Source organism: Mycoplasma sp. CSL7475-4, assembly GCF_024834065.1.
GTDB lineage: Bacteria > Bacillota_I > Bacilli_A > Mycoplasmatales > Metamycoplasmataceae > Mycoplasmopsis.
The window spans coordinates 1-43,656 of record NZ_JANUYA010000007.1 but is presented as its reverse complement, the minus strand read 5'-3'; the positions used below and the strand labels follow the sequence as shown (position 1 = coordinate 43,656).

The following is a 43,656-nucleotide window of genomic DNA, read 5'->3' as shown; positions in this document are numbered from 1 at the left end:
TGAGCTGACCAATACTAATAAATCGATAGGTTTAAAAGTAATGTGTATTTTATACATTTCAATGAGTTTTAAAATTTACTATTCAGTTTTCAGAGAACACGCTCCACACGGAGTATTTTTTTTTTATTTTTTTTAAGCAGACATATATTATTGAATATCGTGTCTATTTTTAAATTTAATAATCATGTTGACCACGAATTTAAAAATCTTTTGATTAGGTGTGTCTGACAACCTTAATTTTTTCTAAAATTTTATTTAGAATTTACTTGTATAACAGTTTGATAACATTACTTTTGTCTTATTAATTTGTTTTGATTTTCTATCTGTTTTGATTGTTTAATGTTGGTTGTGGCTGATAAAAATGAAAGTAAAAAGCACTTTGAAAGTGCTTATAATAGATTATTTGCTTAAAATCATGGTCTCCACATTAATCTTAGTGTCTAAGTAATTGCTTTTATCGCCATGAAATTTTGCTTTCCGATATCTTGCATTACACTTAACTTGTAACCATTGCGCTGTGTTATTTTTCAAGAACTCTTATTTAATATATTTCTGATGAAATTAGTGATGTTTTCTCATATTTTACTACTAATAACAAATTGAAAATGTTGCTCATCTTACTTATTGATATTAATCACATCGTCTTGTCAATGCAAATATTATCGTATTACATCGTTTATGTACCATGTCATGTAAGAAACAAAAATGTCCTCGTAGTATAAGAAACAAAAAAGCCTTTTTGACAGGATTTTTATTGCTTTAAGACTGATATTTCGTTAAGATCCCATAATTAATACAATGTTTAAATTTTGTCATATAAATATTTTTAGATTTAACATTCTCATGTTTATAAATTCATGCATTGCAACATCTAACCCAAATTCATTGCTAGTATAATTCAGTAATTTTTTAACCTTTTGGTGATTAAAATGCTCATTTGTAATATATCATTCTTAGTTATAAACTAACATTTTAAGCCATTTAATTTCTCTGCCTTCGTTGGGTTTAATTTTTTTAAATTCTTAAAATCATCAATATTTTTGCTCTTTTTCAACTTTTTACTAAACATATATTTTAAAAAAAGCTAAAAAAATCATCATAACAATGAATGTTATGACCGAAAATATATTTTTCCGTAGTGTCCACTCACTATATATCCCACTTCCAAGTCTCAACTGCGACGATTCCACTTGACGATTCAGATATATTTTGATACTTGTATTATATACTAAATTCATTTACTATTGACAAAAATTTATTTATATTTACCAACACACCCTTATTATGTTTAATTTGTTAATTAAATTATAATATAGACCATACTAACAACAAAAAAAACAACTCTTTAATTGAGTTGTTAATTATTTATAATCTCCATATCTATCTATAACTGGCAAAACATTTAAACCTAAACGATTAAACTCCGATATAAAATAGTCAAGTCTATTTCTTATTTTTGAAGCACTTCCACCCGTATCGCCTTCTTCGTAATATTCTCCATAAAGAGCTTTAGTTGCTTCTTTAGGGTTTCAATTACCAGGGTAATTTAACACTTGACTATATCTTTGGGCAACATTAGTTAAATAACGAATTTCATTTAATACATAAAAATCAAAATATTTTTCAAATGTAGCTTTAGGGTTAGATTTTAATTGTAATATTACTTGTTTAAACTCATCTTTACTAATTTTTTCACTTTGTTCTGTTTTATCATAAACTTGATTTAATTCATTAATTAAAGCATTAGTATATTTTAAATAAACATTATTAAGGAATTTTTTACTTAAAATTATTTTACCAATATGTAAATTTCCTTCTTCATCATAGTTAATATTTCAATCTTGAGTAAAAATACGCAAAAATTCGTTAGCGATTTTATTATATTTTTCACGAGTTTTATCAAGAGTACTATTAAAAGATAAACTCAACTCATTAAATTCGTTTAATACTTGATCTTTTTGATTTTTATTTAAGTTTTTACTCTCTATACGAGAATAAATGAAATCGTCTAATTTTTTATTATCAACAATAGATTCAATTAAAATTTTTGACATAACATATTCCCTAAGTTTTCAAGTTTTCTCTTTAGGTGTGTGTTTATCATTATTATTTTTCAAAATTAATTCCATAGGAATTTTTTCTATATATACTTTTTCTTTTAAAAATTCGTTTGAATTTTCTTGTTTACATGCAACAACAGAAATAGGTGTAAATAAAGCAACGGTAGATATTAGAGATAATTTTAATTTATTTTTCATTTTTTGCTCCTTTTTTTTCTTTCCAATTCAATATTAAAAAAAAAAAAAAAAGAAAAGCAAAATCTCCTTTTCTGGAATTAAATTTACAAATTATTGGAAATTTTCATATTTGCTGTTAAATTATGAATTAACACATAAATAGCAGTCTCTTATTTTGAGATTAATTTTGCATATTTTTACTTATTCGTTGTCTTTTGTATATACTTATTAAGTATATGAGAGGAGATATAAATGAAAAAAACAAAAATAAATTGACATAATTCTTTCAATTTAACAATCATCAGAATTGTATCTAGTATCTTGATTTTTGGTGCATATTCCACACTGGAATTATCTTTGCATGGCGGTCTTGCTAACAAAATAGGTGGCTATGCATGAATATTTCACTTATTTGTTTTGATTATTTTTGCCTTCTCATCTTTACTTAATGTAATGGACGGTAGAATTAACACTTTACATAATCAAACTAAAACTAAAATTATTTTTGAGCAATTAGCTGATAAATTAATAATTTACCCGATATTGATTTTCTTTATCCAGTTCAACATTATTTATACATCGGTAATAGTTATATTATTTATTCGTGATTTTACAGCTTTAACTGGTAAATTAATTATTTTTGAAAAACGTAACTTTTATAAAGTTCCGCTTTTAACAAAAGTTAAAACTACACTTGAAATGAGCACCATCATTGCTATTTTATTAACAATCACAATCATTACTAAATTCCAACCGGGCACTATTAGAAAAAATCAAGTACTTAAAATTGCTAACACGGTAACATTTAGTATTATCGACGTACTCGCAATTTCAACGATCTATATTTACTATAAACCTATATTCAAACACATTGTTGAAGAATTAAAAAATTAACTATTTTTTTTATTTTTAAATTCTAAACGTGCTAAAATATCTAAACAAACAGATGACTGAAAACTTGTTCTTGCAAGTAAAGTGTATATGCTCGAGGGTTGGAACACCCTTCTGAGCCAACGTATTGACAAAGAGTATATAGCGGAAATAAAATATATATTTATTAAATAGTCTAACAAGATGGTTGCGTTGTTTACCGAGCATTGTGGTGGTGCAGGCCAAACGATACCAAAACGCAATTTACGCTTGATGTTAGTGTGAACTAAATATAACATCTCTGTGTTAGGGCCGATTCGAAAACGCGTAGAAGTAAAACATTGAATAACCAAAGACAAGAATCGTGGGTAAAACCCGGTATAAATATTGTCTAGCTAACAATATTGCCGTGTATGAACAAATAAGTATATATTTTACTTGGGCAACTTGGTTCGTGTTGCTCTCTGTTTTTTTATTTTGCATTTTTTTATTTAATTTTATCGGCTGCGAGGCGTTATTTTGTTAACAAAATTTAAATAAAAAAATGCATAAATATAAAATTCCGGAAATAAAATAATATTCATTTTAATTATTAGTTTTCCGTGGAAAAAAGCGTGTTTTTTTCTCGTTTTAATTTCTTAAAGTATTAAAATAGCAATAGTATTTAATATTAGAGCGAGGTTAAATGGAGATAAAATATATTAACACTGTCCGCAAGATTCATTTCATAATGTTGCTAGTGTTATCGGTATTTTTTTCTCTATTTTCATTTTTTATTGATACTTCTTTAGTATTTGGGTACGTAATCGGAGCATGTGTTTCATACTTAAGTTTTGAAATTCGCCGTGTTTATATTGACTCGCTTTTGCGAATCAAAAAAAACATTTTTTTGGCAATTCTGTACTTATTTTTAACACTTGCTTTGGTAGGTTTGGTGTTAGGAATTATTTTATTTATTAACTACTCTAAAGGTGGTTATAAATATATAATGTCTTATCCAATCAATGTTTTTACATTTTGTTTTGGGATTACTAATGTGCAAATATCGATTGTAATTGCACACGCAGTAACAAACAAAAACCAGAAAGGAGGTCCATGAAAATCATAATAGATAATATTGGTGTATGAAACCAAGCACAGTTGCTTTCGTTGATTTTTACTATCTTAATTATTTTTGTGATTAGCTTAATAGTTTTCATCAAAATCAAAAAACATAAGAAAATCAATAAAGCGCCTAGTGCAACACAAATAATCGCCGAAGCTTATGTTACAGGAGTTGATAACACTTATGACGAAACTTCGTCAAATAAATTACCTATTGCACGTTTTTATATATTTTCACTAGCCACATTTTTGTTAGTGGGTAATATGCTAGGGCTAATCGGATTAGAACCGATTGCAACATCATATTCTGTTACTTTCACTTTGGCGGCGATCACTTTTGTAGGAATATATCTTGTTGGTTTTTGGTATCAACGTTTTAGATTCTTGCGTCGTTATGCTAACCCGGTTGAATTAATCGGACAATTTTCACCACTAATTTCTTTAAGTGCGCGGATGTTTGGTAACATCACCGGTGGAGCAGTTATTTTAGCGTCTGTGTATTACGCAGCGGGTTGAATTTGATCATTAATTTTCCCAGGTCCGCAACTTTATTTTTTCGCAACAATTATTACACCGTGAATGCATATGTTTTTTGATATATTCGGGGCCGTCATTCAAGCGTTAATTTTTACAGTATTGACGACAATTTACTGATCAAATGAAGTTGAAATTAAACAAAAAAAACAAAACATTAAACAAAAAAATAAAACAAATATTATTAATTATTCTAAAAATATTTACTAGGAGGTAATTATGGATAAACAAGGATTAATAGCTATCGGTGCCGGTATTTGCATGATCGGATGCTTTGGTACTGGTTTAGGACAAGGATTAGCTAGTGGTAGAGCTGCCGAAGCTGTGGGTCGTAACCCCGAAGCGGCTTCAAAAGTTAGAACAATCATGATTATTGGTATGTCTCTATCAGAAACCGCCGCAATTTATTGTTTCTTAATCGCTATTCTACTTCTATTCGTATTTGGTAAATAAGATGCTTAATACCATTTCATATTTAGCTGAAAAATCAAAACCATTTCAATCAAAAAATGTTAGCGAAGATTTAACAGATAAATTTAACAAACTTTACCCTTCATGACCTATGATGATTGCGACTTTGATTTCGTTAATACTGGTGATGATAATTCTTTATTTTTTGATGTATAAACCAGTTAAAAAATCAATAGCTAAGAGACAAAAATACATTCAAGACAACATTGATGAAGCAGAAAAAGCAAAACTTTCTTCTGAAGAAATTCTTGCAAAAGTCAATGAAAAATTACAAAAAGCACACGATGAAGCCACAAGAATTGTAGTGGAAGCAAAACATCGTGGTGATTCTGTGTATGATAGCTATGTTAAACGAGCAAAAAATGAAGAAGCACGCATTGTGAATAGTGCGAAAGCAAATATGGCAGCTCAACAACAAAAATTATTAGAAGAAAATAAAAAACAAATTGCTAGTGCTGCTACATTATTAAGTCGCAAAATTTTAAATGAAGAAGTAAATCCAGAAATTGAAAACAAAATTATTGACGAATTTCTTAAAGGTGAAGAATAATGTATCTTAAAGCCAACACTGACGGATACGCAAGAGCGATTTTTGAATTAGCAAACGAAAATAATGAATTATTAATCACCACCCAGATACTGGAAGCAATTATGTGGGTGAGTGAAGAAAATGAAGATTTTATTGCTTTTTTATCAAATCCAGCCATCACGTTAGAGGAAAAATTTTCATTGATAGAGCAAAATTTTGCTAGTTTAAGCCCTAGCGAATTGATTGTTAACTTTTTAAAAGTGTTAGTAGTTCGCCGAGTAATTCATTTAATTACACGCATTATTAAAGTGTTTTTAAAATACGCTAATGATTATTTAGGTATTAAAGAGGCAATAATTTATAGTGCTTTTAAATTGAGTGATGAACGTTTAGAAAAATTTAAAAAATATTTATCAAAAAAATATAATGCTCAAATCAAATTAAAAAATATTATTCGTCCTGAAATAATTTCGGGTTTTCGTATTGAAGTTGATAGTGATGTAATTGAACAAAACATTGCAACAGACCTAGATAAACTAGGCAAATTAATCATTAAGAGAGGAGTGTAAATGGCTAATCGTACAGAGGATATCTATAAAATAATTAAAAATAGAATCAAAAATTTTAATTCCAAAGTAGATTTTTCACAAGTGGGCCAAATCATCACTATTGGTGATGGGATCGCTCTTGCGAGCGGCTTAGATGACGCGAAAAATGGTGAAATAATTGCATTTAAAAACGATATTTACGGCATGGTTTTAAATTTAGAAGAAGAAGTAGTCGGAATTGCTATTTTTGGTAACGCAGAGCAATTGTCAGAAGGCGATGAATGTCGCCGGACAGGCGAAGTTATTTCAGTTGCTGTTGGCGACGAATTAATCGGCCGTGTAATTAATGTTTTAGGTCAAGCAATTGACGGTAAGGGCGAAATTAAGACCACAAATAAACGCGAAATTTTTAAAGTTGCTCCCGGAGTTATGACTCGTAAAGAAGTTAATGTAACACTAGAAACAGGTATTGTTGCGATTGACTCAATGATTCCTATTGGACGTGGTCAACGTGAATTAATCATTGGTGATCGTCAAACAGGAAAAACTGCGATCGCAATTGATACCATCATTAACCAAAAAGGCAAAAATGTTAAATGTGTTTATGTTGCTATTGGACAAAAAAACTCAACCGTGGCGCAAATTGTCCACAAACTTGAAGAAACCGGGGCAATGGAATACACAACCGTTGTTGTTTCGGGGGCTAGTGAATTAGCACCACAACAATACATCGCGCCTTATACTGGTGTAACTATTGCTGAAGAATGAATGGCAAGAGGTGAAGATGTACTAATTGTTTACGACGATTTAAGTAAACACGCCGTAGCATACCGTACACTTTCTCTGCTATTGAGACGTCCACCTGGACGTGAAGCATATCCTGGTGATGTATTCTACCTACACTCACAATTATTAGAAAGAGCGGCAAGGGTTAATGCCGAAAATGGTGGTGGTTCAATAACTGCACTCCCTATCGTCGAAACTCAACAAGGTGATATTTCGGCTTATATTCCTACTAATGTTATCTCAATTACTGATGGACAAATATTCACTCGTGAAAATTTATTCCACTCAGGGCAACGTCCTGCGGTTGATGTTGGTTTTAGTGTTTCTCGTGTTGGTTCAGCAGCCCAAATTAAAGCAATGAAAAAAGTTTCAGGTTCGCTAAAATTGGAATTAGCACAATACAACGAAATGCTAGCTTTTGCTCAATTTGGTTCAGATTTAGACCAATCAACTAAAACTATCCTACAACACGGAGCAAAAGTGTTTGAATTTTTAAAACAAGGTCAATATCGCCCAATTAGCATTTATGCTCAAGTAGCGATTTTACTTGGTAATATCGAAAGAATAATTAACCCACTACCGAAGGAAAGTATTTTACAATATCGTGACGAAGTAATTAAATTTATGAACTCAGGTGAAGGTATTAGCATTATTGACTTATTTAAAGATGCTAAAAACGATTTAACTGATGAAATCAAAGAAAAAATTACTACAAAATTAGTTGATATTGTTAAAAACATTGTAAAAACAATTCCTAACTACAATCCAGCAGAACACGCAACTATGCCTGAGAAATATCGTAAACAATTTGAGGCTCAATAATGGCTAGTTTACAAAAAATAAAATCAAGAATTTCTACTGTTGAGTCAATACGTAAAATTACGCACGCAATGGAGTTAGTTTCAACTTCTAAAATGCGTAAGGCAAGAGAATATTTCAATTCAGTAAGCGATTACGAAACACAAGTTAGAGAAATTGTAGATAGTTTCTTTGCCCGTATTACTCCGGAAGAATTGCGTGAGTATTTTGTTAAAAAAACAAGCAAAAAACGTATTTATATTGTAATTAGTTCTGATTTAGGACTAGCGGGGAGCTATAACTTTAATATTGTTAAACTTGTGAGATCAACGATTAAAGAAGACGATGAGCTAATTGTTTTAGGAAGCAAAGGCATCAATGCTTTAGAACACAAATACAAAAAGCAAATTGTTTTAGCAACTAGTTGAGCACACGCATCACATAGTGATCTTGCTTATGCATTTACTAAATTAGTTGTTGATAAATATCGTAAAAATGAAGTTGGTGAAATTCACATTATCTACAATGAATTTGTCAATAATTTAATTCAACAAGAAACTGATATCAAAATTATGCCATACCATGCTAAACCAGCACCTAAAAGCAATGACAATTTCAATCAATTGATTGAGTTTGAACCAAACACGAGAGAAATATTAATCAATACATTGCCACTATTTATCAGTGCAAAAATCAATCTCGCAATTGCTTCAGCAGTTATAAGTGAATATGCCTCACGTCGCAGTGCAATGGAAACTGCAACCGATAATGCTGACGAATTAATTGACAATCTAAATCTTGACTACAACAGAAAACGCCAAAGCAATATTACTCAAGAATTGAATGAAATCGTTGGTGGTGCAAATGCTGTTTAAGGAGAAATATGAATAAAAATACAGGAAAAATAGTCCAAATATTAGGCCCGGTAGTCGATGTTAAGTTCGCTGAAGGGGAATTGCCTTCGTTATTAAACGCTTTAGTTGCCGCATTTGAAGGTAATAAATATACCCTAGAAGTTGCTCAACACATTGGTGATGATACAGTTAGAACGATATCTATGGTTTCAACAAACGGTCTTGCTCGTGGTGTTGAAGTTATAGACACAGGCGCACCGATTTCGGTGCCGGTGGGTGAAAAAGTTTTAGGAAGAATGTTTAATGTTTTAGGTGAATCAATCGATTCAAAACCTGAACCAGATACAATCAAAATGCCAATTCATGCTAAGGCTCCAAGCTATGAGGAACAAAAAACAGCTAGCGAAATTTTAGAAACTGGAATCAAAGTTGTCGATTTACTAATCCCTTACGCCAAAGGGGGTAAAATCGGTTTGTTTGGTGGTGCCGGAGTTGGTAAAACTGTCTTGGTACAAGAATTAATCAATAACATAGCCACACAACACGGTGGATTATCAGTGTTTGCGGGTGTTGGGGAAAGAACCCGTGAAGGTAATGACCTTTATTACGAAATGAAAGCTTCTGGTGTTTTAGACAAAACAGCGTTGGTTTTTGGTCAAATGAACGAACCTCCCGGGGCACGTATGCGTGTTGCTTTAACCGGTTTAACTATGGCCGAATATTTTAGAGATAAACAAAATCAAGACGTGCTATTGTTTGTTGATAATATCTTTAGATTTACACAAGCAGGTTCAGAAGTTTCAGCCCTTTTAGGAAGAATGCCAAGTGCGGTTGGTTATCAACCAACATTAGCTACCGAAATGGGTCAATTACAAGAAAGAATAACTTCAACACACAACGGTTCAATTACTTCAGTGCAAGCAGTTTATGTGCCTGCCGATGACTTAACAGACCCTGCTCCTGCAACTACTTTTAACCACTTGGATGCTAAAACTGTTTTGGACCGTAATATTGCCGCATTAGGTATTTATCCCGCTGTTGATCCGCTTGAATCTTCGTCAAAATTACTCGATCCACTAATTGTCGGCCAAGAACATTATGATGTCGCTTACGGTGTAGTATCAATCTTACAAAGATTTAAAGAATTGCAAGATATTATCGCAATTTTAGGTATGGGTGAATTAAGCGAAGAAGATAAATTATTAGTTTCGCGTGCTAGAAGAATTAGAAACTTTTTATCACAACCCTTTACTGTTGCTGAAAAATTCTCAGGTAAAAAAGGAGCTTACGTTAAACTAGGTGACACTATCAAAAGTTTTAGATCTATCCTTGACGGAAAACACGATGAAGTTCCTGAAGACTTGTTCTTATATGCAGCTGATATAAGCGAAGTAGAACAAAGATACGCACAATATTTGAAACAAAATAACATTGAGTCAGATTCACCAAAATCAGAACCAAATAATGATGAAAAATAGCGAAGCAAACACAACTCATTTGCAAATTTCAACCTTAAACGGTATCTTTTTTGAAGGTGATGTTCGCTCAGTTTCCCTTTCAACAATAACCGGTGGTGCAATCGTTTTTCAACCAAATCGTTCGCCTTTTATCAGCAATATTGCTGTCGGTAAATTAGCAATTAATGAAGTTGGCGATGAAGATTATAAACTTTGTGCTATCGGCGGTGGTATTGTCTACGCACAAAGTAATTGTGTCAAAATCATAACTGATGATATTGTTTTTAGTGAAGACATTGATATTGATCGCGCTAAACGAGATCGTGACAGTGCATTAGCACAGCTAAAAAATGATAATAAAAAAAATGATGTCAATCTTGAACTTAAATTGCGTAAAGCCATCAGCAAGATTGATATCTATTCGATTAAAAAATAATTTTAAAAATCCTTTAGCTTAAAGGATTTTTTATTTTTGGAAAAAGGATATATAAAAAAGCCGAGTTTTTCGGCTAATTTGAAGTATTATCCATATTAACTAATTTTTTCATTTTATTTAAAGGTATAGAAATATCCTTAATAATGTGTTTTAAAAAATTAATTTCTGTTTCGGCATTTTCGACCATTGTTAAAAAATTAGTGTCTAGTTTAACTAAGCTATAGAAATTATTTAAGTAGAAATCTCGTTTAGCTGTGTTGCTTATTTTTTGTATTTTGTTTTTTAATTTTAATACTTCACTAAACTCCCTTGCGAAACCTTTAGCTTCTTGCATTGTTAAAGTTGCGATATTGATTAGAGCGTGTGAGTGGGTGTGATCTTGTAAATTATCTGAGTGATTATGGTCATGATCATCTTCGGTAGTATCTTCTTGTTCGTTATTGTAGATGTTATTTTTAATGAATAAATCTAATTTTTTAATTTTTTCAATAATCTCTGAATCTTTGAAATTTTTGTTGAGTTGCTGGTTTAGATATATTTCAAATTTTGTAATTTCGTTATTAGGGTTATTGTTTTTTAAAATTTCAATTTTTTCCCTCAATTGAATATCAAAATCATGAACCATTTTAATAGTGTTTTTTAAAAGATTCTGAACAACATTTGATTTAAATCATTTGATAAACAATTCTTTCTCATGTTCGTTTCAAGATGCCATATCTTCATCATTTAAAAACATTTCGCTATTTTTTTTGTCAGTTATTTCACTTAAAATATTGATTAAACTATTTTTGTTGTTATTTAAATTTAATAAACTGTGAACAACTTCATCGATATTAGGGTTTGCTTGGTAGAATTGTTCTTTATTTTCTTTCACTTCGGTTGTAAAAATATTAATTATGCCTTTTAAAGTGGTAAACTCGAGCGAGATTTCTTTTGTTTTTTTCATTTCGACTTCATTACTTACTTTTTTTGCACAAGATACCACAATGAATGGTGCTGTTAAAATTGAGGGTAATACAGAAAGTTTTAAAAATTTAGATTTCATGTTGCTCCTATATTTTAATTACATTTTCTATTGATTCTATAGTTTTAATTATATTTGAACCCTCTTCGCGAAGGCTATCTAAAAAATCTTTTGCAATATTTAAAATTTCTCTATATTCTTGGATATCTATTTCATTTTCACCAAAAATATTATTGATGATTAAGTCTTTTTTATCTTTATCTTCAATTTCCTCAAAATTTGATTTTAATGCATAAAGTTTTTCTAATTCATCAAGAAATTCATTATTTTGTCTAATTGCATTCAGTGCAATGTTGATTGTTGCGTGTGAGTGCGTATGTGAGTGATTATCTTGAGCGTGGTTTTCTTCGTTTAATAGCGAATCTTGTAGATCGCTTTCTCATTTATCTTGATTGTAAATGTGATCAGAGACAAATTGCTTTAATTTATTGATGTTATTAATAGCTTCTTCGTCTTTGAAATTTTTATTGCCTAATGACTTTAAGTACTCACTGAATGCATGGATTTGATTTGAGTTATCTGTTGCCTTTAAATAAGCTGAGTTTGACTTTATTTGAATTTCGGCATCATCGGTGATTCCGAGAGCATTATTTGCTAAATTCACACCTTTATGTGTTGTTAATCACTTTTTATAAATCTCACTTTTTTCACCACTAAAATGTGAACTTAATTCTTCATCACTAAGAAAAAGTTGACCATTTTCGACCGGATCGCTGACTAATCTTAGTTTATTCGAAATATTTTTTATGGTTCTAAATTTTTCGAAGAAGTTATTGAAAGATTCATTAATTCTGACTTGTGTTGCAGCATCGTATATTAAGTATTTTTCTATTCTTTTATAGTATTCTAAAAAATAGTTATTATAAAAGTATTTAATTTTTTCGGTTGCAGAGTCATTTTTTTTATTTTCATTATCATTTTTTTTGTTATTTTGGCACGAAGCTGCAATAACAGGCAAGCTTGTGATAGTTACCAATGAAAAGATTATTTTATTTGATTTCATATTGTTACCTTAATTTTCGTTTGAATGTTTAAATAATAAGTTAAATGTTACAGGAACTTGTTCTAATCGATTATTCACCAAAATTGTCAATGTAAGCGTCGAATAATCTTCGATTTTTTCATTATCTCTTGAATAAGAGTGATCTTTAACAATAAATGAATTTTGGTCTAATTTATATGTGTAATCTCCGTCCGCTGCGCTTTCTTCAATGTTAAAACCAAGTCTATTTCTTAAAGTATCCACTAAATCGCTAAAGCTCATTTGAGTGGTATCACCGAATTGGAAATACTCTAGTTCTTGATCGATACGATCGGCCAATTCTAATCTATCAGACAGTGTTTTATTTACATTTAGCATTTCTTCAGCTTGTTTTAATAAAGCGTCTAATATTGTGTGCGGCACTTGTTCGGCGTCATATTTTTCGATTCTTTGTTTGATTGCTCTAATTCTATCGTCAATGACTATTTTCCCAATTCTGTTGGCGTATTCAGATAATTTGCTGTGTAATAAATGCAATGCTTGCCGTTTTTGTTCCAAATTACCCGTCGCTGCATTTTTAGCTTCCTGATAATCTTGATAAATTTTACCTACAATTCTTTTCTTGGTTGCACTATCGTATCTGTTTACTAGTGAATTAACGAAGTCCTTTGTATCTTTGTCATGTTTTTCGCTAATAATATTGTAGTCTTTGTCAGTGAACCCATCGATTAGCAATAATAATGCCTCTGCTCCGTAAGGGTATTGTGACTCATCAAATTCATCACTATTCATTAATTCTAATTTGTTTTCGAATTGTTCTTCACTAGTAATGTTTTCAAACACATATGCATCTTTAAATGAGTCAAGAGGCTTGAAGTGATGGCCGTCTTCATTACCTGGTTTTAATCATGACAACAGGTCATTTGCGTAGTAATTTCCATTGTATCCCGATGTATTGAAGGTGTATGCGCCGACTTGTACTTTTGTGTTGATTCTGTTTAGTACAATCAATGCAGAATTTTCTTTTTCGTATTGAGTAGCAGCTTTCCCCTTGAACGCAATTGAAATTCTTAACTGGTTCAAGTCATTTTCGGGTGATGAAACTATGTCAATTTTGTAATCAACATTATCGTTATTACCGGTTTTAAATTCGCTAAATTCTTCGTCTGTGTATTTTGCAATGACATCAAGCTTAGCACTAATAGTTGAGGCGGCATCTAGTTCGTCGTTAATTTGTTTTGTCGTCGCCCTATTACCGGCATCGTTGACATATATTAATTTATGAATGTGTATGTTTCCTAATTTGGCGATTGAATTTCATCCGAATAAAGTAAAACCCGGTTGGCCGTTGTGGTCAAAATCACGATAAATTCTACCTGTCAATTTATCTTCAGCGGAAATGTATGTGTGGAAATTTGTATCCCCGTGGTGGTGCGAATTACGGTGTAATGTATAAATTCACTCTGAATTTTTGTAATCACCATCAACATCTAAGTATTTGTTCTCAATTGCTCAATCAAGCATTTTTGCCCCATCGCCTTGAACTCTATCAAACTCATTTTTTCATAACTCTTGGAACTCGATTGCGCCAATTTTTTCTGCGCCGCTAGCGACATTAGTCGAAATTGAAATGTCTCCAATTTTTACTCTACCGAATTCTTTTTTACCATTTTCTGAATTTTTGGCATCATATCTTTCGAAACCACTTAAATTTATTGATTTTTCAACACCATTTTCAGTGTAATTAACAACTAAATCATCATTGCTCGTATTAACATTTATTGTGCTTAATGATTGTGGAAGCTTATCAATCAAAAATAAATTGATATACTCAGCTAATTCAGCTTTTGTGCTGTTGTTGGTAATCATTTTGTCGAAACGGTTTTTGATTTCGACCGAGTTCATAGTTCGACCTAAATCATTCAATTTAAATGTGACTGAATTTTCATTTTTTGTGTCAACATTTGCACTATTGTTATCAACACTATTATTTTGGCTATCATTTTGCGTTTTGCCATTGTTGGCATTATTTTGATTATTTTTTTCATCTGACGAAACTGTTTTATTATCCTTAACACAAGCGGCAGCAACAAAAACGAATGGATTTAGTGCCGCGAGTGGAGTAAGGGATAAATAAAGTTTTTTCTTCATATTCATTCCTCTTTCATTCTAAATATTTTTTATTTAATTATCTATGTATAAGTTTTATATGTAAAACATACTCAATATATGTTAATCAAAATTATTATATATAAAAAACATCACTTTCAAAATTTATTTATCTGTGCAAACACCATCGAAAAAAATTGAACAAAAAAATGTTGCACATCGTGTAACATTTTTTTGCTAAACAAATTATTATTTTTGATTGTAAATTGAACGCATAACGTTTTTGATTTGTTGTTCAGATGCTTTACGTCCCATTTGTAGAAACATAGCTCTGATCATTTTCTCGTTAATAGGTGGATTTTCTTTTAAATGTTTCTGAATTTTTTTACGGGCAATTACAAATCCAATAAAACCACCAACTATACCAACAACTAATGATACAAAAATTACCGTTAGTACTCATCCTGTTAAACTCATATATTACCTCCTAATTACATGTTATATTTTACCACAAATTAATTATCCGCTATCGGTTGATAGCCGGCAATCATATCGTCTAGTAAAGTATCGCGTTTCTTTTTATCATGGTTGTATTTTTGATCCTTATTATCGGCTCAGTAAATATAAACTAAAGTGTAATCTCTACCATAGAAGTAGTCTCTTAAACCATTATCACGTGAGTGATATTTACTAAATCCGTATCTCAATTCTTGTAGTCCGGAAACAAAGTAATTGATTGCTTGTCCTTGGCTATTTAAACCAATTCAATCTGGGTGACTTGCGTATTTAGATCTTAGATTGTTATTTCAATGTTTTGGAGCTTCTTCGTTGATTGCTGCCACATAAGCATTCATAATGTAAGCTTCAGTTGTTAAACTGGTGGCGTTCCAGAATAAACCTGAAGGTGTGTTTTCGTATAGAATCCTTGAAATGAATGCATAAAATCTCCACATTGCTTGGAATGATTCTGAATTTCGTTTCATTTCATTAATGCTTGTGTATGCATTAACTTTAGACAAGTCATCATAATATTGTTTAACAAAAGGCTGAATAAATATTTTGATGAAATTACTTAATTCGCCTTTAATGATTCCGCCAATACCGCTTGAAGCATTGAACTTAACATTAGAACTTTTACCTTTTGGTGTGAACATTACGCCATAAATACCGGCAGTAAAACTGCGTGGCGAATATTTAAATATTAAGTTAACAAAATCAACATATGATTTAGGATTAATGCCGTTAAATATTTGTTTGAAAATTTCTTTTTTCTCAAATATTTTCCCTAGCATTATAGTTCCATCTTCACGTGAAATGAATTTCAAGGCACCTTTTTTAAATGCTTCTTGCAACAAGTGTGGGATTTCGCTTGCTTTATGCGAACCGATTGCTTTAAGTGTGTTAAATACTTCATCAACCACATTGTCAACAATTTCTGTTTTAGCTGCTTCTCTTGTAAATTCTTTAATGAATTCAGCAATTTTATTGACTTGGTCTTGCGGAATATTTATTCCATTTTCCTGCATTGTTTTAGCCAATAATTTACCAATAGCAAATCCAATTTTTTCGTGTTTAGTAAATAGATTTTTGATTCAGTTTTTCAATGATGTTTTGATTGTTTGGGCGTTTGCTGAGTTGAAGAATTTTGAGAGAGCACTAACTCATGAGTTTAACTCTGCATATTGCATGTTATTATCGAAAATTTCATTTAAGAAAGCGTTTAGAATGTTTCTTAATTCTTCTGATTTAAGAGTTTCTTTTAAAGTGGCTAAGGCTTCGCTTTCTTCAATTCCAATGTTGATTAGTGGCGATAATAAATTAAAATCGGCAACAAAATTTTCAATTAATGCTTCATCACTGGTTATTTTTTCCACTATTTTTAAAATATCTTGTTTCAATATTTCTTTGTTATTTATTAAAGCATCTGATTTTAAAATGATTTTCAATAAATTAAAATCGGCAAAGTTGATTGATTTTAAAATCTCTTTTGATATTTTTACAATCATATCCTTAGTGGTTGTAGCATTTTGTGAGCTATTATATATTCCTTCAATAATTTTTGGAACAAGTTTTAATTGTTTGATTAATGATGGCAATTCATGGAATAAGTCATTGACAAATTTAACATTAGCTGGATCATTAACATCTACTCCATATTTTGAAATATTTTCTTTTCAAAGAGTATTTAACAATTCAAATATGTCATGGTGCCCAACTAAATTGACCACAATAGCTTCAATAGAATTGATTATTTTTGTTCTACGTTGTTGATCGCCTAATAATAGATTCAATAGTTGTGCAAGTGATTCGACATTTTCTAATGCTTGCGTATTTTCACCAAAATCGAGTATTGTTGCAAACAATTCATTGATTTCATCTGCTGAATTGATGATCGTATCGTTTAAAACTTTTTCAAAATCTTGTGGGGTTATTTTGCCTTCAATTGTTGTCAATACTCTTGGCGGCAATGAATCATAGATAGACTTAGCAACATTGAATTTTGTTGGAATGAATCTAATTAGATTGTTAAGAACATTTTTTAATGTTGTTTTATTTTCAGCAATGATATTAGATTTAGCGGCAGATTTTATTAGACTAATAACTGATTTTTCAAGATTTTCGTAATCTAAAATTGAATTTGCTATTTCGTTGGCAATATTTTGGTAATTTAATTCTAATCCGTTTTCTTTGATATTGTTTATTAGAATTTGCAATGTTTTATTAATAAAATCTGTGTCGCTATCTCACGAATTAATATTTTTAAATAAAGCCTTAATTAATTGTTTTAATTGTTCAAATTCAATATTTTTGGCTAGAGGCTCATTGGCTAGCATTGTGTTGTATAAAACACGTGAAATAATATTGGTAAATGATTCTTGCTGTGTGATATCAATTATCAATGTTCTAAAATATTGTTGAATTTGAGCATTTTTAGTCTCATTTAATAATCATTTTTTTGCGACTTCGTTTTTGTCTTTTATTGAGTTTTTATCGATTCCGTCAGCAAAAAGTCCGTCTTTAACTAAACTCTTAACAATGTTTTTGATTTCATTATTTTTAAGCGTGTATGCCAATAGCGATTTGAAATCAACAACAGAGACATTATTGAATGCATCCGGCATTTTTGAAATTAGAGTTTGATATGTGTCATTTAATTTATCATCTTGAACTAATTCGGCAACAAAGTCTAATAATGGATTCAATGATGAATAATTATCAATATTTTTAAATACGGCTTTTGATATTTCAAACAATGTTGCGTCATCTGTTAAGTTATCGGCATTAAAGACTGAAATATCGTCAATTAAAGCGTCAATGAATGTATTCAATTTTTCATTTTCGCTTGCACTAATAACTAGCGAAACAAAGTTATCTTCACTAATATACTCGCCGATCACGGGAGAGACAACTTGATAAATATTTTGTAAAATAGATTCTTTTGAAATTGTTTTGATACTTGATTTTATTATTGCTTTAATGACTTTTTTGTGAGCAATAACTTTATTGTTTTTCATTGCCTTAACGACAACAAAATTCAATGTATTATTGCTGTCATTAGTGAACACATTTTTTAGACCTTTTAACAGTTCTAATATATCAATATTTGTTCCATTTTGTGATAAATGCACTAAAAATTCTTTAATAACTAAATTTGAAATGTGCGAATTATCATTGAATTTACTAAAGTAATTCAATATCTCTTCAACAAAGGCCGACGTTTCATCACTGGTAACTTCGTTATTATTATTTTTTAATCAACTATTTAAGAAAGATGAAAGTAATGATCTAAAGTTATCATTTTTCAATATTTTTTCAATAAAACTATTGAATTTAGTGCTTATTTCAGTGATTTTTTCTTCACTAGCTAATCATTTTTTCACTAATAAATTAGCGTCATTAAAGACTTGCAAAGTATTATCTTTATTCAATATTACGTTTTTAGTAAAGTCGAACAAAATTGATCTTAAATCATCATCACCTAACGAATCGGTTAAAAATGTTTTGATAATGCTATTGTCAAGATTATTGAAATCATCACCTAGATATTGTTTAATGTTATCGAAAACATAATTGATTTCGTCATATTGAATAATTGATTTTGTTAACAACAGCAAGTTGTTTAATAACGCATCATCTTTCGTTTTAGTCACTACTTTATTCAATAAATCGAATATATTGGCGCTATCATTCAACTCATCTTCACTTAAATTTGAAATATTTTCAATAAAAATGTTTAAAAATTCGTTTAAGTTTGCATCGTTGGCGATTTTTGTTATTAGTTTTTGTAATTTCTCTTTATCAGTTGTTAAAAATCTATTTTTCGATATAGGAGCGTACAATAAGTCAATTAATTTAGAGTTATTTGAAGCATATAAGACTATGTTTTTTAGCAGTTGTTTGATTACTGTTTTATTTGAACCTACAGCGTTATTTCTGAATAAGGCCTTAACTAAATTGAAGTAGGCTGCGAGTTTATCGTCTTCATCAAATAGTGAAGTAGTGATTGCACTTAAGATTTTGAATGGTTTAATTTCTGTTCCGTTTTGGGCCAATTCTTTAAATAAAATGTCAGTAATTTTGATGAATAAGTGATTTTGATCATCAAATGAATTTAAATTAGTAAATACAGATGAAATTAATCCTTTTATTTGATCTTTTGTGATATTTTGACTCAACACAGAATCTGTTTGCAATTGACCGTATATCAAAGTTGATATTACATTTAGAGTGTGTTGATCACCCAGTAAATCTTTGATTAGTGAAACTAAATTGTTTTTAAAATCACTGCTTTGTTGTTGTGACATTCAATTTTTAATAAATTGATTAGTGTCACTTATTTCTTCCAGATTTTCAAGAGTAATTAAAGTGTTATCACGGAAGTTTTTAATTAAATTTAAAAATGCATTATTTTGCAATATTTTATTGAATACTTGTGATATTTCATTGAAATCTACTTCACGTAAAATTTCAGGTAAGTTATCTTTATTGTCGTTTAAAAAGTTGATTAACTCATTATTTTTTACTATTAACGAAAATAGACTAATTCATTTTTTCAATGTATTGTCAGAAGCAAAATTATTAATTGCAATTTTGACTAAATCTAAAGTAGAATTTGCATTTTCAACTTGATTGCTATCTAAATTATTGACATTTTCAAAAATAACTTTAACTACACTGTTTAATTCGCCACTTTCTAATATGTTAGAAATTATTGAAATGAACTTATCGTGGTTATCAATATTGAATGTGGTATTAGGTATTGCACGATATATAGACTCGGCAATAAGAGAATTAATTTCTCTGCTTTTTAACACATTTGAAATTAAATTGCAAATGTATTCTTTATTGTTTTGGAATGTTGGCGATGTGAAAATAAATTTAGTTATTTTCAAAATAATGTCATCTTTGTTTTTTTGAGTAAATACTGTATCAAATGCATTTTTTAATCATTTACGATAATCAAATGAAGTACCATTTTGACTCAATTCTTCAACTAAACCTTGACTTAATTTTTCAATAAATGGTATTTTTTTATCGAGTTGGTCAATATCAGTAAGCAAGTTAGTGATAAATCTTTGGGTTTGTTCTTGAGTTAAATTATGATCTAAATTATTACTTACTAAGTACTCGTGAAATAAAGAAGCTATGACAGTGCCGAAATTTTCATTACTGATAATTTTTCTAACTATCGAATCTAATGAACGAGCACTATTGGTTTGTGTTTGCGATTTTGAAAGCCATGTTTTTATCATGCGGTCTAAATCAAGGTCAAAATCAGCATTCTCCACGAATATACCATCTGTTAAGAATGAAAAGGCCAATTCTTTTAATTCAGGATACAAAATTATTGATTTGATAAATAATTTTAATCCGTTTATGTCAACTTTATTCATTGAGTTAGGCAATAATGATTTCGCATAATCTAATACCTTATTCAATTCAGGATAATTGATTATTTCGCCCAGTAATTCATTGGAAATCTCGAATAAATTAGTATCTTTAACATTAATTAAAATTCGTCTAACTAAATCAAATATTGAGTTAGCATTTTGGATCTCTTCGCTTGGAATTTTAGCTAAACTTTCAATCGAAATATTGATAATTTGCTCAATTTTTGGGTCGCTCAATATTTTTTTAACCACTTGATTGAATTCAGCTTCTGTAATTAAATTACTAAATTTCTCTGGCAATAAGCCATAAATTTTATTGTTTATCGTATCAGATTTAGATAAATAATTAGCCGAATTAGTTAATAGTTTTTTGATAGTGCCTTTATTTCTATCTAAAAAATGATTTTTATCAAGAATTTTGATAATACTTAATAAATTATCGTCTGTGTTGTTGAATAGAGAAGAAGATATATTTTGGCTTAATTTTAAAACATCAATGTTAATGCCATTTGTCGATAATTCTTCAATCATTTCATTGAGAATATTGTTTAAAATGTCTTTATTTTTAATAACTTCGTCAACAGAAGCAAACATATTTGTATATAGCGATTTTATTTCTTCTAAATTGACATCTTTTGCTAAGTCGGGATTTTGCGATATTTCGCTAAATGTTATTGCCGAAATTATTTCGACAAAATTAGCATTGCTTACTAGCGATTTGATTAAATCACTCACATTCGAAAGAACAAAAGCCTTGTTTTCGTCGGTTGCTAACCATGTTTTTATTAAGTAATTTGGATCTTTGATTTTTTCAACTGTACTTAAGTCGTTAAGTAGAGAATTTTGCACAAAATTTAAAGCCAAATTGCGTAAATTGCTATTATCAATAAACTCGATTGTCAGGTTTTTTATGCTCTCAACATCAATTTGTAATTCTGGTAAATATCTTTGTTTGAGATTGATGAATAATTGATTGAACTCAGGGTAATTTAAAGATTTTTTGATTAATTTGATTGCTGGCGAAAGTGTTTTTGTATTTCTGATATCCTTGAATAAAATTTTGATTAAGTCAAAAATTGAATTTACATCATTTAGCGAATTAGAATTTAGTGTACTTAGGTCGAAAATTATGGCGTCTATTAGGTTGCTAAAATCGTCATCGGTCACTATTTTCTTGATTACCGATTTAAAATCTTCTTCACTTAAAACATTTTGAATTTCACTTCCCAAAATGCCGTAAATTTTACCTAGTGTATCACTAAAACTTGCAGAGTCTACATCGGAATTTTTAATTAAATTACGCACAACAGTTTGTAATGTTTGTCTATATTTGACAAAATTAACCTTAGAAATATTTTTAACAATTTTTATTACAGTTTTGTCAATATTTTCTGGCGTGAATAAACCATTAAATTCGTTGATTAAATTGCGAGAGAAAGATGCTGCATCAAAGTTTTTAGGTGTGTTTTTGCTCAACTCGGCAATTAAGTTTTGTGAAATTTTTGAACTGATTTGTAATTCGTCATTTAAATCGTTCCATAAATTCAATAAATCGATTGATAATTCACCTAATTTTCCTGATTCAACACCTTGGAAATATTTAGGGAAAGCAATAACAATTCTATTAACGCTGCGTCCAAGTATTTGTTTAAATTCTTCATTTTTCAGTAGATCATTAAATAAATTATCAATGATATTTTTTAGTGCTTGTTGATTTTTAGAGTTATTAATAAGAGTGAATCATAAGTCATTATATGTTTTATTTTTCGCAAATTCTTGACTGTCTTCAATAATATTTACAATAATTTGCGCAAGATTTTGTTTCAATACATTTGAATTTAAGGTTAGTGAAATGACTCTTTCTAAATCGTTTTTCGAGATAAATTTAGCCATCTCATCATTGTATAATAAACTAACAACACTTGAAATTTTCTCTCTCGTGATGTCTAGAGTAGAGATATTACCAAGTATTTCGCTAGATATATTTTTAAATTCATCAAGATTATCTTTGAACACTTTGGTTTGTGTTAAAGATAAAATTAAATTTATTATTTTAGGCTCACTAGTCAGTTCTGCTTTAAATGCTTCTAATAGATAAGTTATTTTATTTACTTTGGCACCTGGCAGATTATCGCCATCTCAGTCTTTAGTTCAAAATGTGTGTTCTACATTTTTCAATAAATTCGGTACTAATTTAGAATCTTTGAATCATGTTTTTAAACTTATTAGATTTTCCCGATTATTACGCAATAAGAAATCTTTTAATAAATTTTTAGGGTCCAGCTGGTTATATAAATCAGTATCAAAAGCATTAACAATTAAGCGGTCAAAAATTATTTCTTCTAAGCCAATATTATCTAAAACACGATTGAAATAATTTTGATCATTGAACTTAGCACTTAAATCACTAGTTTGTTCATCGTTATTGACAACAAATTCATGATAGTTATCGCCAAAGACAGTTTTTATAGTTTCAAAAGGATTATCAACCTCTATTTGAGTTAAGTAAGAATCTTGGTCAGTTTGTAAGTATTCTTTGTTTCAAAAAATACCATTTTTTTCAAATACTTCTTGATCTCTGTTGTTTGATATTAACTTAATGAAAATATCTTGAGCCATTTTTTTATACCCTTTTGAACCAGGGTGTATATCAAAAAGTGACGGAGTTAGAATTTTTTGATTTTTTGTTCAATAGCTGTGGTCAAATGGATTAATGAAAAATATTTTTTGACTATTTGCAGTGAATTTGATTTTTTTGTTAATCAAATTCAACAATAATGTACTGATGCTTAAGCCATCGTTATCGTTATAGTTATTAATGTAACGATCGACCATGTTTAGTATTGTGTTTAGCGGAGTGGGGAAGGCAATAAAATTAATATTTGCATTAGGAGCTAGTTGTTTTAATTCATTGATGAAGAAAAGTTGTCTTTGTTGAATATTAGTGAATAAATCATTGAATAATTTTGAGACAGTATTGGCAATAGCCTCATAATCGGCTTCTTTAGAATTAATTAATTTAACAATTTCGCCCAGTGGAAATTCGCCAACGCTTTTGGCGATTGTGTGCATAAAGTCATTAGCCCCCAGCGAAACTGTAATAAGATTGGCTTTTTGCAGTTTTTTTGCCAGTTCTGTGTACATTTGTGCTCAATTTGACCCAAATTTTGCCTCAATAATTTTAATTTCTACTGGTGTTAATGATTCTTTTTTACCTTTTGATTTAAATAGTAAATTTCACTCAAAAAATTCTGAACCAGTGACACCAAAGTTTGAAAAATCGGCCAGACGGTGAATTTGATTAAATGTATGGGCTAAATAAGCGGGATAGCTTATTCCTCTCACTTTTTCATTTTCATATTTTCCCGAATAATCTTTATCTAAAGTCGCCACAAATCCAGCTGTAATCGAATCACCTAAAGCGACATAATTGATTTTTTGTTCCTTAGTGATTAAATTTGATGAATTTTTACGATTGCTTAATTTAATAAATTCTTTTCTTTGCTTTATTTTATTGTTTTGTGTCTTTTTGCTAGGCAATGATGGAATGTTATTATCCTGATTTTTGCTTTGGGTATTTTTGACCTCGCCACTTTTTTTAAGTTTTTTTTCTTTTGTTGGAATAAAACTTAATATGGCACTAGCGGTTATGGTTGCTGCCAATGTTGATGCGATGACGATTATACTTTTTTTAATTTTTGAATTCATATTCTCCTCACACTAATATTCCAATTATATATTAATATTAGATTTAAATTATAGGCCTAGATTTTTGATGCTAATTTATAGAACTATTTAAACTTATGATCCATATTTTTTGCACAAAAAAGTAAAAAAAGAAAACGGAGTTGGGGTTCTCCGTTTATTAAAATTATAAATATTTATCTATTCATTAAACAACAAAGGGGGAAGTTTAATGATTATTTTTTGGATAAAAAAATGAAAATGTTCAAAATTTGTGTTTCCGGTTTTTTGTTTGTGTAACATTACCTTATAGTATCGTTACATGCTTATTATAGATTATTAAAAATAAATTAATTTTTTTTAAAAAAAAGATAAAAAAAAATAAGGAATGATTACCATATATAAGCGAATTAGTCCTTATTTTGTGATGTTTTAGATGATGAAGTCTTTGTCACCGACTTTGACGTCAACGGTAGTTTCTAGTTCTAACTGTCTTGTTTCAATATTGCAACTTTGCAAAATATATCTAGCAATTTGTGCATCTTCTGTATCGTGATACTTATCGTTTTCGTATATTACAGCTTTAATTCCAGCTTGCACAATTGTTTTGGCACAATTTGAACATGGATAAAGAGAAGTGTATAAAATCGCATCTTTAGTTTTACCAAAGGCATTAATTATTGCGTTAACTTCAGCGTGTACCACATAAGGATATTTAGTTTTACCGACTTTATTGCTGTCGTCAGATCTATTTCATGGGAATGCCTCGTCGATTCCACCAGGCATTCCGTTATAACCTAATCCAATTACTTTTTTATCTTCGTCAATAATGCAAGCACCCACCTTTGTGCTTGGGTCTTTTGATCTCATTGCTGATACTTTTGCTAGAGCAATAAAATAACCGTCTCAATATAATGATTCTTTTTTCATTGCAAAATTATATTACTTTTTTGCAATGAAATTATCTTTTTTCAGTTAGAAATTCAGTAAATTAGTCAAAAATGACTATATACCACACTTCAATCAATACTATAATTAATATTTAAAATTTAGTTATATAATATAATAATTATATGTATTGATATAGGAGGCTAAATGGCTTACACCGAAAGAGATCCTTTGATTTCAAAAGAAAAAATTGAAAAAAGACGCGAAGAATTGCTTAAACTTTACGAGGAAAATAAATTATTATTACAAAATCCTGCATTGGTTGAGCAAAACAATATGCAAGAACATGCTTGTGACAATGCGGAATGTTTACTAAATCAAGGTAAAATTGACGCCAAAGAGTTGAAAAAACGCACCATTCAAAAATACATTGCTATTTTTTCTTCAATCGCTATTATTGTTATATTGTTAGTTGTTGCTATTTTTATCGGAAGAATTGAAAACTAAAAGGAATCGACAATGAATAACAAAAATAATTTAATGAATGTTAACGATATTATTTTATATTTAACATTTTCTTTAATAATCGTTGTTCTTTTATTGATAATTTTGCCTAAAATCATTGATTTATCAAAAACAAAATTTGCAAAAAAACGCTTTGATAAACTTGGTAGTAGTTCGCAAATTAGATTAATTAATCAACTAAGAGAAGCTGTTGAACATTTTTCAAAAACAAAAACAGGAGCTTTAATCACAATAGAGAACACAGATAATTTAGATGGTTTAAGAACTGATGGCTTAATTTTAGATGCTGACATTAGTTCTTCACTATTGATAGCGATTTTTAATAAGGAATCGCCCCTTCATGATGGTGCTGTAATAATTCGTGATAATAAGATTCATTATGCAGCAACTTTCTATAAAATTTCTAAAAAATCAATAGATAATCAGTATGGAGCTAGACACCGAGCGGCAATTGGTATTAGCGAAGTCTGTGACGCACTGACTATAATTGTTAGCGAAGAAACAGGGGACGTTAGATTTGTTAAAAACGGAACTTTTTTCAAAGTTAGACTTGAACAATTTCAAGAGCAACTTATAAAATATTTGAAGGATTAGAATGACACAAAACGAAGAAAAACAGATTCAAAATGATATTAAACTTATTGTTGAAGCTAAAGACATTAAAGGTGCACGCAACTTGATTGACGAAGTACCTAATGCTGATATCGCCGATGCACTCGAAGAGTTAAGTCATGATGAACAAATTACATTTTTAAGAATGTTAAAAACACCTGATGCAGCCGAAGTTTTTTCATATTTAGAGACTGAACATCAAACACAACTAGCATTAGGTTTTACTGAAGAATGAAGTATGAAAATGCTTCAGGAATTACAAAGCGATGAATTAGCAGATGTTTTAGAAGAATTGCCTGCTAATGTTACAAGTAAAATTATTGCTTACACACCACAAGAAAAACGCAATGAAATAAACAAAATACTCAGTTATGCAGAAGATGAAGTTGGAAGCATTATGAGTATTGATATTTCATCAATTCAAAACACATACACTTGTGAACAAGCTCTATTTAAAATCAAACGTGATTATTCAAAAAACAAAGCTGAGTTAGTTCATTACTATTATGTTGTTGATGCTACTCAAAAGCTATTAGGTGTGTTGACATTGGAAGAGATAGTTTTTGCTGATGCAAATGCCAAAATTGATGATATTTATTCTCCCGTGACTTCAATTTTGGCCAATGATAAACAAGAAGAGGCAGCCAAAATTTTTAGTGAACATGATATGTCAGTGTTGCCGGTTACTAACCAGGATAAAAGACTAATTGGGATGATAACTAGTGACGATGTAATTGATGTTATTCACGAAGCGGCAACTGAAGACTTATACAAAATGGCCGGTATTAATTCAAAAGCATCTGAGGCCGAAGATTACTTAAAAACTCCTTGATATTCAATTTTAAAACATAGAATTTTATGAGGCATTGTTATATTATTATTCTCAACTTTATTAGAAATAGCTGGATATTTCATGTTGAAGAATGTATTTTCTTTAGTAACCAATAAATTGATTGTATCAACATTGAGTTTAAGTATAAGTTTTGCAATATTTATCCCAACTATAAATACTGTCATCAGAAATGGTGGTACGCAAACAAATATAACTATCAAAAGAGCTTTCACAATGGATTTACTCGAACGAGGGGACTACAAAAAAGTTTTATTTAAAGAAACTATAGTCGGCTTTACATTCGGATTATGTCTAGCGTTAGTTAATGTTGGACGTATGAGCATATTTTTGGCAGCGACAGGTGATTTGGCTAAATTCGCAGTCGCATCATGGTCAATTATTGCCGGAATCTCGATTGCCTTAGTTATATCGATGACTTTAGTACAATTTATTTCAGCATTAATTCCAATTATTTATGTTGTAAAAAGAAAAGATCCTTCTGATTTATCATTAGTTTTACTAAATTCTATTTCCGAACTTATTTCAATATTAGTCGTTTTTGCCATCACATTCGCATCTTTAAAAATTTTCATCTAGATGCAAACAATAATTAATTCATTTTTTCAATACTGGATTGAAAAAATGAATTTTTTACACTAAAATATTGAAAAAATATATAAACGCTCTGTCAATTAATACGACAAAGCGTTAAATTTAGTATAATTAAATATATTTATAAATGTTATAAATATAATTTTATTATTTAATGATAAACATTATAAGCATAAGCGTTGTTATTAAGCGATTTTAAATATTTTAAATCATTTTAGTAAAAACATTAATTGTTGTGCAATTCATTAAAACAGAGAAAAGCATATGTTGGAATTTTTAGCTCAATTTTGATATTAACGAACACGAATTATTTTTATCAAAAGGAAAATAAAGTTTAAAAGTAATAAATTTTTACTTTATTCAACTATATTGCTAACCAACATTTAATTTAAATTGTCAAAAAAACTACGGACAAGGAGATATATGTCACAAAGAGAATTTACAATCAAAGAGTTATTTTCAGATCGAGCTAACTTAACCAACTCAAAAATTGTTTTACATGCCTGAGTAGTTGCTAATAGAGGTAATAAAAAAATTAGATTCATGGAAATCAACGATGGTTCAACAGTTCAAAACTTACAAGTCACTTTAAAAGGCACTAATTTTGATTTTGATGCCTTAGCACAAATTCATTTAGGTGCTGCGATTGAGGTTAAAGGTGAAGTTGTTTTAACCCCTAATGCTCCACAACCTATGGAATTGGTTGGTGAAGAATTTGTTCTTTTAAGAGATGCTGATTTAGATTATCCTATTCAAAAACAAGCAATCAATTTAGAAACTTTAAGAGAAATTCCACACGTAAGACATAGAACAAATTTACTAAGAACAGTAATGCTTATTAGATCAACACTAGCCTTACAAGTACATCAATATTTCGCCAAAAATAACTTTTTATACTTTAATGCACCAATTATTACATCTAACGATGGTGAAGGTGCTGGTGAAACATTCGAGGTCAATGATTCAAATTCTAAAAACCCATTTTTTGGTGCAGGCAAAAAAGCAACTTTAGGTGTAACTGGTCAATTACATGCTGAAAGCTATGCGATTGGATTTAAAAAAGTTTATACATTTGCGCCAACATTTAGAGCTGAACATTCAAATACAAAAAAACACGCAGCTGAATTTTGAATGATTGAACCAGAAGTTGCTTTTTATGAGTTGAAAGATATAATCAATTTAGCCGATGATTTTCTTAAAACTGTTATCAAAAACACAATTGATGCCCATCCTGAAGAATTTAAATTTTTAGTTGAAAATGTTGACAGTGAATTACTGAACAATTTAAATAAATTTATCAACACTAAATTGGCTATTATTGATTATCGTGATGCGTTAAAAGAATTAGAAAAAGTAAAAAATATTTTTGAAGAGCAAGACATTAAATTCGGTTTAGATTTTGCAACCGAACACGAAAAATATCTAGCATCTAATGTTGCTAAAGGGCCAGTTGCTGTCATCAATTTCCCTAAAGAATTCAAAGCATTTTATATGCACCAAAATGATGATAATACAGTTGCATCTTTTGACTTGCTAGTTCCAGGAATTGGCGAATTAATAGGTGGTAGCCAACGTGAAGTTAATTACGATAAATTATTACAAAGAGCCAAAGAAGTCGGTATTAGTCAAGAAGAATTACAATGATATCTTGATTTAAGACGCTTTGGTGATTCAGGTTCAAGTGGTTTCGGCGTTGGTTTTGAAAGATTAGTCATGTTTGTTACTGGTGTTGATAACATTCGTGATGTAATCCCTTACCCTCGTACATCTGGCAACATAAAAATGTAGTTAAAGGAGTTTGTATGAAATTATCAATCATAACCCCATCAATAATGGATTGAAAAGAACTTGAATATATTTCTGATGTTTTGCGCAACCAAAACAATCAGGACTTTGAAGTTATTTTTGTGGTTTCAAAAGCCAACAAAAAAATGTATTCAGTCATTGAGAGCGTTGTTGAGTTTTTTGGTTCTAGGGTTAAAGTTGTTTTTAACCAAAAACGAAAAAGTATACAAAGCGACATTATAACCGCTTTGCATTTAGTTAAAAATCAGTATGTATATGTTTTGAGTCCTGACTCAGTAATTAAAAAGAATTTTGTAAGAATTCTAACCAACAAATTAATTGATAATCAACCACAAATTTTGGAATTTAGACCAAATTTAACCGGTTCAATTAAGTGACACCCACAACCAAGAATTAACACTAACACATTAATCAATAAAAAAGAGAGTCAAGAATTCGTTGCCTATGCTTTTCCATTCATTTTTAACAAGGTATTTAAAAAGAGTTTTATTGAACAATTTATAAACTATCGTGTTAAAGAAATGAACGACACTAAGTTTGCAACTGAATTACTATATGTTTTACTAGTCAATGCTAGTTCGTATATGTATTGAAATGTTTCTCCTGTTAAAGAACACATTTCATCATCAACTTGACTTGCCCCAAACAACTTTTTAACACAATTCAAAATAATTGAGAATTTCATCACAACTAACAATTTAGATTTGCTTTCCGAAATTACATACGCAAAACTCTACTTTTTACAAATTGTTTTACTAGGCTTTTTAAATTCAAGAGAATTTTCAGTATTTAAAGTGTTGCATTACATTTTTGATTCACGTAAAAAATACAACGAAAAACGTGGTGAAAAATTTTTAAATGATCTTTACACATTTTTGAAAGATTACCACGAAGAAAATTTCCAGATTTTTCTAGCAAATAACTATGTAAACAAAATTAATAAAGAAGCTGAATATTTAAGAAATTTACCTGATTTGGAAACCGCTGTTCAAATTTATAAAAATCTTTAATGACTAAATTATTACACAAAAATGCGTCATTTTGGCGTCGTTTCATTGCTAATTTAATTGATTTTTTGCTCTTTTCACTATTAACAATCGGACTGTGAAAATTACTGAATTTAAATTCAATTGACAATCAAATCAAGATAAGTTCATGGTATACATTTTTAGTATTTTCGTGAGCAATTAATGCTATTTTATTCATCGTAATTCCTTATTTTTGGAACTACCGCACAATCGGATTACTCGTTTCACGCTTACAAGTTCTTCCGAAGACTAAAAAACACAAATTAGTAAAGTGCTTAATAATTTTTAGTCCCGGTTTTGCTTTTTATTCCTTAATAGTACTACTTATGCTAGTTGGCATTTGACCTTCACAGGTTAAAAATTTATATATATCAGATATTACACAATTAAATAACTTAAAGTGAAATCTAGTTTTCTTAGCACGTCTTGTCTCGGTCTTAAGCGGAGCATGAACGATGTTTATTTTATTGAATTACGGATTGATTTTAGCATCTAAAAAACGCAGTGGGTTATTCGAAAGAATTTTTTATTATCGTATCGCTTACATCAAACACTATACGCAAAGCGACAAATTAAAGCAAATCAAACTTATTCCATCTAAGGTTGAAAAAATAGAAATAATATTTATGGAGGACAAAAATGACTAGAAGAGAAATGATTTTATCTGAATTAAACAAAGAACAAGAAGAAGCACTATTTCACTTTGACTCGCCATTGCGTATTATTGCTGGAGCTGGGTCGGGTAAAACACGTGTATTAACACGTAAAATCGCCTATTTAATTACAGAAATGAATGTTTCGCCCTCTAAAATAGTTGCACTTACTTTTACCAATAAAGCTGCAAATGAAATGACACAAAGAATCAAAAATTACATCAACCCAAGTGATGGAAAATTTCAAGCTTTAACATTTCATTTACTTTGTTCGCAAATTTTACGTGAGGATTCTGAATATTTAGGAATTAAAAAAGGTTTCCAAATATTAGATTTAATTGACCAAAAAGCAATTTTAAAAAGAATTATAGAAGAGATGGGTGATCAATCTACCGACCCTACTCCCGAAAGTGAAAGTGTAATTTGAGATATTATTTCGTATGCTAAATTTAACAACCTCAATGAAGATGAACTTATCGCACATTTAAAATCTTTAGATAAAGATTCTAGCGATATTTACAATAAAAAGATTGCTAAAATATACACAAACTACAATAAATATCTTCAAGACTATGGAAGTTTAGATTTTGATGATTTAATTGTTAAAACTAATTTACTTTTTGAAAAATTTCCTGAAGTTGCCCAAAAATGAGCTGATAAATTTTCGTATGTGATGGTTGATGAATTTCAAGATATTTCTCGTATTCAATACGAAATTGTTAAAAAAATCACCGGAGCAAATACAATGTTGACAATAGTAGGTGATCCTGACCAGACCATTTACACATGAAAAGGTGCTGATTCGCAAACTATTTTTGACTTTGAAAAAGACTTTCCAAATTCAAAAACAATCGTATTAAATCAAAACTACCGTTCCACTCAAAAAATTTTAGACGCTGCTAATAAATTAATCAAACACAACAAAAAAAGATTTAGTAAAGATTTAATCAGTACAAGCGATGATGAGGGTTTTGAAATTACTTATATGCATGCTCATAGCCCTGAGGCTGAAGCACAATGAGTAGTTCGTGAAATTAACTCGTTAAAAAAACAAAAAATTCAATTAAAAAACATTGCTATTTTTTCAAGAACTAATAATTACACAATTTATCTAGAACAGGCTTTAAGCGACGAAAATATTAATCACAAAATATTAAACGGTCAAAAATTCTATCAACGTCGTGAAATTAAAGACGCTTTAGCATATTTAAGATTAGCATACGATTATTTAGAATTATCTCTATTACGTGTCATTAATACTCCAAATCGTAAAATTAATAATCAAACACTTGCTAATTTACAAAAGTTTGCCAAAGAAAAAAACATGTCGCTTTGAGAAACTTTAAATAAACACTATATGGATTTACCAACATCCAAATATATTAAACGTCGCATTGTGCTTTTTGTTAACGCAATCAATATGTATCACAAAGCTCTAGAAAATAATAAAATACACGTTGTTTTACAAAAAATGCTAGAAAATATTGGCTATTTTGAATACATTGCTAGCGATGTTAATTTAAAAGGCGAGGGTAAAGAAAGCATTTATGAATTACTGCATTCAATCAAATCATGAGAGCAAAATAACCCTGATAAAAAAGTTGGAGATTATTTAGAATCAGTATCATTACTATCTAACGGCGATGAATTTGACAGCGGAAATAACTATGTAACTATTATGTCAGTTCACTCGGCTAAAGGTTTGGAATTTGAAAATATTTTTATAGTAGGTATGTCACAAAATGTCTTTCCACATTTTAATGTCTTAAAAAGCGACAATGCAGAATCATTAGAAGAAGAAAGACGTCTAGCATATGTAGCTCTAACTAGAGCCAAAAAACGCTTATTCATTTCTGACTCTGCTGGTAATTTCCAGATCGGCAAAAACAAAAGTATTCAGAAAAAACCATCACAATTTATTAAAGAATTAGGTATTAACTCTGATGCTCATATTCTAGCTAAAGATTACGTTGCTGAGGAAATAACTGATGAAAAGGAAATTAAACGTATTAACTCACGAATCATTGTGGGTGATATTGTTTCTCATCCTTCCTTTGGTGAAGGTACCGTTTTGGTGGCAAGCCCTTCAACATTAACTATTAAATTTAGACCAAGTGGCGATGAAAAAACAATTGACAGATACTTTTTAGGTATCAGATTGCTACGACACATAGGTAATGATGACAAATAAAATAAATGCTTATATAGATAGCAAAATATTATTCATTTCCTTATTTATATTTATTTTCGTGATGGCAATTGTTGCGATTTCTTTATATTACATATTTGCCAAAAATAAAAAAAATAATAACCGTGGATTTGTTATCTTTAAATACCACATAAAAAATCGCTCCCTAATTAGAATCACTTCCGTACAAAAAAATTCGGGCTTATCATTTGACTATGGTAATGATGTTATTCTGAAAAATAAGTTTTACAAAATAAATACCTTATATTTCCATTTAAGTGAATCGGTGGTTAGCCAAATTAATAAAATATTAGTTGAGCAACAACCGGACGTAAATTTAACGCTAAATTCACTTTTAAAAAAATCAACACAGAATAACAATCATGACAAGAAAAAGATAAATTCATGTATCAAGCTAGTACGTTACGGAAATAGCGATGAGTTTATCATAACTATTCATTGAAAAAAAAGCGAACTTAAACCTATTTCTCGCAAACAAAACAATTACGTTGCCAATGTGCAAGAATTATTAAGAGATAATAAAACAAAATTGATTTCTTTTGTTGCCATAAACCCACAACGCACAGTAAATGAGCCACAAAACAATACAATTTGAGATAAATTATTAAAATTATTCGGCATCAGATCTCGTGAAGTTAAATTTTTATTTTGAGAAGGAATATTATTTCTAGTTTTTGATTCTATAAAATCACCTTCCAAATTAAAAACTATTGAAAAGTTTATACTTAAAAGAATAAATAAACTGAGCGATAATTTAGAATTTAATTCACTGGCCAAGACTGCTACTTTAGTTAGCGGTTTATGACCTCAAGATTTAAAAAACTTAACCGATTATCTTATGCAATCAAAATACGCATTACTAAAATCGACAAAACAAAATTTAATTGTAAATACTTTTTTAACTCCAAATCAAAACACTATTGATACTGATAAATTCAATGAATTTATTGTAAAAAATACTGATTTTGAACAAAAAATTGACATCGGTAGCTTCGTTAAAGAATACACTCCAATTTTAGATGTGAGTCAAAAAAATAGCACTGAGAATTACAGTGTATCATTAGCAAAAATTGCCGGAATCAATTTTGATGATGTCGATTTCTTGAATCAAATTGATTTTATTAAAAACAAATACGATCTTGCATCGTTGAAATATCAAATAGATACTTCAGAAAACACAGTCAATTTATTAATAATCACAAGCGACTCAGTTTTACTCAATGATTTTGAAAAGTTTGCAAGACCCAACACATTATTTATTTTGCGTCACCAAAGTTTTGATTTTAATTTTAATGATATAGAAGCCATATTAGAACAAGTTGCACAATACGAAAATATCAATATAGGACTTTATGTCGATCATATAAATAGCAAATTGAAAGAATATATAACACAAGATAAAATTAAGCATTATGTAATATCAGCAAAATTAACAGAAAAAATCTTGAATGATACTGAAACATTTTTAAAATTAGTAGATTTTACAAAAACGATAAAAAATTTTGATAATGTCAATATTTATTGAGAAAATTTACCTAAAGATATTGATCATTATTACATAGAAAAATTAGGCATTGAATATATTTATAACAATAAATATAAATAACATATTATAATAAAGCAAATATTAGAAAGTAGGCAAAATGAAAAAGATTGGATTTATCTTCGACTCATTTGTGTGTTTAACAAAAAATGAATTACAAGAGATGGGCTACGGTTATATTCCGCTAATCACTGAAATAGACAATGAAACATATTTAGACGGTATTGATGTTGATCGTCGTGAATTATTGAAAAAAATAGCTCAAACCGAAAACATTAAAACCTCATTACCGTATATGGCTACATTTGCGGAGGTTTTTGGTCAAATGTGCTCACAATATGACGAAGTTATTTATTTACCTATTTCAAATAAATTGTCTTCAACAAGTAGTGCTGCATCTAATTTTTTAGAGGAATTTAAAAATCTACATATTATTGATAACTCGTTTGTTGCTGACCAGTATCTAGAGGTTGCAAAATTTGCAAGCAAATACTTCGAAAAACACCAAGATATCAATAAATTGATTGAAAAAATTAAAGAAATTAACCAAAAATCATTAACTTTTATTGTTCCTAAAAATATTCACTATTTAGTTAAAGGCGGCCGTGTAAGTTCATTTAAGAAATTTATGCTTGGAGCAATGTCAATTGTAAAGTTGTTGCCATATGTTAAATTTGATTTAGAAGGTACATCGACTGGTGGTGTCGGGCGTGGTCCTAAAGGAGTTATTAAACAAATTATTGCTAAATTCGAAGAATTTACCGGTTTAGATACAAAAGAAATTACTCAGCAATATAAAATATTCACTATCAATGGTATTGACGAAGAATTCAATTCATTAGCTGCTGAATCATTTAAACAAAAAGGTATAGAATTTGCAAACAAAAAATTAAACTCATCGGTAATAGCAATACACACCGGCCCTGAAGCACAGGCTTTTACATTAATGCCTAACCTTGACAATTTAGAAATTTAAAACTTTATTCTATAAAAATAAACAAAAAATTAGCGAGTACGCTAATTTTTTTACTAAGAATGTAATACCCCATGTTTGTTATCATGTGCTTTTTTAGCTTTCCTGATAACTACAAGTTTTGGTAAATCGCTTGCTTGACTTAACTTTTTGCTAATTCTGTCGACGATTTCTAACTGGTTGTTTATGCCCAAATATGGTTCAGCATCAAAATCAGGTTCACTAACTAGATTTTTGACTAACTCGAAATAATTCATTTTAAAGATAGTGCTGATGTCAATTGCTTGTGCCAAGGTGATTTCCCTTATGTTACCATCTTCACACACGCCTTCAGCTGTTTTAATTTTTATATAATCTTGGTTGTTATCATATTCTGGCTTTCATTCTTTTTCACAAGCAACAAAGAACATATCATCTTCATCCTCGGCAACAAGCATAATTACGTTAGACTTTAAACTTTCTCCTTTTAATTTATTTATAAAGTCTGGTAAAAATGCTATAGGTTTTAAAACCGGTAAAGATCTATTTTCCGTTTTCATTTCTATTAATTTATCCATAACTAAATGTTATATGTTTAAAATGTTCAATTTTAATAGATTTTTACTTATTTAATATTGTTTGTTTTTACTTTTGTTCCTTAAATTAAGTCTTAATCGTCAAGCATAAGTTGTTGATAAATTAATTTGTAAGAAAAATATCCTGAGTGCAGGATATTTTTTATTATTTTGCAGAAGCCATTTGTGCAGCAACTTCAGCAGCAAAATCGCCTTCTTGTTTTTCAATACCTTCACCAACAGCAAAACGAACTGCTTTTAATAATTCTAATTTATTGTTAGCTAAGTATTTTTCAATTGAAACGCTTTCTTCCATCATGAAACCTTGTTTAACAAGAACAACTTCTGATAATTTTTTGTTTAGAGAACCTTCCATAATCATTTTTTGAATATTTTCTGGTTTTTTATCGAAGTTATCAGGTTTAACAAATTCATCTTTAAATGTTTGTATTCTTTCGGCTGGAACTTCTGATACGAAGATATATTCTGGTTTCATTGCGGCTAAGTGCATAGCAACATTTCTAGCAACTTCATCACCTGAACCTTTAACTTTAACTAGGGCAGCAATTTGACCGTTAACGTGAGCAAAAGCACCAATTGTTTCACCTTCATTTACAGTAAATCTTTCGAAACGACGAATTGATAATTTTTCACCAATTGTTGCTGTCGCTTCTTCTAAAATTGCTTCAACTGTTTCATAACCATCTTTAACTTGTAAAAATTCTTCAACTGTTTTTGCTGATGAATTTAATAAAATGTTTGTAAATCTTGCAACAAGTTTTTTGAAATCGTCGTTTTGTGCAACGAAATCTGTTTCTGAGTTAACTTCAAGCATAACTGCTTGTTTTGCATCTTGAGCAATCGCTACAATACCTTCAGCTGAAACACGACCAGCTTTTTTAGCAGCTTTAATTTTACCGTTGCTTTTTAGTCATACGATTGCTTTTTCAATATCTCATTCTGAAGCTTCAAGAGCTTTTTTAACGTCCATCATACCACCACCGGTACGATCACGTAATTGTTTGATTAGTTCTAATTGACTAGCCATAATTATTCTCCTTTGTCTTCTGTTTTTTTAGGAGTTTCAACGTTTTCGTTTTTTACGAATGGTTTACGCTCTCATCTTTTGTTTGTTTTTGTTTCCGATTCATAAACAGGTAATTCAATTTCTGAATCTGGTCTGTATGCATATTTTGCTTGACCACCACGAGCTGTTGCAATAGCATCGGCTAAAATAGTAATAATTAAGTTAATGCTTTTTGCTGAGTCATCGTTAGCTGGAATACCAAAGTCAACTGCATCTGGGTTTGAGTTAGAGTCTAAAATACCAATAACTTTTACACCTTTTTTACGTGCTTCTTTAACTGCGATTTCATCTTCGTTAGGATCAGCAACGATCATAAATGTAGGTAAACCACGCATTTTTCTAATACCATTTAGGTTTTTGTGTAGTTTATCTAATTGTTTTTGAAGTAATAATTTTTCTTTTTTAACGTATCCTTCAAAGTTGTTTTCTGCTTTTTGTTCTAGAGCTTCCATTGTTTTAACTCTGCTAAAAATTGTTGATGAGTTAGTTAGAGTACCACCTAATCATCTGTCTGTTACGTAAAAACTGTTTGTTCTTAGTGCATTTTCTTTAATTGTTTCTTTTGCTTGTTTTTTAGTACCAACAAAAATGAATTGTGCACGTGGGTTTTTAGCTACAAATTTTTGCAATGTATTGTAAGCAAATTCCAATCTTTGAACTGTAACTGAAGTATTAATAATGTGAACACCTCTTTTTAGTTGTGGATATAGATAATCCTTCATTTTAGGGTTTCATAAACTTGCTCTGTGTCCAAAGTAAGCTCCCGCTTCTAATAATTTATCTTTAGAAACGATTGGGTTTTTGATTTCTTCAACTTTTTTAGTTGAAAGTTCTTTTTTATCTGACATATTTTTATTTCCTTTAGTTTGTTTTGTACTTCGTACTGTTTCCAACATCTAGCACCTTTTTCTGGAGGCACACCCAAATGAATCCACAGCACTGTATTTATTTGATATCAAATTGAATTATAAAAATTCTTTTTAATTATAAATTAAAGTTTAAAAAAACGTATTAGAAAATACAATTTTATGGGAAAAATTTACACATTCATATACTCTAAAATATAATTACTCCAAAGGAGATATATGTCAAATTACTTTATTTATGAAAATATTAAAATTGAAACCTTAGTTTTAAATAATAATAAAGCAAAAAACATTCTAATACTGCATGGTTATTCATCAGAGTTTGCTTTTTACGAGTCAATTTATTCAATTTTTGAGGATGAATACAATATTTATTCATTAAATATGCCCAGTCACGGTAATAGCGACATTGATGCCAATTATATGAGCAATGATATTTTTGCTGATATTACCCTTAAATTCATTGAACACCATAATTTGCAAAATTTAGTGATCATCGGACACTCGATGGGCGGTGGAATTGCAATGGATGTTGCCTGAAAACTTGATCAAAGAGTGAATAAAGTTATTCTTTTAGGGCCAAGTAACCGCACAATGCTAGCCTACAATCATCATTGACCTTTATTTTTCCCTCGTAATATTGAACAATACAAAAAATTATTGCCGATTTTGTATTACAAAACAGATTTAATTTTAAACGATACAGAAAGAATGCAAAAAATAGCAGAATATTTCGCCGATGAAAATATGCAAAAACGTTTAGATGTCATTTATGCTTTCGGTAAACAAATGCCGCTAGAAAAAAACCAAGCTAAAGTTGATGAGGGCATTAAAATGTGCCACGTACCAATAATATTAATTAACGGAGATCATGACGGTATAGTGCATGTACAAAATTGCGAGCAACATTACAAAAGATTAAATCCTAATGTAGCAAGTTTCGTGATTAAAGATTCTGGCCATTGCATGTGGTTTGATAATTTTGTTGAATTTATCAAAATCCTAAAAAATACAATCTAAATCAGTGCTAATATTGCTTCCATAAGCAATATTTTTAATTTTCAAAAGTTAAATAAAAAAACACACATAGCATGTGTGCGCATTATAAGCCACGTTTTGTACCTTAAAAGGTGCCAACAATTTATCTAACCAGTTCAACTGGCTCTCCCTATTGATTCATTTTTCTTTAGAGAATTCCCCTACCAAAATTTGGGTTTCTGACTCATGGAGTTTACCGCGTTTCACAATTCTCGTCTCTGTGGCACTAGTCGTCTTGGCCTAAGCTTATTAAGCTTAGCATGAACACTACTTCCATCGCAGGAAGTGTCAGCGTGGACTTTCCTCTACTAAATTAGCAGCTGTTGGCTAATGCGTTGTTATTATATATCAAAGCCGCTTATTTGTATTGTTTTTATTCATTCTTTGTTAAAAGCCAGTGTGTTGTTTTTCACTTAGTATCAATCAAATTTATTGATTTATTCATATCCCAGTATGTATAGCTATAAGTAAGAGTGTTGCGATGTTAATTCATTTACTTTTTGAATTATTTTGTGTCAATATTCATCACTTAAAGATGTTTATGTTTATTGATTTTACAATACTTATAGGCCCTTTTTGTGTTAAATTGATTAAAAATAAGCTTAATCTTATTTTTACGTAACGATTTAATTTTCAATTGAATAATTCAAATCACACAGTCATTTTTTATGTGAAAACGTTTTTATTTAATATAATTGTTTCGCAAAATTAAAGGAGTTTAGGATAGAAAATGCATAAAATGTATAATACATATATTATGTTGTATGTGCTAATGTTTATAGTGTATATACTCATACCTGTTATTGTTATGATGTTTAATACATTTACTCTTTATACAATGCATAAAAACATTTACTTGAAAACATGAAAAAATAGAATGATTTTCTATCTATCATTTTCAACAATTTGATTTGCTTTAATGCTTTTATTAATAATAGTTAGTTCGACATATACAGTACAAAAGTTCAGCTTTAATCCAAATTTAATTTGGAAATCAGAAGTTTTTAAATGACTAGAAAAATTTGATATTTTCTTAGATCTGGTAAATGTATTTACTTTTACAGGGTTTTTAATAATTGTTCCGTTATGAATTTTCAATATTATTTATTGAGTAAAATTAAAAAATAAAAGATTATTATATTTTACATATGAAGAAATAATTGATTTTAATACTGAAGAATTTAATATAGATTTTCTTAAAATGAATATCAAAATGACCAGAAAAAAAGTATCTGCAACAGTACAACAAACATTAGAAAAATTAAAAAGAGTACCCAAAATATTACCGAGAAAACTTTCAATATTAGATGTAGTATTCTGCTGTATCGTATATTCAGTTGTATATACTGACGAACATTTTGAATCAGATGAAATTCAGTTTCTATTTATGATGAAAAATTTCATTGAAATACTTAAAATCGATTTTGGTTTTTCTGAAGAAGAAATTAAAAAAGCATACTATCGATTTATGAAAAACGACAATAATATAAAAACAACGAATTAGCTTTATATATTCAGCTATTCGTTGTTTTTTAATTCAACTAATAAATTTAACAATTTTTAAGTTAACGAAATTAAAAGATAGGATGAGTTTTATAGATTTTGCTATAACAAGGGCAATTGATCAAAAATCTAAAAAATGTAGAAAAAAATAACGTTTTGCAATGTTAATTTTTTATAGATTCAAAGAAATTTCCTCTTTAATACTGCTACCGTTTTACTTAGTTTTATCGCTGATAATTTCAACGCTAATACCTTTTATTCTATTTGCCACTTGTCTACCTCCTTCTTAAAAATAGGCATGAAAAATGCACCTACTATTAAGTAAGTCCCCAAAAAATATTTAATATTGAGCTAGTTAGACTGGCGTTTATTTAAAATCATCTAGTAAACACACATTTTTATTAAATCTAACGATGCTATTTCTATAAATCAAGTGCTTTTTCATCCAAGAGAAAATCCTCTACTCCGATATATAAAATTCCATCATCATCAAATCTAGGTACTATGTTATTTCTAACAATCACAACTTTCTTAAATGAATCTCCTGTTCTTTTTAAGGATTCCGTTTCCTGCATTTGCTTTTCTTTTGTATCTACATTGAGTGCTGATTGAATATAATATCTATTACTTCCTTTATTAATAATAAAGTCCACTTCTAAATTTTTTCTAATCGTTTTTTTATTCTCATCTTTATGGTTATATTCTACAACACCAACATCTACATTTAAGCCCCTCATACGAAGTTCATTATATATGACATTCTCCATAATATGTGACTGCTCATTTTGTCTGAAATTTAACCTTGCATTTCTAAGTCCGATATCCGAAAAATAGTATTTATACGGGGATGATATATATTTTCTTCCTTTCACATCATATCTTCTGGCTTTCTCAATTAAAAAAGCATTTATAAAGTAGTCCAAGTAATTACTTACTGTAAACTGGGATATCTTTATATTCTTTTCTGATATGAAAGTATTAGCCAACTTAGTCGGATTAGACAAAGAACCAATAGATGAAGAGATAATATCCAACAAATCATCCATTATAGATGCATCTTTAAGAACTTTATTGCGTTCCATTACATCTTTAATATAAGTGCTTGTAAAAACATTTTTCAAGTATTCACTCTTTTGTTCATGACTTTTAAGTTGCACAGACATTGGCATACCACCATACAGACAATATTCGTCAAAAGCCTTTCTTTTGTCGCCTTCATAACACGAATAAAATTCTGCAAATGAAAATGGATATACTCTTATTTCATCACCACGATCCCTAAACTGCGTTAGCACATCTGATGAAAGCATCTTTGAATTACTGCCTGTAATATATACATCTACATTTGGAATTTTCATCAGTCCAAGTACCAGATCAACAAAGTTTATCTTTGAGTTAGTGCCTTGCAAATATGGATTTGAAATTTCTTCTACAAATTGAATTTCATCGATAAAAATATAATATTTAAGTTCTTTATATTGTATTTTATCTCTTAAATAATCATCTAGTTCTATTGGATTTCTATATTTGATATTTTTTAAACTATCGAGTGCAATCATTATAATCTGATTTTCGCTCACTCCACTGAAAAGTAAATATTTCCGATATAGCTCGAATAAAAGATAAGATTTTCCGCATCTTCTAATACCTGTAATAATCTTTACTCTGCCGTTATCTTTTTTATCGATAAGTTGATTTAAATATCTTGGTCTTTGTACTTCCACTCTCGCAGTCCCCCATTTAATAATATATTGTAAATACGCATTTTTATTAAATCTGTTAGTAACATTATAGCATTCTTAATCAAAATTTCAATGATTGCTTTTAAAAAAAGTGCGTATTTACTACTTTTATTTAAATGTATGTAAGTACTTATCAAACTTAGCCTGGCTGCTAGCTTTATATAGGCAACATTTTCAGAATTTCTAAATCATCTATTTCAAAACTGTCGCATTTTATATATGACTTTTCTAATCAAGATAAGTCCTTAAAAATATCTCACTTAAATTTTGTTATGTAAGAAACAAAAAAAGCCCTTCTTTTTTTGAAAGCGGCTTTTTGTTTATTGACTCACAGATAACAAACGTCTATTTATTTCGCTTTTTTAACCTGCTTTAATTTTGCTTATTTACTTAGTTTTAAAAAATTATTGATTTTGCAAATTATTATCCAATTCATCGATCAGATCAAACATATCTTTGAAAATATTTTTTATAGCAAGCCCTTTTTTATCAAATTCGCCATCATTAATTTTCTTATTAAACATTTCATTTGTGCTGGCGCCTTCAAAAGTTATGGCCAATTGTCCATTTTTATTAGTTTGCGAGTCTTCTTTTTTAACTTTGCAAACTAATAATGTTAAAGGTGCTACAATAAAACTATTGTCAGAATGATCGTTAATATAAGCACGATATGCTTCTACAATTTTTTTAGTCTTATCTTTATCGTAGTCTTTAGTAGCATCTTTTACTTCAATAATAAGTTGGTGATTGCCGTATTTAATTACAATGTCAGGGAAAGAGTTTTTAATATCATAATCTTTACTATAGTATTCATAATTTACACCATTTAAAGTCGGGTTTTTGCTTCAAATTTTTACTTTGTCGTAAAATG

Annotated in this window: 33 protein-coding genes and 1 other RNA gene; 21 read left to right on the top strand and 13 right to left on the bottom strand. The window is 29.5% G+C overall.

Features of this window, described 5'->3' with window-relative positions:
* Positions 1-1,361: 1,361 nt before the first annotated feature.
* The gene (locus NXS15_RS03145) at positions 1,362-2,258 is read right to left on the bottom strand and encodes a hypothetical protein (protein WP_259290409.1); all 897 of its coding nucleotides are present in this window, start codon (positions 2,256-2,258) and stop codon (positions 1,362-1,364) included.
* Positions 2,259-2,489: 231 nt separating this feature from the next.
* Here NXS15_RS03145 and NXS15_RS03140 point away from each other — a divergent pair, with 231 nt between their 5' ends.
* The 10 genes from NXS15_RS03140 to atpC all read left to right on the top strand — a co-directional run bounded on the left by NXS15_RS03140 (position 2,490) and on the right by atpC (position 10,624).
* Positions 2,490-3,131 carry a CDP-alcohol phosphatidyltransferase family protein gene (locus NXS15_RS03140; protein WP_259290408.1) on the top strand — a complete coding sequence of 214 codons (642 nt, stop codon included), beginning with the start codon at positions 2,490-2,492 and terminating at the stop codon, positions 3,129-3,131.
* 661 nt (positions 3,132-3,792) lie between these two features.
* Complete coding sequence (locus NXS15_RS03135) at positions 3,793-4,215, top strand: hypothetical protein (RefSeq protein ID WP_259290407.1); 423 nt, start codon at positions 3,793-3,795, stop codon at positions 4,213-4,215.
* Positions 4,203-4,955, top strand: a complete 753-nt coding sequence (locus tag NXS15_RS03130) for a F0F1 ATP synthase subunit A (RefSeq protein ID WP_259290406.1) — start codon at positions 4,203-4,205, stop codon at positions 4,953-4,955. Before NXS15_RS03135 ends, NXS15_RS03130 begins: the two co-directional genes overlap by 13 nt.
* 9 nt (positions 4,956-4,964) lie before the next feature.
* The gene (gene atpE / locus NXS15_RS03125) at positions 4,965-5,198 is read left to right on the top strand and encodes an ATP synthase F0 subunit C (protein ID WP_130429242.1); all 234 of its coding nucleotides are present in this window, start codon (positions 4,965-4,967) and stop codon (positions 5,196-5,198) included.
* 1 nt (position 5,199) lies between these two features.
* On the top strand, positions 5,200-5,766 hold the full coding sequence (atpF, locus tag NXS15_RS03120; protein WP_259290405.1) for a F0F1 ATP synthase subunit B: 567 nt from the start codon (positions 5,200-5,202) through the stop codon (positions 5,764-5,766).
* Positions 5,766-6,314, top strand: a complete 549-nt coding sequence (atpH, locus tag NXS15_RS03115) for an ATP synthase F1 subunit delta (RefSeq protein ID WP_259290404.1) — start codon at positions 5,766-5,768, stop codon at positions 6,312-6,314. Before atpF ends, atpH begins: the two co-directional genes overlap by 1 nt.
* Entirely contained in the window at positions 6,315-7,901 is a 1,587-nt protein-coding gene (gene atpA / locus NXS15_RS03110) for a F0F1 ATP synthase subunit alpha (RefSeq protein ID WP_259290403.1), read from the top strand.
* Positions 7,901-8,752 carry an ATP synthase F1 subunit gamma gene (gene atpG / locus NXS15_RS03105; protein WP_259290402.1) on the top strand — a complete coding sequence of 284 codons (852 nt, stop codon included), beginning with the start codon at positions 7,901-7,903 and terminating at the stop codon, positions 8,750-8,752. Before atpA ends, atpG begins: the two co-directional genes overlap by 1 nt.
* An 8-nt stretch (positions 8,753-8,760) precedes the next feature.
* Positions 8,761-10,209, top strand: a complete 1,449-nt coding sequence (gene atpD / locus NXS15_RS03100; protein WP_259290401.1) for a F0F1 ATP synthase subunit beta — start codon at positions 8,761-8,763, stop codon at positions 10,207-10,209.
* On the top strand, positions 10,196-10,624 hold the full coding sequence (gene atpC / locus NXS15_RS03095) for an ATP synthase F1 subunit epsilon (RefSeq protein ID WP_259290400.1): 429 nt from the start codon (positions 10,196-10,198) through the stop codon (positions 10,622-10,624). The genes atpD and atpC overlap by 14 nt, the downstream gene beginning before the upstream one ends.
* 73 nt (positions 10,625-10,697) lie before the next feature.
* Here the strand turns inward: atpC and NXS15_RS03090 are convergent, their stop codons facing one another.
* The 6 genes from NXS15_RS03090 to NXS15_RS03065 all read right to left on the bottom strand — a co-directional run bounded on the left by NXS15_RS03090 (position 10,698) and on the right by NXS15_RS03065 (position 25,244).
* Positions 10,698-11,669 carry an MAG5150 family histidine triad lipoprotein gene (locus NXS15_RS03090; protein ID WP_259290399.1) on the bottom strand — a complete coding sequence of 324 codons (972 nt, stop codon included), beginning with the start codon at positions 11,667-11,669 and terminating at the stop codon, positions 10,698-10,700.
* Positions 11,670-11,676: 7 nt separating this feature from the next.
* Positions 11,677-12,651, bottom strand: coding sequence for an MAG5150 family histidine triad lipoprotein (locus NXS15_RS03085; RefSeq protein WP_259290398.1), 975 nt, complete (start codon positions 12,649-12,651; stop codon positions 11,677-11,679).
* A 9-nt stretch (positions 12,652-12,660) separates the two neighbouring features.
* Positions 12,661-14,781 (bottom strand): hypothetical protein, encoded by a 2,121-nt coding sequence (locus tag NXS15_RS03080; protein WP_259290397.1) that lies wholly within the window; start codon positions 14,779-14,781, stop codon positions 12,661-12,663.
* A gap of 207 nt (positions 14,782-14,988) precedes the next feature.
* Positions 14,989-15,216, bottom strand: coding sequence for a YneF family protein (locus NXS15_RS03075; protein WP_259290396.1), 228 nt, complete (start codon positions 15,214-15,216; stop codon positions 14,989-14,991).
* 38 nt (positions 15,217-15,254) lie between these two features.
* Positions 15,255-24,338 (bottom strand): SGNH/GDSL hydrolase family protein, encoded by a 9,084-nt coding sequence (locus tag NXS15_RS03070; RefSeq protein WP_259290395.1) that lies wholly within the window; start codon positions 24,336-24,338, stop codon positions 15,255-15,257.
* Between the two features lie 408 nt (positions 24,339-24,746).
* On the bottom strand, positions 24,747-25,244 hold the full coding sequence (locus tag NXS15_RS03065; RefSeq protein ID WP_259290394.1) for a dCMP deaminase family protein: 498 nt from the start codon (positions 25,242-25,244) through the stop codon (positions 24,747-24,749).
* Positions 25,245-25,409: 165 nt separating this feature from the next.
* Here NXS15_RS03065 and NXS15_RS03060 point away from each other — a divergent pair, with 165 nt between their 5' ends.
* From NXS15_RS03060 to NXS15_RS03020, 9 genes are all read left to right on the top strand, one after another.
* Positions 25,410-25,709, top strand: a complete 300-nt coding sequence (locus tag NXS15_RS03060) for a hypothetical protein (protein WP_259290393.1) — start codon at positions 25,410-25,412, stop codon at positions 25,707-25,709.
* A gap of 12 nt (positions 25,710-25,721) precedes the next feature.
* Positions 25,722-26,321, top strand: a complete 600-nt coding sequence (locus NXS15_RS03055; RefSeq protein ID WP_396888608.1) for a diadenylate cyclase — start codon at positions 25,722-25,724, stop codon at positions 26,319-26,321.
* A 1-nt stretch (position 26,322) separates the two neighbouring features.
* Positions 26,323-27,768, top strand: coding sequence for a magnesium transporter (gene mgtE, locus NXS15_RS03050; RefSeq protein ID WP_259290392.1), 1,446 nt, complete (start codon positions 26,323-26,325; stop codon positions 27,766-27,768).
* A 438-nt stretch (positions 27,769-28,206) separates the two neighbouring features.
* Positions 28,207-29,571 carry an asparagine--tRNA ligase gene (asnS, locus tag NXS15_RS03045; RefSeq protein WP_259290391.1) on the top strand — a complete coding sequence of 455 codons (1,365 nt, stop codon included), beginning with the start codon at positions 28,207-28,209 and terminating at the stop codon, positions 29,569-29,571.
* 14 nt (positions 29,572-29,585) lie between these two features.
* A complete protein-coding gene (locus tag NXS15_RS03040) occupies positions 29,586-30,599 on the top strand; it encodes a glycosyltransferase (protein WP_259290390.1) in 1,014 nt (337 codons plus the stop codon).
* Positions 30,599-31,264, top strand: coding sequence for an RDD family protein (locus NXS15_RS03035; RefSeq protein ID WP_259290389.1), 666 nt, complete (start codon positions 30,599-30,601; stop codon positions 31,262-31,264). The genes NXS15_RS03040 and NXS15_RS03035 overlap by 1 nt, the downstream gene beginning before the upstream one ends.
* Entirely contained in the window at positions 31,257-33,461 is a 2,205-nt protein-coding gene (locus NXS15_RS03030; protein WP_259290388.1) for an ATP-dependent helicase, read from the top strand. Before NXS15_RS03035 ends, NXS15_RS03030 begins: the two co-directional genes overlap by 8 nt.
* Positions 33,448-35,085, top strand: a complete 1,638-nt coding sequence (locus tag NXS15_RS03025; protein ID WP_259290387.1) for an MHO_4530 family protein — start codon at positions 33,448-33,450, stop codon at positions 35,083-35,085. The genes NXS15_RS03030 and NXS15_RS03025 overlap by 14 nt, the downstream gene beginning before the upstream one ends.
* Before the next feature lie 37 nt (positions 35,086-35,122).
* Positions 35,123-35,998 carry a DegV family protein gene (locus tag NXS15_RS03020; protein WP_259290386.1) on the top strand — a complete coding sequence of 292 codons (876 nt, stop codon included), beginning with the start codon at positions 35,123-35,125 and terminating at the stop codon, positions 35,996-35,998.
* A gap of 53 nt (positions 35,999-36,051) precedes the next feature.
* On the opposite strand, the gene NXS15_RS03015 is transcribed toward NXS15_RS03020, so the two are convergent.
* The 3 genes from NXS15_RS03015 to rpsB all read right to left on the bottom strand — a co-directional run bounded on the left by NXS15_RS03015 (position 36,052) and on the right by rpsB (position 38,532).
* A complete protein-coding gene (locus NXS15_RS03015) occupies positions 36,052-36,552 on the bottom strand; it encodes a hypothetical protein (protein ID WP_259290385.1) in 501 nt (166 codons plus the stop codon).
* A 163-nt stretch (positions 36,553-36,715) separates the two neighbouring features.
* Complete coding sequence (gene tsf / locus NXS15_RS03010; RefSeq protein ID WP_396888607.1) at positions 36,716-37,597, bottom strand: translation elongation factor Ts; 882 nt, start codon at positions 37,595-37,597, stop codon at positions 36,716-36,718.
* Between the two features lie 2 nt (positions 37,598-37,599).
* Positions 37,600-38,532: a 30S ribosomal protein S2 gene (rpsB, locus tag NXS15_RS03005; RefSeq protein WP_259290384.1), complete on the bottom strand. Its 933-nt coding sequence runs from the start codon at positions 38,530-38,532 to the stop codon at positions 37,600-37,602.
* 189 nt (positions 38,533-38,721) lie between these two features.
* Between rpsB and NXS15_RS03000 the strand changes: the two genes are divergently transcribed.
* Positions 38,722-39,522 carry an alpha/beta fold hydrolase gene (locus tag NXS15_RS03000; protein WP_259290383.1) on the top strand — a complete coding sequence of 267 codons (801 nt, stop codon included), beginning with the start codon at positions 38,722-38,724 and terminating at the stop codon, positions 39,520-39,522.
* An 81-nt stretch (positions 39,523-39,603) separates the two neighbouring features.
* Here the strand turns inward: NXS15_RS03000 and rnpB are convergent.
* Positions 39,604-39,875: RNase P RNA component class B (gene rnpB, locus NXS15_RS02995), an RNA gene on the bottom strand.
* 473 nt (positions 39,876-40,348) lie between these two features.
* Here rnpB and NXS15_RS02990 point away from each other — a divergent pair.
* Entirely contained in the window at positions 40,349-41,044 is a 696-nt protein-coding gene (locus NXS15_RS02990) for a hypothetical protein (protein ID WP_259290382.1), read from the top strand.
* A 421-nt stretch (positions 41,045-41,465) separates the two neighbouring features.
* Here the strand turns inward: NXS15_RS02990 and NXS15_RS02985 are convergent, their stop codons facing one another.
* The gene (locus NXS15_RS02985) at positions 41,466-42,767 is read right to left on the bottom strand and encodes an ATP-binding protein (RefSeq protein ID WP_259290381.1); all 1,302 of its coding nucleotides are present in this window, start codon (positions 42,765-42,767) and stop codon (positions 41,466-41,468) included.
* A 422-nt stretch (positions 42,768-43,189) separates the two neighbouring features.
* A partial coding sequence (locus NXS15_RS02980; RefSeq protein ID WP_396888606.1) for a hypothetical protein occupies positions 43,190-43,656 on the bottom strand: 467 nt, incomplete at its 5' end.